Origin of the sequence: Dactylosporangium sp. NPDC000555 (assembly GCF_040300025.1) — a bacterium.
Lineage (GTDB): Bacteria > Actinomycetota > Actinomycetes > Mycobacteriales > Micromonosporaceae > Dactylosporangium.
Genome location: NZ_JBEPDB010000046.1, coordinates 1 through 56,294, shown reverse-complemented (window position 1 = coordinate 56,294; position 56,294 = coordinate 1). Strand labels below are relative to the sequence as shown.

Annotated in this window: 56 protein-coding genes; 45 read left to right on the top strand and 11 right to left on the bottom strand. The window is 71.7% G+C overall.

Features of this window, described 5'->3' with window-relative positions:
- Positions 1 to 122 precede the first annotated feature (122 nt).
- Together smc and ABT297_RS25425 are read left to right on the top strand one after the other, a co-directional pair.
- A complete protein-coding gene (smc, locus tag ABT297_RS25430; RefSeq protein ID WP_350553933.1) occupies positions 123 to 3,695 on the top strand; it encodes a chromosome segregation protein SMC in 3,573 nt (1,190 codons plus the stop codon).
- Positions 3,692 to 4,309 (top strand): HAD family hydrolase, encoded by a 618-nt coding sequence (locus ABT297_RS25425; protein ID WP_350553931.1) that lies wholly within the window; start codon positions 3,692 to 3,694, stop codon positions 4,307 to 4,309. The genes smc and ABT297_RS25425 overlap by 4 nt, the downstream gene beginning before the upstream one ends.
- Positions 4,310 to 4,544: 235 nt before the next feature.
- Here the strand turns inward: ABT297_RS25425 and ABT297_RS25420 are convergent, their stop codons facing one another.
- Positions 4,545 to 5,027 (bottom strand): glutathione peroxidase, encoded by a 483-nt coding sequence (locus ABT297_RS25420; protein ID WP_350553929.1) that lies wholly within the window; start codon positions 5,025 to 5,027, stop codon positions 4,545 to 4,547.
- 244 nt (positions 5,028 to 5,271) lie between these two features.
- Between ABT297_RS25420 and ABT297_RS25415 the strand changes: the two genes are divergently transcribed.
- On the top strand, positions 5,272 to 5,706 hold the full coding sequence (locus ABT297_RS25415) for an NUDIX hydrolase (protein WP_350553927.1): 435 nt from the start codon (positions 5,272 to 5,274) through the stop codon (positions 5,704 to 5,706).
- Positions 5,707 to 5,803: 97 nt separating this feature from the next.
- Here the strand turns inward: ABT297_RS25415 and ABT297_RS25410 are convergent, their stop codons facing one another.
- Positions 5,804 to 7,459: an alkaline phosphatase D family protein gene (locus ABT297_RS25410; RefSeq protein ID WP_350553925.1), complete on the bottom strand. Its 1,656-nt coding sequence runs from the start codon at positions 7,457 to 7,459 to the stop codon at positions 5,804 to 5,806.
- A gap of 120 nt (positions 7,460 to 7,579) precedes the next feature.
- Between ABT297_RS25410 and ftsY the strand changes: the two genes are divergently transcribed.
- The 19 genes from ftsY to ABT297_RS25315 all read left to right on the top strand — a co-directional run bounded on the left by ftsY (position 7,580) and on the right by ABT297_RS25315 (position 24,981).
- Positions 7,580 to 8,785 (top strand): signal recognition particle-docking protein FtsY, encoded by a 1,206-nt coding sequence (gene ftsY, locus ABT297_RS25405; RefSeq protein ID WP_350553923.1) that lies wholly within the window; start codon positions 7,580 to 7,582, stop codon positions 8,783 to 8,785.
- 103 nt (positions 8,786 to 8,888) lie between these two features.
- Positions 8,889 to 9,677, top strand: coding sequence for a phosphotransferase (locus tag ABT297_RS25400; RefSeq protein WP_350553921.1), 789 nt, complete (start codon positions 8,889 to 8,891; stop codon positions 9,675 to 9,677).
- 174 nt (positions 9,678 to 9,851) lie between these two features.
- The gene (locus tag ABT297_RS25395; protein WP_350553919.1) at positions 9,852 to 11,237 is read left to right on the top strand and encodes an ammonium transporter; all 1,386 of its coding nucleotides are present in this window, start codon (positions 9,852 to 9,854) and stop codon (positions 11,235 to 11,237) included.
- Between the two features lie 27 nt (positions 11,238 to 11,264).
- Positions 11,265 to 11,603, top strand: a complete 339-nt coding sequence (locus tag ABT297_RS25390) for a P-II family nitrogen regulator (RefSeq protein WP_190249674.1) — start codon at positions 11,265 to 11,267, stop codon at positions 11,601 to 11,603.
- A gap of 10 nt (positions 11,604 to 11,613) precedes the next feature.
- A complete protein-coding gene (locus ABT297_RS25385; protein ID WP_350553916.1) occupies positions 11,614 to 13,872 on the top strand; it encodes a [protein-PII] uridylyltransferase in 2,259 nt (752 codons plus the stop codon).
- A 414-nt stretch (positions 13,873 to 14,286) separates the two neighbouring features.
- The gene (gene ffh / locus ABT297_RS25380; RefSeq protein ID WP_350553914.1) at positions 14,287 to 15,825 is read left to right on the top strand and encodes a signal recognition particle protein; all 1,539 of its coding nucleotides are present in this window, start codon (positions 14,287 to 14,289) and stop codon (positions 15,823 to 15,825) included.
- Between the two features lie 124 nt (positions 15,826 to 15,949).
- A complete protein-coding gene (locus ABT297_RS25375) occupies positions 15,950 to 17,056 on the top strand; it encodes an amidohydrolase family protein (protein ID WP_350553969.1) in 1,107 nt (368 codons plus the stop codon).
- Positions 17,057 to 17,246: 190 nt separating this feature from the next.
- On the top strand, positions 17,247 to 17,846 hold the full coding sequence (locus tag ABT297_RS25370; RefSeq protein ID WP_502885644.1) for a ribonuclease FAU-1 family protein: 600 nt from the start codon (positions 17,247 to 17,249) through the stop codon (positions 17,844 to 17,846).
- 29 nt (positions 17,847 to 17,875) lie between these two features.
- Positions 17,876 to 18,499 carry a ribonuclease FAU-1 family protein gene (locus ABT297_RS25365; protein ID WP_350553967.1) on the top strand — a complete coding sequence of 208 codons (624 nt, stop codon included), beginning with the start codon at positions 17,876 to 17,878 and terminating at the stop codon, positions 18,497 to 18,499.
- 302 nt (positions 18,500 to 18,801) lie between these two features.
- Positions 18,802 to 19,263 carry a 30S ribosomal protein S16 gene (gene rpsP / locus ABT297_RS25360; RefSeq protein ID WP_350553910.1) on the top strand — a complete coding sequence of 154 codons (462 nt, stop codon included), beginning with the start codon at positions 18,802 to 18,804 and terminating at the stop codon, positions 19,261 to 19,263.
- Positions 19,238 to 19,495, top strand: coding sequence for an RNA-binding protein (locus tag ABT297_RS25355; protein ID WP_260727562.1), 258 nt, complete (start codon positions 19,238 to 19,240; stop codon positions 19,493 to 19,495). The genes rpsP and ABT297_RS25355 overlap by 26 nt, the downstream gene beginning before the upstream one ends.
- 7 nt (positions 19,496 to 19,502) lie before the next feature.
- Complete coding sequence (gene rimM, locus ABT297_RS25350; RefSeq protein WP_350553965.1) at positions 19,503 to 20,051, top strand: ribosome maturation factor RimM; 549 nt, start codon at positions 19,503 to 19,505, stop codon at positions 20,049 to 20,051.
- Positions 20,048 to 20,764, top strand: coding sequence for a tRNA (guanosine(37)-N1)-methyltransferase TrmD (gene trmD, locus ABT297_RS25345; RefSeq protein ID WP_350553908.1), 717 nt, complete (start codon positions 20,048 to 20,050; stop codon positions 20,762 to 20,764). Before rimM ends, trmD begins: the two co-directional genes overlap by 4 nt.
- 130 nt (positions 20,765 to 20,894) lie before the next feature.
- Entirely contained in the window at positions 20,895 to 21,254 is a 360-nt protein-coding gene (rplS, locus tag ABT297_RS25340; protein ID WP_350553906.1) for a 50S ribosomal protein L19, read from the top strand.
- Positions 21,255 to 21,957: 703 nt separating this feature from the next.
- Positions 21,958 to 22,770 carry a signal peptidase I gene (gene lepB, locus ABT297_RS25335; RefSeq protein ID WP_350553963.1) on the top strand — a complete coding sequence of 271 codons (813 nt, stop codon included), beginning with the start codon at positions 21,958 to 21,960 and terminating at the stop codon, positions 22,768 to 22,770.
- A gap of 23 nt (positions 22,771 to 22,793) precedes the next feature.
- Entirely contained in the window at positions 22,794 to 23,435 is a 642-nt protein-coding gene (lepB, locus tag ABT297_RS25330) for a signal peptidase I (RefSeq protein ID WP_350553904.1), read from the top strand.
- Between the two features lie 21 nt (positions 23,436 to 23,456).
- Positions 23,457 to 23,915, top strand: coding sequence for an NUDIX hydrolase (locus ABT297_RS25325; RefSeq protein WP_350553902.1), 459 nt, complete (start codon positions 23,457 to 23,459; stop codon positions 23,913 to 23,915).
- Between the two features lie 2 nt (positions 23,916 to 23,917).
- Positions 23,918 to 24,664: a ribonuclease HII gene (locus tag ABT297_RS25320; protein WP_350553900.1), complete on the top strand. Its 747-nt coding sequence runs from the start codon at positions 23,918 to 23,920 to the stop codon at positions 24,662 to 24,664.
- Positions 24,661 to 24,981, top strand: a complete 321-nt coding sequence (locus ABT297_RS25315; protein WP_033357832.1) for a DUF2469 domain-containing protein — start codon at positions 24,661 to 24,663, stop codon at positions 24,979 to 24,981. The genes ABT297_RS25320 and ABT297_RS25315 overlap by 4 nt, the downstream gene beginning before the upstream one ends.
- A 36-nt stretch (positions 24,982 to 25,017) precedes the next feature.
- Here ABT297_RS25315 and ABT297_RS25310 read toward each other — a convergent pair whose 3' ends face one another.
- The gene (locus tag ABT297_RS25310; protein ID WP_350553897.1) at positions 25,018 to 25,200 is read right to left on the bottom strand and encodes a hypothetical protein; all 183 of its coding nucleotides are present in this window, start codon (positions 25,198 to 25,200) and stop codon (positions 25,018 to 25,020) included.
- Between the two features lie 138 nt (positions 25,201 to 25,338).
- On the opposite strand from ABT297_RS25310, the gene ABT297_RS25305 reads away from it, so the two are divergent.
- Complete coding sequence (locus ABT297_RS25305) at positions 25,339 to 25,899, top strand: M23 family metallopeptidase (RefSeq protein ID WP_350553895.1); 561 nt, start codon at positions 25,339 to 25,341, stop codon at positions 25,897 to 25,899.
- Between the two features lie 103 nt (positions 25,900 to 26,002).
- On the opposite strand, the gene ABT297_RS25300 is transcribed toward ABT297_RS25305, so the two are convergent.
- The 4 genes from ABT297_RS25300 to ABT297_RS25285 form a co-directional block, all read right to left on the bottom strand.
- A complete protein-coding gene (locus tag ABT297_RS25300; protein WP_350553893.1) occupies positions 26,003 to 27,166 on the bottom strand; it encodes an aminotransferase class V-fold PLP-dependent enzyme in 1,164 nt (387 codons plus the stop codon).
- Between the two features lie 293 nt (positions 27,167 to 27,459).
- Complete coding sequence (locus tag ABT297_RS25295; protein ID WP_350553961.1) at positions 27,460 to 28,347, bottom strand: tyrosine recombinase XerC; 888 nt, start codon at positions 28,345 to 28,347, stop codon at positions 27,460 to 27,462.
- A 71-nt stretch (positions 28,348 to 28,418) separates the two neighbouring features.
- A complete protein-coding gene (locus tag ABT297_RS25290; protein WP_350553891.1) occupies positions 28,419 to 28,778 on the bottom strand; it encodes a hypothetical protein in 360 nt (119 codons plus the stop codon).
- Positions 28,775 to 29,038: an ACT domain-containing protein gene (locus tag ABT297_RS25285; RefSeq protein ID WP_350553889.1), complete on the bottom strand. Its 264-nt coding sequence runs from the start codon at positions 29,036 to 29,038 to the stop codon at positions 28,775 to 28,777. Before ABT297_RS25285 ends, ABT297_RS25290 begins: the two co-directional genes overlap by 4 nt.
- A 122-nt stretch (positions 29,039 to 29,160) precedes the next feature.
- Here ABT297_RS25285 and ABT297_RS25280 point away from each other — a divergent pair, with 122 nt between their 5' ends.
- The 4 genes from ABT297_RS25280 to dprA all read left to right on the top strand — a co-directional run bounded on the left by ABT297_RS25280 (position 29,161) and on the right by dprA (position 33,423).
- Positions 29,161 to 30,165, top strand: coding sequence for a bifunctional helix-turn-helix transcriptional regulator/GNAT family N-acetyltransferase (locus tag ABT297_RS25280; protein ID WP_350553887.1), 1,005 nt, complete (start codon positions 29,161 to 29,163; stop codon positions 30,163 to 30,165).
- A gap of 161 nt (positions 30,166 to 30,326) precedes the next feature.
- Positions 30,327 to 30,680: a YraN family protein gene (locus ABT297_RS25275; RefSeq protein ID WP_350553885.1), complete on the top strand. Its 354-nt coding sequence runs from the start codon at positions 30,327 to 30,329 to the stop codon at positions 30,678 to 30,680.
- Positions 30,680 to 32,194: a YifB family Mg chelatase-like AAA ATPase gene (locus tag ABT297_RS25270; protein ID WP_350553883.1), complete on the top strand. Its 1,515-nt coding sequence runs from the start codon at positions 30,680 to 30,682 to the stop codon at positions 32,192 to 32,194. The genes ABT297_RS25275 and ABT297_RS25270 overlap by 1 nt, the downstream gene beginning before the upstream one ends.
- Positions 32,191 to 33,423, top strand: a complete 1,233-nt coding sequence (gene dprA / locus ABT297_RS25265) for a DNA-processing protein DprA (protein WP_350553881.1) — start codon at positions 32,191 to 32,193, stop codon at positions 33,421 to 33,423. Before ABT297_RS25270 ends, dprA begins: the two co-directional genes overlap by 4 nt.
- Before the next feature lie 5 nt (positions 33,424 to 33,428).
- Here dprA and ABT297_RS25260 read toward each other — a convergent pair whose 3' ends face one another.
- Positions 33,429 to 34,607: a pyridoxal phosphate-dependent aminotransferase gene (locus tag ABT297_RS25260; protein ID WP_350553879.1), complete on the bottom strand. Its 1,179-nt coding sequence runs from the start codon at positions 34,605 to 34,607 to the stop codon at positions 33,429 to 33,431.
- Between the two features lie 351 nt (positions 34,608 to 34,958).
- Here ABT297_RS25260 and ABT297_RS25255 point away from each other — a divergent pair, with 351 nt between their 5' ends.
- From ABT297_RS25255 to ABT297_RS25220, 8 genes are all read left to right on the top strand, one after another.
- Entirely contained in the window at positions 34,959 to 36,161 is a 1,203-nt protein-coding gene (locus ABT297_RS25255) for a hypothetical protein (RefSeq protein ID WP_350553877.1), read from the top strand.
- 523 nt (positions 36,162 to 36,684) lie between these two features.
- Entirely contained in the window at positions 36,685 to 37,566 is an 882-nt protein-coding gene (rpsB, locus tag ABT297_RS25250) for a 30S ribosomal protein S2 (RefSeq protein WP_350553876.1), read from the top strand.
- A gap of 36 nt (positions 37,567 to 37,602) precedes the next feature.
- On the top strand, positions 37,603 to 38,430 hold the full coding sequence (tsf, locus tag ABT297_RS25245) for a translation elongation factor Ts (RefSeq protein ID WP_350553874.1): 828 nt from the start codon (positions 37,603 to 37,605) through the stop codon (positions 38,428 to 38,430).
- A gap of 93 nt (positions 38,431 to 38,523) precedes the next feature.
- On the top strand, positions 38,524 to 39,315 hold the full coding sequence (pyrH, locus tag ABT297_RS25240; protein WP_350553872.1) for a UMP kinase: 792 nt from the start codon (positions 38,524 to 38,526) through the stop codon (positions 39,313 to 39,315).
- On the top strand, positions 39,312 to 39,869 hold the full coding sequence (gene frr, locus ABT297_RS25235) for a ribosome recycling factor (RefSeq protein WP_350553870.1): 558 nt from the start codon (positions 39,312 to 39,314) through the stop codon (positions 39,867 to 39,869). Before pyrH ends, frr begins: the two co-directional genes overlap by 4 nt.
- A 101-nt stretch (positions 39,870 to 39,970) precedes the next feature.
- Entirely contained in the window at positions 39,971 to 40,843 is an 873-nt protein-coding gene (locus ABT297_RS25230) for a phosphatidate cytidylyltransferase (RefSeq protein ID WP_502885643.1), read from the top strand.
- 72 nt (positions 40,844 to 40,915) lie between these two features.
- Positions 40,916 to 42,100, top strand: coding sequence for a dual-specificity RNA methyltransferase RlmN (gene rlmN / locus ABT297_RS25225; protein WP_350553868.1), 1,185 nt, complete (start codon positions 40,916 to 40,918; stop codon positions 42,098 to 42,100).
- Complete coding sequence (locus ABT297_RS25220) at positions 42,097 to 43,248, top strand: DivIVA domain-containing protein (RefSeq protein ID WP_350553866.1); 1,152 nt, start codon at positions 42,097 to 42,099, stop codon at positions 43,246 to 43,248. The genes rlmN and ABT297_RS25220 overlap by 4 nt, the downstream gene beginning before the upstream one ends.
- Positions 43,249 to 43,378: 130 nt before the next feature.
- Here ABT297_RS25220 and ABT297_RS25215 read toward each other — a convergent pair whose 3' ends face one another.
- Entirely contained in the window at positions 43,379 to 43,600 is a 222-nt protein-coding gene (locus ABT297_RS25215; protein ID WP_350553864.1) for a DUF2631 domain-containing protein, read from the bottom strand.
- Positions 43,601 to 43,774: 174 nt separating this feature from the next.
- Here ABT297_RS25215 and ABT297_RS25210 point away from each other — a divergent pair, with 174 nt between their 5' ends.
- The 8 genes from ABT297_RS25210 to ABT297_RS25175 all read left to right on the top strand — a co-directional run bounded on the left by ABT297_RS25210 (position 43,775) and on the right by ABT297_RS25175 (position 53,233).
- Entirely contained in the window at positions 43,775 to 45,373 is a 1,599-nt protein-coding gene (locus ABT297_RS25210; RefSeq protein ID WP_350553862.1) for a Rieske 2Fe-2S domain-containing protein, read from the top strand.
- An 11-nt stretch (positions 45,374 to 45,384) separates the two neighbouring features.
- Entirely contained in the window at positions 45,385 to 46,083 is a 699-nt protein-coding gene (locus ABT297_RS25205; protein ID WP_350553860.1) for a DUF2786 domain-containing protein, read from the top strand.
- A 273-nt stretch (positions 46,084 to 46,356) separates the two neighbouring features.
- On the top strand, positions 46,357 to 47,598 hold the full coding sequence (aspS, locus tag ABT297_RS25200; RefSeq protein ID WP_350553858.1) for an aspartate--tRNA(Asn) ligase: 1,242 nt from the start codon (positions 46,357 to 46,359) through the stop codon (positions 47,596 to 47,598).
- 336 nt (positions 47,599 to 47,934) lie between these two features.
- Positions 47,935 to 49,128 (top strand): 1-deoxy-D-xylulose-5-phosphate reductoisomerase, encoded by a 1,194-nt coding sequence (gene dxr / locus ABT297_RS25195; RefSeq protein ID WP_350553959.1) that lies wholly within the window; start codon positions 47,935 to 47,937, stop codon positions 49,126 to 49,128.
- On the top strand, positions 49,128 to 50,429 hold the full coding sequence (locus ABT297_RS25190) for a M50 family metallopeptidase (RefSeq protein WP_350553856.1): 1,302 nt from the start codon (positions 49,128 to 49,130) through the stop codon (positions 50,427 to 50,429). Before dxr ends, ABT297_RS25190 begins: the two co-directional genes overlap by 1 nt.
- 29 nt (positions 50,430 to 50,458) lie before the next feature.
- Positions 50,459 to 51,625, top strand: a complete 1,167-nt coding sequence (gene ispG / locus ABT297_RS25185; RefSeq protein WP_350553854.1) for a flavodoxin-dependent (E)-4-hydroxy-3-methylbut-2-enyl-diphosphate synthase — start codon at positions 50,459 to 50,461, stop codon at positions 51,623 to 51,625.
- A 108-nt stretch (positions 51,626 to 51,733) separates the two neighbouring features.
- Positions 51,734 to 52,573, top strand: coding sequence for a GNAT family N-acetyltransferase (locus tag ABT297_RS25180; protein WP_350553852.1), 840 nt, complete (start codon positions 51,734 to 51,736; stop codon positions 52,571 to 52,573).
- Positions 52,574 to 52,663: 90 nt separating this feature from the next.
- Positions 52,664 to 53,233: a hypothetical protein gene (locus ABT297_RS25175; RefSeq protein WP_350553850.1), complete on the top strand. Its 570-nt coding sequence runs from the start codon at positions 52,664 to 52,666 to the stop codon at positions 53,231 to 53,233.
- A 2-nt stretch (positions 53,234 to 53,235) separates the two neighbouring features.
- Here ABT297_RS25175 and ABT297_RS25170 read toward each other — a convergent pair whose 3' ends face one another.
- On the bottom strand, positions 53,236 to 54,054 hold the full coding sequence (locus tag ABT297_RS25170) for a helix-turn-helix transcriptional regulator (protein ID WP_350553848.1): 819 nt from the start codon (positions 54,052 to 54,054) through the stop codon (positions 53,236 to 53,238).
- A 103-nt stretch (positions 54,055 to 54,157) separates the two neighbouring features.
- Here ABT297_RS25170 and ABT297_RS25165 point away from each other — a divergent pair, with 103 nt between their 5' ends.
- Entirely contained in the window at positions 54,158 to 54,856 is a 699-nt protein-coding gene (locus ABT297_RS25165; protein WP_350553846.1) for an SDR family oxidoreductase, read from the top strand.
- 70 nt (positions 54,857 to 54,926) lie between these two features.
- Here ABT297_RS25165 and ABT297_RS25160 read toward each other — a convergent pair whose 3' ends face one another.
- Complete coding sequence (locus ABT297_RS25160) at positions 54,927 to 55,796, bottom strand: LysR family transcriptional regulator (RefSeq protein ID WP_350553844.1); 870 nt, start codon at positions 55,794 to 55,796, stop codon at positions 54,927 to 54,929.
- 85 nt (positions 55,797 to 55,881) lie between these two features.
- On the opposite strand from ABT297_RS25160, the gene ABT297_RS25155 reads away from it, so the two are divergent.
- On the top strand, positions 55,882 to 56,217 hold the full coding sequence (locus tag ABT297_RS25155) for a YybH family protein (protein WP_350553957.1): 336 nt from the start codon (positions 55,882 to 55,884) through the stop codon (positions 56,215 to 56,217).
- Positions 56,218 to 56,294: the final 77 nt, after the last annotated feature.

The following is a 56,294-nucleotide window of genomic DNA, read 5'->3' as shown; positions in this document are numbered from 1 at the left end:
CGGTTGGTTGCGGGCGAGCGCTGTGTCCACGACACGCGCATTATGGTGTGCGGTGCTGCGGGTGCGGGTAGTGTCCCGGCGGTAGTCTGCCCGGTAAGACACCTCGACCACCGTGGAGATCCGTGCATCTCAAGAGCCTGACGGTCAAGGGCTTCAAGTCCTTCGCGTCCGCCACCACGCTGAAGCTCGAACCGGGCATCACCTGCGTCGTCGGGCCCAACGGCTCCGGCAAGTCCAACGTGGTCGACGCGATTGCCTGGGTGCTGGGTGAGCAGGGAGCCAAGGCCCTGCGCGGCGGCAAGATGGAGGACGTCATCTTCGCCGGCACCGCCAGCCGGGCCCCGCTGGGACGCGCCGAGGTGACCCTCACGATCGACAACGCCGACGGTGCGTTGCCGATCGACTACACCGAGGTGTCGATCACTCGCCGGATGTTCCGCTCGGGCGAGAGCGAGTACGAGATCAACAACAACCAGTGCCGCCTGCTCGACATCCAGGAACTGCTCTCCGACTCCGGCATCGGCCGCGAGATGCACGTGATCGTCGGCCAGAATCGCCTCGACGGCGTCCTGCACGCCCGGCCCGAGGACCGCCGCGCCTTCATCGAGGAGGCCGCCGGGGTGCTGAAGCACCGCAAGCGTAAAGAGAAGGCCGTCCGCAAGCTCGAGGCGATGCAGGCCAACCTCAACCGCCTCGGCGACCTCACCACCGAGCTGCGCCGCCAGCTCAAGCCGCTCGGGCGCCAGGCCGAGGTCGCCCGCCGCGCCGCCGGCATCCAGGCCGACCTGCGCGACGCCCGGCTGCGCCTGCTCGCCGACGACCTCGCCACGCTGCGCGAGACGCTCAACCGGGAGATCGCCGACGAGACCGCGCTGCGCGCCCGCCGCGAGGAGGTCGAGGCCGAGGTCGAAACGATCAACGAGCGGCTCGCCGCGCTCGAGGCCGAGCACGCCGCCGACGCGCCCGTCCTCGCCGAGGCGCAGGACACGTGGTACCAGCTGTCGACCCTGCAGGAGCGGTACCGCTCGCTGCACCAACTGGCCGCCGAGCGGCACCGCAACCTCTCCGCCGCACCCGTCGAGGAGCGGCCTGGCCGCGACCCCGACCAGCTCACCGCCGAGGCCGAGAGGGTCCGCGAGCAGGAGGAGGAGCTGCGGGCCGCGCTGGAGGCCAGCCAGGAGCGCCTCGCCGACGCCGTGGAGCGCCGCCAGGACATGGAGCGCCGCCTCGCCTTCGCCGAGAGGGCCATCGTCGCCGCGCACAAGGCCATCGCCGACCGCCGCGAGGGCCTCGCCAAGCTCGCCGGGCAGGTCGAGTCGGCACGCTCCCGCACGACCGCCGCCGCGGACGAGATCGAGCGTCTCGCGGTACAACTGGCTGAGGCCGAGGCACGCGCGGACGCCGCGCAGGGCCTCTATGACGAGGCGAGCGCCGGCGCGTCCGTCGCGGACAACGCCAACGCCGACCTCGAGATGCGCCACCAGGAGGCGACGCGCGAGCTCGACGCGATCAACAATGAGGTTCGGCAGCACAACGACGCCGAGCGCGCCGCCGAGAAGGACGCCGCGCAGTGGAAGGCCCGTGAGGAGGCGCTCGCGATGGGCCTGCGCCGCAAGGACGGCGCCGGGACCCTGCTGGCCCGCGCGGAGCGCATCCCCGGCCTGCTCGGCAGCGTCGCGGCCCTGCTGTCGGTCGAGGCCGGGCACGAGGCCGCCCTGGCCGCCGCGCTCGGCGCCCTCGCCGACGCCGTCGCGGTCGCCGGGGTGGACGGCGCGGTCGCCGCCGTCGAGATGCTCAAGCAGGACGACGCCGGCCGCGCCGCGCTGCTCATCGCGTCCGCGCCGATGCTCGACGCCGCGCCGGTCGAACGGGTGCCGCTGCCCCCGGGCGCCGCGTGGGCCATGGACCTCGTGCGCGCCCCCGAGGAACTGCGCCCGGCCCTGGAGCGCGCCCTCGGTGACGTCGTGTTCGCCCCCGACCTCGCCACCGCGCGGCGCATCGTCTCCTACGCGCCCGCGCTGCGTGCCGTCACGCCCGACGGCGACGTCATCGGCGCCTACGCGGCCGCCGGCGGCTCGGGCAAGCAGCACAGCTTCATCGAGGTCCAGGCCGCCGTCGAGGAGGCCCGCCAGCAGAAGGTCGACGCCGAGCGCCGCGTCGCCGAGGCCCGGGAGCTGCTGACCCTGGCCCGCAACGCGGCCGCCGGCGCCAAGCAGGTCGTCGCCGAGACCGCCGCGGCCAAGAAGGAGGCCGACAGCGCGCGCAACGCGGCCGCACGGCGCCTCGCAGAGCTCGGCGCCGCCGCCAAGTCCGCCCGTGCCGAGGTGGAGCGGCACGCCGCGGCGAAGGCCAAGGCCGAGACGGCCCGCGAGTCCGGCCTGGCCAGCCTCACCGAGCTGGAGGAGCGCCTCGCCCTCGCCGAGGAGACTCCGATCGACGAGGACCCCTCGACCCTGGAGCGCGACGACCTGGCCGGCGAGGTGCCGATCGCGCGGCAGCAGGAGATGGAGGTCCGGCTCGCGGTACGCACCGCTGAGGAGCGCGTCGGTGCGCTCGCCGGCCGCGCGGACGGGCTGCTGCGCCAGGCCGCGGCCGAGCGCGCCGCCCGGGAGCGGGCCGCCGCCCGCAAGGCCACCCGCGCCCGTGGCGCCCGCGTCGCGGAGACCGTCGCCAACGGCGCCGCGTTCGCCCTGGAGCGCCTGGGCGACTCCATCGCCGAGGCGCAGGAGACCCGCGACACCCTCGCCGCCACGCGCGCGGAGCGCGAGACCACCCTCACCGGCGTGCGCGGACGCGCCAAGCACCTCACCGCAGAGCTCGATCGGCTCACCAGCGCCGTGCACCGCGACGAGGTCGCCCGGGCCGAGCAGCGGATGCGCATCGAGCAGCTCGAGGCCCGCTCCGCCGAGGAGTTCGGCCTCGACGCCGACACGCTCGTCGCGGAGTACGGCCCCCACCTGCCTGTGCCACCGACCGCGCCGGAGATCGCCGCGGCGGAGGCAGACGGCCGCCCCGCGCCCGAGCCGGTGCCCTTCGACCGGGCCACCCAGGAGAAGCGCGCCGCCAAGGCCGAGCGTGAGCTCAACCTTCTCGGCAAGGTCAACCCCCTCGCCCTGGAGGAGTTCGCGGCGATGGAGGAGCGCTACAAGTTCCTCTCCGACCAGCTCGAGGACCTCAAGGCGACCCGGCGCGACCTGCTCACCGTCGTCAAGGACGTCGACGACCGCATCCTTGAGGTCTTCACCAGCGCGTACCACGACACCGCCCGCGAGTTCGAGCAGGTCTTCTCGGTGCTCTTCCCGGGCGGCGAGGGTCGCCTCGTGCTCACGGACCCCGAGGACATGCTCACCACCGGCATCGAGGTCGAGGCCCGCCCGCCGGGCAAGAAGATCAAGCGCCTCTCGCTGCTGTCCGGCGGTGAGCGCTCCCTCACCGCCGTCGCGCTGCTCTGCGCGATCTTCCGCGCCCGCCCCAGCCCCTTCTACATCATGGACGAGGTCGAGGCCGCCCTGGACGACGTCAACCTGGGCCGCCTCATCACGCTGTTCGAGCAGCTCCGCGAGCGCAGCCAGCTGATCATCATCACCCACCAGAAGCGCACGATGGAGGTCGCCGACGCACTTTACGGCGTCACCATGCGCTCCGGCGTCACGGAGGTCATCTCCCAGCGCCTACGAACGGAAGAGGCAGCGTGACTCAAGCGCCAACGGCCCTGCTCATCGATTTCGACGGGGTCCTGCGCACGTTCGACCCGTCGATCAACGCCAAGATCGAGCAGCGGTACGGCCTGGAGCCCGGCACGGTCCTCGACGTCGCCCTCGAGTGGGATCGCCTGCTGCCGGCCATCACGGGCCGCATCACGCGCTCCGAGTGGCTCGCCACGGTCGCGGCCGCCCTGGCCGAGCGGGTGGGCGGTCCGCAGCGCGCCGCCGAGCTGATGGAGGAGTGGGTCGTCTATCCGGGCGTCGTATCGCCGGAGGTACTGCAGTTCGTCCGCGACGTCCGCGCCGCTGGCCACCCCGTCTGCATCGCCACCAACTCCACCGTCGAGTTCCGCGACGTGCTCAAGTCCTTCGACCTGGTCGACGAGTTCGACGCGGTCGCCAACTCCGCCGAGATCGGCGTGCACAAGCCGGCCAAGGAGTACTTCCTCGCCGCGTGCACACTCGTCGACACCCCGCCCGCGCGCTGCATGCTCGTAGACGACACGGACCGCATGATCCGTGGCGCCCGCGCGGCCGGCCTTTCCGCGTACCGCTACACGCCCGGCGACGACCTTTCCTACCCGCGCCGGGCCTTCGGCCTGTGACCGGGCACCCTCTGCGCCCGGTCACCGCCGTTGTCCGATATCTACTGTGGCCGCGCCTCTGCCGCTTTGCTTCAGCCTCTGCCTGGGGCTGAGGCCTGTCCAGAGGCAGGCTCTACCCGGTCTGAGGTATGCCCGGAGGCTGGCTCTGCCTGCTCTGAGGTGTGTCTCCAGAGGTCGGCTCTGCCTGGTCTGAGGGGTGCCCAGAGGCCGGCTTTGCCGTGTGTTTGAGGTCGGTCTAGAGGCTGGCCTCGACCGCCTTGACCACCTCGTCCGACTTGGGCTCCGTCCGCGGACCGAACCGCGCCGCGACGGTCCCGTCGCCGGCCACGAGGAACTTCTCGAAGTTCCACCGGATGTCCCCGGTGTGCCCCTCGGCATCCGCGGCGGCCGTCAGCAAGTCGTACAGCGGGTGCCGCCCCTCCCCGTTGACCTCGACCTTCTCCGTCATCGGGAACGTCACACCATAGGTGGTGCTGCAGAACTCGGCGATCTCCTCAGAGGTGCCTGGCTCCTGCCCAGCGAACTGGTTGCACGGCACCCCGAGGACGGAGAAGCCTCGCCCCGAGTACTCCTTGTGCAGCGCCTCCAGGTCGGTGTACTGCGGCGTAAGCCCGCACCGCGAGGCCACGTTGACCACGAGGACGGGCCGCCCGCGGAACTGCCCGAGGTCGAGCGGCTTGCCCTGCAGGTCGGCGATCTCGATGTCATAAAAGCTCATGCCAGCGATCGTATGCCGGTGCCGCGCCCACCCACCGCGGCCCGGCGCCCCTGCCCGGCGCCTACCGCCCCGCTCCCTCGGCGCCCGCGCGTGCTCACGGCCGCGCGTTTGATGGTCCGCGCGCTCGCGTCCGCGTGCTTGAATCCGCGTTCGTCGTCCGTCGTTGCGCGCGCTCCGTGCATTTGGGTGGCGACGGCCGGGGTTGGTTCGAGGCTGCGAATGAGCGGGCGGCCTAAGGTGAGGCGTGACCGGTCACCAACTCGCGGTCGGCGCCGTACTGCGCCGCGGCAAGGACATTCTGCTGATCAGCGACCCGCCGGACTGGGCACTGCCCGGCGGGTCGGTGGAGCCGGGCGAGCCCCTCCTGATGAAGGTGGCCCGGGAGACAGGCTTCACATCGGTCCTTCCGGAGCGTCTCCTCTGGGTCGCCCGCTACCCGGCGGCCGGCGTCGAGTACGAAATGCTGGGCTTCGAGGTGACCGGCGTCGGTCAGCACGACGGCTCGGGAGCCTGGGTGCCGCTCCCGGAGGCGGTGGACCGGCTCGGTCGCATGTGGTTCGCCCCCATCAGGGACCCGGCGGTGGCATATCTCACCGGCCGCGCCCGGGTGGCGACCCTGTGGACCTGGACGGACCTCCACGAACCACCGGTGACCCACCCGCACGTCCCCCCGGCCTGAGCACCACGCGCCTGCGCTTCCGCGCCTGGGCTGGGCCCGCACGCTGCGGTCTGGCCCGAGCGCGTTCGTGGGTATGTCCAGCTATCGCGTCCGAGCGTCAGCTCAGCTTCAGCGCCGCCACCTCGCCCAGCGTCTTGTCCGGCCGGGTGCCCTCGATCGCCACGTGCGCGGTCCGGCCGTCCAGGAGCAGCAGGCCGACCGCGTTGCCGAAGTGGGGGCCTGCGGTCTTGCGCCACCGGACGACCGGCTTGCGCAGGCGCATCATCCGCGCCAGCGACCGCATCATCCGCGCCGCCGGCGGGTTCCAGCCGAGCTTCATCGCGGGGCGGAGGAGCTTCGGCACGTCGTTGTGGACCGGGGAGCAGGTCAGCTGGTGGATCGCGCTGACGACCTCGGGGCCGAGGTCGGCCCGGGCGGCGTACGAGTGGTGAACGTCGCCCGAGAGCACACTGATCGACGCGGGGGCGGGAGAGACGCCGCCGTGACCGGTGCCGACCTGGGCCAGCAGCGCGCTCAGCGCGTCGAACGAGCGGCCGAACGCGGCCCAGTGTTCCAGGTCGCCGGCCTGGCGCAGTTTCTCGCCGAAGCGGCTCACCCAGGCCCGCGGGGACTCCGCCAGGCGCTCGGTCGCGGCCTCGAGGTGGTGGATGGCCGGCGGCAGGAGCCACGGCAGCGACGACCCGATCAGCAGGTGGTCGTAGTCGCCCGCCAGCTGCTTGGCGAACCATGCCCACTCGCTGTCCGGCAGCATCGCCCGCTTGCCCTCCTCCAGCTCGCGGGCGGCGCGGTTGTCGAGCATCACGAGGCGGGTACGGTCGATGTCGACGGTGTAGCTCCATCGGTACGACACGCCGTCGCGATCGGCGCGGGAGCCGAACTCGTCGAGCACCTCGGTGGCGTCGCCGGCCGTGGCGACCGCGGCGTAGACCGGGCACTCCGCCAGCGCGCCCGGGGCCAGGTTGCCCAGGTGCTGGTACACCCAGTACGACGCCAGGCCGGCCTGGATGCGCTGGTCCCACCAGCTGAGCTGGGCCATCCGCTCGCGCCAACGCTGCGAGGTGTTCCAGTCGTCGATGATCTCGTGATCGTCGAAGATCATCACGCTGGGCACGGTGGAGAGCAGCCAGCGGATCTCCGGGTCGCTCCACGAGTCGAGGTACAGCTTCGTGTACTCGTGGAAGTCGACTACCTGCGTCATCGGCGCGTCCGCGCGGCGCCTGCGCTGGCGCCCGCGCAGCCAGCGCTGGATCTTCTCGGGCGTCTCGTCGGCGTATACCTGGTCGCCGAGCAGTATCAGGAGGTCCGGCCACTCCGTCGGCGCGTCCGAGCGGATGGAGGCGATCAGCCGCCCGGCGTATGCGTCCAGCGCGTCCGGAGGGTACCGGGTCACGCTCAGCGGGCTCGCCTCGCGGCAGGAGCCGAACACGAGCCGCACCGGCGCCCCCGCGCGGCGGGTACGGATGACGGGAGGCGGGCACGGATCGTCCGGCCGCGGCCAGACCTCGACGCCGTCGATCTTGACGCGGTACGGCGTGACCGCGCCCCCGGGCAGCCCGGAGACCACGACGAGCGCGTAGTGGTGGCCGTGCGCGGCGAACGTCCGGGCCGTCCCGCCCGCGGGCGCGGCGTCGACCTCGACCGTCGCCGGCCCGGCGGTCTCCACCCACACGGTCGCCCGGTCGCCCTCCACCCGCCGCAGGATCGGGCCGAGGACGAGCGGGCCCCGGTCGGCGTCGAGTTCGGTGTCGGACATGGTGACGCGACCTCCCACGGTGCGGCGGCGGGTGTGACGCGGTGCATCCCGATGATGCTGTCTGGCTCGTCTGGGCGCCACCGCAGGCCACTCGGCGCAGCATCTGGGAGGATTCCAGTCATGGAGTCGTACATCGTCTTCGGCCTGGTGCTGCTCGTCGTGGTGATCGGGGCCACCCTGGCGCTCGTCGCGCCGCGTTTCCGTAAGCCCCCGACACTGCCGCCGGCTCCCCCGGAGCGGGCGCCCACGAAGCAGGTCCCGACCAAGCAGGCGCCCCCGCCGGTCGTCGAGAAGCCCGCCAAGGCCCCCGCACCGGTCGAGGAGAAACCGGTCGCGCAGGCCCCGGCGCCGCCCGTGGTCGAGGCGCCTGCCCCGGCGCCGGCGATCGAGATCCCATTGCCGACCGCCGGTCGGCTCGTGCGCCTCCGCGCGCGCCTGTCGCGCTCGCAGAACATGTTCGGGAAGGGCCTGCTCGCCCTGCTGTCGAGCGACAAGCTCGACGACGACACCTGGGACGAGATCGAGGCGACGCTGATCGGCGCCGACGTCGGCGTGCAGGCGACCACCGAGCTCGTCGCCAAGCTGCGCGAGCGGGCCCGGGTCCACGGCACCGCCTCCGCGGCCGAGCTGCGCGCCATGCTCGCCGCCGAGCTCGTTGCCGCGCTCGAGCCGGACCTGGACCGCTCCCTCGCCGCCACGCCACGCGACGGTCGCCCGGCGGTGCTGCTCGTCGTCGGGGTCAACGGCGCGGGCAAGACCACCACCTGCGGCAAGATCGCCCGCGTGCTGGTCGCCGACGGGCACAGCGTCGTGCTTGGCGCCGCAGACACCTTCCGGGCGGCCGCGGCCGAGCAGCTGACCACGTGGGGCGGGCGGGTCGGCGCCGACGTCGTGCGCGGCCCGGAGGGGGCCGATCCGGCGTCGGTGGCGTTCGACGCGGTGAAACGGGGTATTGACGCTGGTGTGGACACGGTGGTGATCGACACGGCCGGCCGGCTGCAGAACAAGGTCGGCCTGATGGACGAGCTGGGCAAGGTCAAGCGGGTCGTCGAGAAGCACGGGCCGGTCGACGAGACGCTGCTCATCCTGGACGCCACGACCGGCCAGAACGGGCTGGAGCAGGCGCGCGTGTTCACCGAGGTCGTCGACGTCACCGGCGTGGTGCTGACCAAGCTCGACGGAACCGCCAAGGGCGGGATCGTCATCGCGGTTCAGCGCAAACTCGGTATTCCGGTCAAGCTCGTCGGCCTCGGCGAGGGCCCCGATGATCTCGCTCCGTTCGATGCCCGACAGTTCGTCGACGCTCTGGTTGGCGCGGACGCGTAACCTCGGACGGTACTTTGGGATGGTAATGCTCGGCCGTGCTCACTAGCGGCCGGGAAGCAGTAGCACAGCCAGGTTCCCCGGTCAGTCAACGAAGGACGATCACGTGACGCAGCAGGAGATCCCGCTTCACGGCGGGAACACCTCCGTCGTGGTGCGCTCGGGCGACACGGTGCGCCGCAATGCCGGCCCATGGACGCCCGCGGTGCATGCGCTGCTGCGCCACCTCGAGTACGTCGGGTTCACCGGCGCGCCGCGCGCGTTCGGCATCGACGAGCGCGGCCGCGAGGTACTGCAATATCTCGAAGGTGAGTGCGGAGAGTATCCGCTGGCTCCGCACTGGGTGACGGACGAGGCGATGGTCACCGTCGCGACGATGCTGCGGATGTTCCACGACGCCCAGGCGGGCTTCCGGCCGCAGTCCAACGCGGTGTGGCGCTCGTTCGGCCCGCCGCCGCCGGACACCGAGGTCATCTGCCATCACGACGCCGCGCCGCACAACGTCATCTGGCGCCCCGACGGCACCCTGTCGCTGATCGACTTCGACCTCGCCTCGCCCGGCGCGCGGATCTACGACGTGGCGTATGCGGCGTGGACGTGGGTCCCGCTGTTCTCCGACCGCGACTCGTACACGCTGGGCTGGAAGCGCCCGAATCGGCCCCGCCGGCTGCGCATGTTCGCCGACGCCTATGGCCTGACCCCGCGCGACCGGCATCGCCTGGTGCGGGTGATTCGTAAGCGCATCGTCGATCACATCGAGGGTATTCGGCGGATGGCTGCCGCTGGAGACCCCGCCTTCGTGCGTATCGTGCACAAGGGACATCTCCGTCGTCCGGTACGTGACCTGCGGCTGATCGACTACGAATGGCATACGCTCGAGTACGCGCTACGATAGGCGTTCCTCAGTGTGTGAGCGTTTCTTCACACGCTGGAAACATGACGTGACGCGGTAGAAACCGCGCAGCGCCGGTGCGTGAAACGTGAGCCCTGAAAGCTCTCGCGCAACCGGCTGAAGGGCAACGCTGCCTCGACGGTCGGGAGGGAGGATCTCGACTACTAGGAGGCCCGCGTGCCTGAAGCGACCATCGATACCGGCCACACCGCGTGGCTACTCGTATCGACCGCTCTCGTGCTGCTCATGACGCCGGCTTTGGCACTGTTCTACGGTGGCCTGAACCGCTCCAAAGGCGTCCTCAACATGATGATGATGAGCTTCTCGACGATCGGGCTCGTCAGCGTCCTGTGGTTGTTCTACGGCTTCAGCGCGGCGTTCGGCACCGACACCGCCGGCGGCCTGTTCGGTGACCTCGGCCAGTACTTCGGCAGCAAGACGTACATCGACCAGTTTTGGCTCGCGACCAGCGAAAAGCCCAGCGGCATCGGCATCCCGACGTACGTCTTCATGGTCTTCCAGATGACGTTCGCCGTGATCACCGTCGCGCTGATCAGCGGCGCGCTCTCCGACCGGACGAAGTTCGGCGGCTGGCTGGTGTTCGCGTTCGGCTGGGCCACCGTCGTCTACTTCCCGGTCGCCCACAACGTGTGGGGCGGCGGCTGGATCGCTCAGCACCTGCACCCGCTCGACTTCGCCGGTGGCACCGCGGTCCACATCAACGCCGGCGCCGCCGCACTCGGCGTCGTGCTGGTCCTCGGCAAGCGCATCGGCTGGCCACGGGAGAGCATGAAGCCGCACAACGTGCCGTTCGTCGCCCTCGGCGCCGGCCTGCTGTGGTTCGGCTGGTTCGGTTTCAACGCCGGCTCGGAGCTCACCGTCGACGGCGTCACCGGCCTGGCCTTCGTCAACACCCAGGTCGCCACGGCCGCCGCGGTCCTCGGCTGGGTTATCGTCGAGTGGATCCGTGACCGCAAGCCGACCCTCGTCGGCGCGTCCTCCGGCGCGGTCGCCGGCCTGGTCGCGATCACCCCTGCCTGTGGCTTCATCGACTCGTGGGCGGCCGTGCTGCTCGGCCTCGTCGCCGGCATCGTCTGCGCCCTGGCGGTCAGCCTGAAGTACCGCTTCGGCTTCGACGACTCGCTCGACGTGGTCGGCGTCCACTTCGTCGGCGGGTGGATCGGCTCCCTGTGGCTGGGCTTCTTCGCCAACGACAAGCTCAACTCGGCCATCAGCGACGGCCTGGGCGCCAAGAACGGCCTGTTCTTCGGCGGTGGCGCGGGCCAGCTCGGCGCACAGGCCGGCGCGAGCGCTATCGTCACGGTCTACTCGTTCGTGATCGCGTTCGCTCTAGCCTTCATCATCGAGAAGACGATCGGCTTCCGAGTCAGCAGCGAGGCCGAGGTCGAGGGTATCGACATCGCGGAGCACGCGGAGAGCGCCTACGACATCACGCCGGGCACGGGTAGCGCCAGCGGCGCGTTCGCTCTGGCAGGCGTCGGAACGAGCAAGACCCCCGCGCCGGTGGCGGAAGCCCCGGCGTCGGAAACGGTAGCCGGATAGCGTCGAGGAATGTCGGAGGGAATGGGCATGAAGCTGGTGACCGCGGTCATCAAGCCGTATCAGCTCGACGCGGTGAAGGAGGCGCTCCACGCGCTGGGCGTGGCCGGCCTCACCGTGAGCGAGGTTCAGGGGTACGGCCGTCAGAAGGGTCACACCGAGGTCTACCGCGGTGCGGAGTACACGGTGGAGTTCGTCCCCAAGATCCGGGTCGAGATCGTCACCGACGAGCTCGACTTCGAGAAGGTCGTGGACGCCATCGTCACCGCCGCCCGCACCGGGAAGATCGGTGACGGCAAGGTCTGGGTCACGTCGGTCGACGAGGTCGTCCGGGTCCGCACCGGCGAGCGCGGGCTCGACGCCCTCTAAGCCGCTGAACATGACACAACCGTCGACGCCCGCTCCGGTCCTGTCCACCGGGGCGGGCGCCGGCGCACGCACCGAGCGCTCGGACGCGATCGACGAGTGGCTCTCGAAGGTTTTTTCAGAAGCCGGCGGCGGTACCTCGGGTGCCGCGCTCATCGCCGTGGGCGGGCTCGGGCGCCGTGAATGCGCCCCCCGCAGCGACCTCGACCTGGTTCTGCTGCACGACGACGGCGGCACGGGCGCGGAGGCGGCCGCGGACCGGCTCGGCAGCCGCATCTGGTACCAGATCTGGGACGCGAAGTTCGCCCTCGACCACGCCACCCGCAGCCCCCAGCAGGCGCTCGAACTGGCCCGCCAGGACCTCAAGGTGGCCCTCGGCCTGCTCGACGCCCGCCTGGTCGCCGGTGACGCCGAGCTCCTGGCGTGCCTGCACGCCGACGCCGTCGCACAGTGGCGGCGCGAGGCCCGCCACCTGCTGCCCGCGCTGCGCACCCTCACCCAGGAGCGCTGGAAGGCACACGGCGAGCTGGCGTTCCTCCTCGAGGGCGACGTCAAGGAGTCCCGCGGCGGCCTGCGCGACTTCGGCGTCCTGCGGGGCATTGGCTTCGCCGGCGTCGCCGACGGCCCCCGCCCCGCCGTCCGTGGCGCCCACCGCACCCTGCTCGACGTCCGCGACGCCCTGCACGCCGTGCGCGGCCGCCGCGTCGACCGCCTCCTCGCCCAGGACCGCGACGAGGTCGCCGAGCTGCTCGACCTCGGCGACCGGGACGAGGTGCTGCGCCGCATCGCCGAGGCCGCCCGCACCATCGCCTACGCCAGCGACGACGCCTGGCGCGCCGTGGAGCGCTGGTCGGCCCGCAGCGGCCGCGGCCACGAGGAGCGTCGCCCCCTCGCCCGCGACGTCGTCGAGCAGCACGGCGAGGTCGTGCTCGCCCGCGCCGCCGTCACGCCGCGCCCCGACCCGGCCCTGCCCTTGCGCGTGGCCGCGGCCGCCGCCCGCGCCGACCTGCCGATCGCGCACGCCACCCTCGAGTGGCTCGGCAGCTTCGCCGGCCCGATGCCGCGACCCTGGCCCGCCCCCGCGCGCGACGCCCTGCTCACCCTGCTCGGCAGCGGCCCGTCCATGATCTCCGTCTGGGAGGCCTGCGACCGGTACGGCCTGGTCGTCAACTGGCTCCCCGAGTGGGCGCGGGTGCGCAGCCTGCCGCAGCACAACCCGGTGCACCTGTTCACCGTCGACCGGCACCTGGTCGAGACCGCCCGCCAGGCCGCCCGCCTCACCCGCGACGTCGACCGCCCCGACCTGCTCGTGCTCTGCGGCCTGCTGCACGACATCGGCAAGGGCCTCCCCGGCGACCACAGCGTGGTCGGCGCCCCGATCGCTGCCGCCGCGGCGTCCCGCCTGGGCCTCAGCGGGGCCGACGTGGCGCAGGTCGAGAAGGTCGTGCGCCTGCACCTCCTCCTGCCCGACACGGCCACCCGCCGCGACCTGTCCGACCCCCAGACCATCGCCACCGTCGCCGCGGCTGTCGGCGACGCCTCCACCCTCGCCCTGCTGCACGCCCTGACCCGCGCGGACGCGGCCGCCACCGGCCCCGCCGCCTGGTCGGACTGGAAGGGCAGGCTCATCGCCGAGCTCGTCCGCCATGTCGAACGCGCCCTGGACACCGGCGTGGTCGCCGCGCCCCCGTCACCCGCCGCCGCGCTCGCCGCTCCCGAGACCCTCCCATCGGTACTGCTGGACACCGACTCGGTCTCCGTCATCGCCCCCGACCGCCGCGGCCTGCTCGCCGCCGTGGCCGGTTGCCTGTCGTTGCACCGTCTGGACGTGGTCACGGCCGACACGGTCACCGTGGACGGCCTGGCGAGGATGGTCTGCGCCGTCCAGCCCCGCTACGGCGGCGACCTCGACCGCGAGGCGGTGGTCTCCGATCTGCGCCGCGCCGTTACCGGCGCCCTCCCGGTGGCCGAACGCCTCGCCGCTCGCGAACGCTCCACCCGCCGCGGCACCACCGCGCCCCCGCGCGTCGTGTGGCAGCCCCCGTCGGCCGCCACCGACGCCACGGTCCTGGAACTGCGCGCCACGGACACCCCGGGCCTGCTCTTCCGGGTGGCGAGCGCACTGGAGGACATCGGCGCCGACGTACGCTCCGCCCGCATCTCCACCCTGGGCGGCGAGGTCGTCGACGCGTTCTACCTGGCCGGCACCTGGGACGCGGACGCCCGCGCCCGCGTCGAGGCCGCAGTCCTGCAGGCCGCGACTTCATCCTGACGGCAACACCCCTCGCGTCCGCGCCCTCGCGTCCTCGCGCCCGCGTCCTCGCGCCCGCGCCTACGCGGCGCTTCCGGGCGTCCGCGCCCGCGCCTACGCGGCGTTCCCGCGACCACGGGCGTCCGTCTTCACCTCCGAGTCCGCGCCTCCGCACGTGCGTCACGGGCTGCGCCGGTGTGGCGTCTCGAGGCTCGCCGGCGGGGTGAAAGCCTCTTTGCCGTATTCGCGCAATTTCATCGCACGATGGCGGGGCGTCGCCTCGCCGGGCCAGGCGGTGGCGCGGGCGCGGAGAACGTACAGGTCGCGGGCGCCGCGCCGGCGTCCACGCGCGGGCGCGCGGAACTGCGGGCCGCGACGCGCTGTCCGCGGTCGCGTACCCTTCAAGGGACTCCTACACCCGAGGACGGATGCGTCGTGTTTGACACCCTGAGTGACCGGCTTTCCGGCATCTTCTCGAAGCTGCGAAGCAAGGGGCGGCTCACAGACGCCGACGTCGACGCCACCGCACGGGAGATCCGGCTCGCGTTGCTCGAGGCCGACGTCGCGCTGCCCGTGGTCAAGGCGTTCATCGCCCGGCTCAAGGAGCGGGCGCGGGGCGCGGAGGTGTCACAGGCGCTCAACCCGGCCCAGCAGGTCATCAAGATCGTCCATGAAGAGCTCGTGGCGACGCTCGGTGGCGAGGCGCGCCGGCTGCAGTTCGCCAAGAACCCGCCGACCGTGATCATGCTTGCCGGTCTGCAGGGTTCCGGCAAGACCACGCTCGCCGGCAAGCTCGCCCGGTGGCTCAAGGGACAGGGCCACCAGCCGCTGCTCGTCGCCGCCGACCTTCAGCGGCCCAACGCCGTCAACCAGCTGCAGGTCCTCGGTGGCCGCGCGGGCGTTGAGGTGTACGCACCCGAGCCCGGCAACGGTGTCGGCAACCCTGTCCAGGTCGCCCGCGACTCGATCGAACACGCGAAGCGCCAGATGCGCGACATCGTCATCGTCGACACGGCCGGCCGCCTCGGTATCGACGCCGAGATGATGAAGCAGGCCGCCGACATCCGTGACGCCGTCGACCCGGACGAGGTCCTGTTCGTCATCGACGCCATGGTGGGTCAGGACGCGGTCAGCACCGCCGAGGCCTTCCGTGACGGCGTGGGCATCTCCGGCGTCGTGCTGTCCAAGCTCGACGGCGACGCGCGCGGTGGCGCCGCGCTGTCCGTGCGCCACGTCACCGGTCAGCCGATCATGTTCGCCTCCACGGGCGAGAAGCTCGAGGACTTCGACGTCTTCCACCCCGACCGGATGGCCTCGCGCATCCTCGGCATGGGCGACGTGCTCACACTTATCGAGCATGCCGAGCAAGCGTTCGCCGACGACGAGAAGGAGCGGATGGCCGCCAAGCTCATGGGCGGCCAGGAGTTCACCCTCGAGGACTTCCTCGAGCAGTTGCAGGCCGTGCGCCGCATGGGCCCGATCGCCAACGTGCTGGCCATGATGCCGGGCATGAACCAGATGAAGGACCAGCTGGCCGAGATCGACGACAAGCACTTCGACCGGGTCACCGCGATCATCCGCTCAATGACCCCGAAGGAGCGCGCCAACCCGAAGATCCTCAACGCCTCCCGCCGGGTACGCATCGCCAACGGCTCCGGCGTCTCGGTCACCGACGTCAACCAGCTGCTGACCCGCTTCGCCGACGCGCAGAAGATGATGAAGCAGATGGGCGGCATGATGGGCCTGCCCGGTGGCCGCCGCAAGGCCACCAAGTCGCCGAAGAACAAGCGCAAGGGCACGAAGGGCGGCAACAGCGGCGGCATGCGTCAGCCCCGGTTCGGAGGCGGCCTGCCCCAGCTCCCGCCCGGCCTCGACCCGGCCGCGATGGACCCGAACGCGGCGGGCATGCCGCCCGGCTTCCGCCTGCCGAAGCTCGACTTCTCGAAGCTGCAGAAGCGTGACAAGGACGCCTGAACCGCCGGCCGTGACCGTGAACCCCGAGGCGCCCCCGGGCGCGTTCACGGTCGCGATCGAGGGCTCAGGCGGATCCGGCGGCTCGGCCTCGTCCGCCGGCCGGGACGCGCCGGCCGGGTCGGCCGTGGCCACCAGGTCAGCGGCGTACGGACCGGCGCTGCACGTACGAGGGACGCTGCTGCCCTCCGGCGAGCGACGCGACCTCTGGCTGGTGGGTGACCGGGTGACGTTCGAGCCGGTCGCCGGGGCCCTCACCATCGCCGACGAGGGGTTCGTCCTGCCCGGTCTCGTCGATGCCCACTGCCACATCGGTATCCAGTCCGGCGGCAGGCCCTCCGACGACCTCGACGCCGCTCGGTCGCTCGCCGTCGTGGACCGCGACGCGGGCGTGCTGGCGATCCGAGACGCGGGGTCCCCGATCCCGTACCCGTCGCTGGACGACGACCCCGATGTGCCGAGGCTGGCACGGGCGGGGCGGCACGTGGCGCCGCCGAAGCGGTACCTGCGCGACATCGGGGTCGAGGTCGGCGAGGCCGGCCTGACCGGCGAGATCACCCGCCAGGCCGCCCTCGGCAACGGCTGGGTCAAGCTCGTCGGTGACTGGATCGACCGCGACAGCGGCGACCTCGCGCCGGCCTGGGACGTCGCCGCGATGGCCGGCGCGGTCGCGGCCGCGCACGACGCCGGTGCCCGGGTCGCGGTCCACGTGTTCGCCGAGGATTCGGTGTCCGCCCTGGTCCGCGCCGGCGTGGACTCCGTCGAGCACGGCACCGGCCTCGCGGAGGCCGACATCGACGAGATGGCCCGCCGCGGCACCGCCCTCGTCCCGACGATGATCAACATTGCGACGTTCGGCAGTATCGCGGCGCAGGCGCGGGACAAGTTCCCGGCGTACGCCGGCCACATGCTCGCCCTGCGCGACCGCTTTCCGTCCGTGGTCCGCGCCGCGCACGAGGCGGGCGTACCCATCTACGTCGGCAGCGACGCCGGGGGCGGCATCAACCACGGCCTGGCCGCCGAGGAGATGCTCCTGCTGCACCGCGAGGCCGGCCTGTCCGCCGAGGCTGTGCTGCGCTCCGGGTCCTGGGGCGCCCGGGAGTGGCTCGGCTTCCCCGGCCTGGTCGAGGGCGGCCTGGCGGACCTGGTCGTGTACGCCGAGGACCCCCGCCACGACCTCACCACCCTCCTCCGCCCGCGCCGCATCGTCCTGCGCGGCCGCGTGATCCGCTGATCTCCGCCCGCGTCCGCGGCGGCGTTGCCGGAGGCCCGGAAGCGCCGGAGGTGATGTCCGCGTCGGTGCGGCGCCCGCGCGGCGATTGGGGGCGCGCGGCGGGCACCGGGCGCGGGCGCGGAGCCGTACAATCTCCGGTGTGCCGCTGCGTCCCGGAAGACCGGTCCTGCACCGGCACTTCACCCATGACATGCTGGTCTGGGCTCCGCTGACCCGGGTGGTCTCCGACGACGAGCGGGGCACGCGGCTGTGGCTCGCGACCGGCAGCCCGCTCATCCGTCAGGTGAGCGAGGACGGCCTCGGGCCGCGTGACATGCCCTTCGGCGAGTGGATCGAGGCGCCGAAGAAGATCATCCAGGATGTGTACCGCGGGCCGAGCACGCTGAAGTTTCATCCGCTCGGGGCCGCGTTCTCCGTGTGGTGGCTCTTCGACCCGCAGGGCGGCTTCCGCGCGTGGTACGTGAATCTCGAGGAGCCGGGTGTCACCTGGGACGACGGCGCGGTCGCCGGCATCGACCTGACGGACCAGGACCTCGACATCTGGGTCTGGCCCGACCGCCGCTGGGACTGGAAGGACGCGGACGAGCTCGAGGAGCGCCTCGCGTACCCGGGCGCGTACTGGGTCGATGACCCCGAGGCCGTGTGGGCGCAGGGCCGCGAGGTCGTGCCCGCTATCGAGGCCGGGGCGTGGCCGTTCGACGGCACGTGGACCGACTTCCGGCCGCCGGCCGGGTGGACCGTCCCGGAGCCTGTGACCGAGGGCTGGGACCGGCCGAGGGAGCGCGGTTGAGCGTCGTCTTCACGCCCGGCCAGGTGATCATGCATCGCAACGTGCGGCGGGGGCGGATCGGCTGGGTGCGCCCCGCCCGCGTGGTGTCCGACGACGAGCGCGGACTGCTGATCTGGATCACCCGGCACACGCCGGTGGTGAACGAGGTCTCCGGCGACGGGCGAGGGATGCGCACGATGCCGTTCGCCGAGTACGTCACGCTCGGCACCGGGCTCAAGCACGGCACCTGGAACGGGCCCGGGGTGCTGAAGCTGCACCGGCCCGGTGACCCCGCGCACTCAGTGTGGTGGTTCCGCGACGACGCCGACGTCTTCACGGGGTGGTACGTCAACCTCGAACGCCCGGCGATCCGCTGGAGCGACCCGGGCGGCGCGTCCGGGGTCGACGTGACCGACGAGGACCTCGACGTCCTCGTCGCGCCCGACCGCAGCTGGCAGTGGAAGGACGAGGAGGAGTTCCTCGAGCGCCTCGCGATTCCGGAGCACTACTGGGTCGCGGACGAGGCGGCGGTACGCGAGGAGGGCCTCCGCGTCATCAAGGAGATCGAGGCCGGCGGGTTCCCGTTCGACGGCACGTGGACGGACTTCATGCCGCCGCCGGAGTGGAAGATCCCAGGCCTCGAGCCGGGCTGGGACCGCCCGCCGCTGCGCTGAGTGGCGCGCCTGGCGCGGGCGCGGAGGCAGCGCGGCCGCGACATGGAGGCGAGCGCGGCGCAGGAGCCCAGAGAACGGCGCGGAGCCAACTCGCTGATCGGGAACGAGGCGGACGGCCGCCAGGACCGGGGCCCGTTTTTGCCCGCGATAGCGGGTCTGGCAGAATGGTCTGCTGGTATCCGGTGTGCGTCCGAGCCCTCTAACCCGGCGTTACGCCAGTCCAACAGAGCAGCCGACGGCACCATCCCCACGGTGTCCGGGCGGTCGCTCGGCTTCCAACAGATCCAGGAGCGAGCAACCAAGTGGCCGTCAAGATCCGGCTCCTGCGGATGGGCAAGATCCGCAACCCGCAGTACCGCATCGTCGTCGCCGACTCGCGCACCAAGCGCGACGGCCGGGCGATCGAATTCGTCGGGCTGTACCACCCGAAGGAGGAGCCCTCGCGCATCGAGGTCAACTCCGACCGCGTCCAGCACTGGCTCTCCGTCGGCGCGCAGCCGAGCGAGGCCGTGCGGGCAATCCTGTCGAAGACCGGCGACTGGCAGAAGTTCAAGGGTCTGCCCGCGCCGGCCGAGCCGCTGAAGGTGGCCGCTGCGGCCCCCGACCGCCGCGCGACGTACGAGGCCGAGGCCCAGGCCGCCGCCGGCCTGGCCGCCGCACCGAAGGCGAAGAAGACCGCCGAACCGAAGAAGAAGGCCGAGGCCGAGGCTCCGGCCGCACAGGCGGAGGAGCAGTCCGGTGCCGGCGCCGGCGCGGAGGCCTGACGTGTTGCGCCCAGCGCTCGAGCACCTGGTCAAGGGCATCGTCGACAACCCCGACGACGTCCGCGTCCGCATGGTCGACTCACGTCGCGGTCAGCGGCTGGAGATCCGGGTCAACCCGGAGGATCTCGGCACGGTGATCGGGCGCGGTGGCCGCACGGCCAAGGCGCTGCGGCAGGTCATCACGTCGATCGGCGGGCGCGGAGTGCGCGTCGAGATCGTCGACGCGTACTGAACGCATGCTGCTCGTCGTCGGCCAGGTGATCCGCGCGCACGGCGTCCGGGGCGAAGTCCTCGTGGACGTGCGCACGGATGCGCCGGCAGAGCGTTTCGCCGTCGGGTCGGTCCTCCAGACCGACTCGACGGCGGTGCGGCGTCCGCAGATCGTCCCTCCCGGCGCCTGGCAGCCTCCGCCGGTGCTCACCATCGAGTCGGTACGCCCGCATCAGGGCCGCCTCCTGGTGGTCTTCGAGGGTATTTACGATCGGAACCTCGCCGAGGACCTGCGCGGCGTCCTGTTGTGCGTGGACAGCGCCACGATCCCGGCCAGCGAGGACCCCGACGAGTTCAACGACTACGAGCTCATCGGCCTCGACGTCGTCGATGCCGCGGGGGAGCGGGTCGGCGAGCTGCTGCGCATCGACCACGTGCCCGCGCACGACCTGCTGGTAGTGCGGCTCGAGGACGGGCGCACCGGCCTGGTGCCGTTCGTGCGCGAGATCGTGCCCGAGGTCGACGTGCCCGGGCGCCGCATCGTGATCACCCCGCCGGAAGGCCTGTTCGACCTATGAGGGTCGACGTCGTCACGATCTTCCCCGAGTACCTCGCGCCGCTGGACCTGTCGCTCATCGGCAAGGCCCGCGCGAACGGAACCCTGCGGCTGGCCGTCCACGACCTGCGCCGGTGGACCCACGACGTGCACCGCACCGTCGACGACACCCCCTATGGCGGCGGCCCCGGCATGGTCATGCGCCCCGAGCCGTGGGGCCAGGCTCTCGACGAGCTGGCCGGCCCGGACACGCACCTGATCGTCCCCAGCCCGGCCGGAGCGCCGTTCACCCAGGCGACCGCGCGCGCCCTGGCCGCGGAGGAGCACCTGCTGTTCGCCTGCGGCCGCTATGAGGGCATCGACCAGCGGGTCTTCGATCACGCCGCGACCCGGATGCGGGTGAGCGAGATCTCCCTGGGTGACTACGTGCTCTTCGGCGGCGAGGTCGCGGTCCTCGTGGTGCTGGAGGCGATCACCCGGTTGCTGCCCGGTGTGCTGGGCAACGCCGACTCGCTCGTGGACGAGTCACACGCCGACGGCGTTCTCGAGGCCCCGATGTACACGAAGCCGCCCAGCTGGCGCGGCCTGGACGTACCGGAGATCCTGCGCTCCGGTGACCACGGACGTATCGCCCGGTGGCGGCGCGAGCGGGCGCTGCAGCGCACCGCGGAGCGGCGTCCAGACCTCATCGAGGCACTGGAGCGGCGGGCCCGCGGTACCGATCAAGGGGCCTGATTTCAGGTTCGGCGCGTCGATGTGGCAAAGTGGTGAGGTTGCTGCGGGCTGATGCGCCCGCACCAATGATCATCTAACCCTCGCGCGCCGCGGAAATCGGGCGTGCCTTGAGTGACGAGGAACAGCCGCGATGAACACGCTGGACGCGCTGGACGCACAGTCGCAGCGGACCGATATCCCGAGCTTCCGCGCTGGCGACACCATCAAGGTGCACGCCCGGGTCGTCGAGGGCAACCGGTCCCGGGTCCAGGTCTTCCAGGGCGTCGTGATCCGTCGCCAGGGCGCCGGCCTGCGGGAGACCTTCTCGGTTCGCAAGGTGAGCTTCGGCGTCGGCGTCGAGCGCACCTACCCGGTCAACAGCCCGGCCGTCGACAAGATCGAGGTCGTGACGCGCGGCGACGTGCGCCGCGCCAAGCTGTACTACCTGCGCGATCTCCGGGGCAAGAAGGCCAAGATCAAGGAGAAGCGCGAGACTCGGGTCAGCAGCTGACCGCGCGTTTCGCTGGATCGTCGTCAGGGAGGGGCGCCGCGCGTTCCCTCCCTGATACGCGTTCGGGATCGGGTCTTTCGGTCAAGAGGAGCAGGGCTCCCCAAAGTGGTCTTGTGCCTTTAGGCTGACGCCGATGGCAAGCGACCCCTACGGACGCGATGGTCACGACGATCGCGCCGATGACCCACACCCACGTAACCGCCATCCGGACCGGGCGGGCGAGGAGCATGGGCAGCAGCAGCAACACCCCTTCGGCAACGTCAGCTACCCGGGCCACGACTATTGGACCACCACGGGTCGCCCGGACGCCTCGGAGGAGCAACGCGCCTACGACGGTGGCTGGACGCACGGCGACGCCCATGGGCGCCGCGACGTCACGCCCCGCCGGGGTGAGCACCAGCGCGACGACCACGACCGCGGCGACTGGAACCGTGGCAGCCGGGCCTGGGACGACCCGTACGGTTCGCGCCGCGGCCGCTGGGACGACGAGCCGCCGATCGTGCGCGACCGCGCGTTCGAGGACGCCAACGGCTATGGCGAGCCCGGGCGCGGCGACCGCCGGGATCGTGGCGAGCGGGACGACCGAAGCCATGACCGCGGCGAGCGCTCCACGGGGTCGGGGTCGCGCTCCCGGGCACGCGGCGGCCACGACGACGACTCGGCGACCTCGTGGCGCAGCAAGGCCCGCCGCAAGCGCAAGAACATGCCGCTGTGGCAGGAGCTGCCGCTGCTGTTGATCGTCGCGTTCTGCCTCGCCGTGCTCATTCGCACCTTCCTGGTGCAGGCGTTCTACATCCCGTCGGGCTCGATGGAGGAGACCCTCCTCGTCGGCGACCGGGTGCTGGTCAACAAGGTCCTCTACGACGTGCGCGAGCCCGAGCGGGGCGAGGTCGTCGTCTTCACCGGCCCCGACACATGGGCGCCGGAGAACCAGGTCGCCAAGGGCGCCGGCTTCTTCGCGGAGCTCGGCCGTACCGTCGGCGACCTTGTGGGTGTTTCCCAACCCAATGAGAAGGACTTCATCAAACGGGTGATCGGCCTGCCCGGAGACACCGTGGCGTGCTGCGACGCGGACGGCAGGGTGACGGTCAACGGTTATCCGCTCGATGAGTCGGCGTACCTGTACGAGGACTCGCCGCTGGACGCCCCGCCCAACCCGAAGCAGTGCACGTCGCGCCGGTTCGGACCCGTGAAGGTGCAGGCCGGCCAGATGTTCGTGATGGGCGACCATCGCGGCGTGTCGCAGGACTCGCGCTGCCAGGGCCAGGTCCCGATCGCCAACGTGATCGGCCGTGCGTTCGTCGTCCTGTGGCCCAGCAGCCGGTGGAGCTGGATAACGATGCCCGACACGTTCAAGAACGTGCCGAAACCTACGGCCATGGGGCCTCCGAGCCCGCGAATCACGCCTGCGCCCGCCATCCCGCCCGTCCCGGACATGGTGATTGCCCCGATTGCGGTGTCCTTGGCGCTTTCGACCCGTTCGGCGCGTCAGGAGCGGTTGAGGCGCCACCGATAATGACGAGCACGTACCCTTCAGGCGTGATTGACGAGCAGACCAAGAAGCCCAGTACGTTCTGGCGCGAACTGCCGGTGTTGCTGGGCGTGGCGATCATCGTCGCCGTGGTGGTGCGGGCCTTCGTCCTGCAGACGTTCTACATCCCGTCCGAATCGATGGAGAACACGCTGCTGATCAAGGACCGCGTGCTCGTCAACAAGCTCGTGTACGACTTCCGGTCTCCCCACCGTGGCGAGGTCATCGTGTTCCAGGCGCCCGACTCGTGGCGCAACGACCCGTCCGAAGAGGACTTCATCAAGCGGGTCATCGCCGTCGGTGGCGATCACATCGTGTGCTGCGACGACAAGCAGCGGATCACGATCAACGGCACGGCGCTGACCGAGCCGTACATCTACGCCAACGAGGACGGGCTGCAGGACCTGCCCAGCGAGGAGCAGTTCGACGTCACCGTCCCCAAGGGCCGCCTCTGGGTGATGGGAGACCACCGGTCGCGGTCGGGCGACTCGCGGTACAACTTCATCCGCACGAAGGACCCGAACCAGGCGACGATCGCCGAGGGTGACGTCATCGGACGCGCCTTCGTGGTCTTCTGGCCCTTCTCGCGAGCGAAATGGCTCAGCGTCCCGGACAGCTTCGACAAGGTGCCGGATCCGGCTACCAGGTGACAACGCCGTAGTCTCGTCGGTATGACGGAGGCTGCGGCAGACATCGACCGCCGGGCGGCCCGAGTGCTGCTGCTGGACCCGTCCGGACGCGTGCTGCTGCTGCGCGGATGCGATCCGGCGCGACCCGAGCACCGCTACTGGTTCACCGTCGGCGGCGGCGTGGAGGCGGACGAGTCGCTCATCGAGACGGCCGTGCGCGAGGTCTACGAGGAGACCGGGCTGCGCATCACCCCCGCCGACCTCGTCGGCCCCGTCCGCACCGACCAGGTCGAGTTCCCGTTCGACGGCCGCTGGTACTCGCAGCAGCAGTCGTTCTTCGTCGTGCGCGCGGACGCGTTCACCGTCGACCTGACCAACCTCGCCGATTACGAGGTCGACAGCGTCGACGCCACCCGCTGGTGGGCCGCCGGCGAGCTTGACGCGACGTCGGAGCGCTTCTACCCGTCGGACCTCGCCGATCTGCTGCGGGAGGTGGGCTGAGCATGCTCGCGCCCCCGCGCACCGTCGTGCACCGCGCAGCGGGCCTGTGGGCCCTCGAACGGGCCCTGCAGCGGCGTGGATTCACCCGGGTGGCCGGCGCCGACGAGGCGGGCCGTGGGGCCTGCGCGGGGCCGCTCGTGGTCGCCGCCGTCATCCTGCCGCCGGGCCGTCGCGGCGAGATCGAGGAGCTCAACGACTCCAAACTGCTCACCGCGACCGCGCGGGAGCGCATCTACGAGCAGGTGGTCAGGCGCGCGGAGGCGTGGAACGCCGTGGTCATCCCGCCCGGCGACATCGACCGCCGCGGCCTGCACGTATGCAACCTCGCAGGCATGCGCCGCGCCCTCGCGGGCCTGCCCGTGCGGCCCGACTACGCGCTCACCGACGGGTTCAAGGTCGACGGCATCGGCATTCCCGGCCTCGCCGTGTGGAAGGGCGACCAGGTCGCCGCGTGCGTCGCGGCGGCGAGTGTCGTGGCAAAGGTCACGCGAGATCGGATCATGCGAAAACTGCACGTGTCGTACCCCGAATATGGCTTCGACGAGCACAAAGGCTATTCGACGCCGGACCACGGCGCCGCGCTCGCCGCACACGGGCCGTGCCCCGAGCACCGTTTCTCCTACGCGAACGTGGCGGCGGTGGGGCGGCCGGGGCAAAGGCGCGGTAACGTCGGCGTGGCGCCCGGCGAGGCCGTACGGGTTCCGGCGCAAGTGGGCGACAATGTGGCTATGGAAGGCGGACCGCGATGAGCGCCGAAGATCTCGAGAAGTACGAAACCGAGATGGAGCTCCAGCTCTACCGGGAGTACCGCGACATCGTCCGTCAGTTCTCCTACGTGGTGGAGACCGAGCGCCGGTTCTACCTGGCCAACCAGGTCGACCTGCACGTGCGCAACTCCGACGGCGAGGTCTACTTCGAGGTCGAGATGCACGACGCATGGGTCTGGGACATGTACCGTCCTGCCCGGTTCGTGAAGAATGTCCGGGTGATGACGTTCAAGGACGTCAACGTCGAGGAGCTCGAGAAGCCCGACATCTCGCTGCCGGACAACGGCTTCGGCGGCTGACGCCCCGCCGCCGCGGGGACCCGGGGGAGAAATTTTCTACCAGCGCCGGGTCCGTGTCGGCCTGCCATAGCGGTTGTACGCGTACCAGCACGCGCCCACGACGAGCGCGCCGACGATCAGGTACAGCACCAGGCTGACCACCAGCTTGAGCAGCCACCACGCGAGCATGCCGACCACGATCAGCCCCACGACGACGAGCACTGCCTTCAATGCGTTCATGCCCGTTTCCTCCGGATCTGTCTGGCGCCTCTAGCACACTTCGCTGGCTCGCGCGGGTTATCCACAAGCGGTGCTTTGTCCACAGGATAGCCATGATCGCGTTTGCCGCGAACGCCCGTTTCCGCAACGCTGCCCGCCATGTTGAAGACTCTCGTTCGTCTCGGGATCCTGGCCACCGCCGCTACCGTCATCGCAGCCGCCGGCGCCGTCGTGGCGGCCGTAGGCTCCGCGCTCGCCTCACCGCCGGCCTCTCGCGAGACGCCGGTTGTCCACGAGCCACCGGCCGAGGGGTACCAGGCGCCGCTGGACGGCCCCGTGACGGTCACCAGGGGCTTCGAGCCGCCCTCGGACCGGTACGCCGCCGGTCACCGTGGTGTGGACCTGGCCGGCGCCCCGGGGCAGATCGTGCGCAGCGCCGGCCCCGGCACGGTGATCTTCGCCGGGACCGTCGGCGGGCGGCCGGTGGTGAGTGTCAGACACCCGGGCGGGTTCCGCACCACGTATGAACCGGTCGTCCCCACCGTGGTGGAGGGCCAGGCCGTGTCCCCGGGGACGCAACTGGGCACGCTGAGACCGGGCCATCCGGGCTGCCCGGTCGCGGCCTGCCTGCACTGGGGGGTGCGTTCGGATGAGGGGGTGTACTCCGATCCGCTCACCCTGTTGCACCGCGCCCGCGTCCGTCTGCTTCCCCTGACGTAGCTCGCCGGCCCGGCGCGTTGTTCCTGGTGCCGCGGGCGGCACGGTTCCACTTCAGCGCGTCCGCGTACTGCTCGTCCTGGCGCGCGCCGCGTCCGCGCGTGGGCTACCGGCGGTCCAGCAGCTTCGGAAGGCCCTCGGCGAGCCGCTGGTAGTCCTCGGGCCGGTTGTACACCTGGCCCGACAACCGCAGGTATGCGCGCCCGCGCCAGGCGGCGAGCCCGACCTCGGCCGCGAGCTCGTCCGAGATCCGCCGGCGCAGCGCGGTCGCGCCCGCCTGGTCGACCGCCACGCCCGCAGGCAGCGGGATCAGCGTCATCGGCAGCCCGGTAGCGGCCGGCACCTCGGCATCGAGCGCCTCCGCGATCACGCGCTGCCCGTACTCGGCAAGCGCCGAGTTGTGCCGCCGCACCGCCTCGATGCCGAGCGAGCGCAACACGAACAGCCCCGTCGGCGCCGCGAGCCACGACGTGTAGTCGTACGAGCCGAGCCACTCCAGACTCTCCGGGAAGCCCGCCTCGGCCGACCACGACAGCACCAGCGGCCGGATCCGGTCCCGCCACGCGGGCGCGACGGTCAGCAGCGCGGTACCCCGTGGCGTGTACGCCCACTTGTGCAGGTTCCCGACCCAGAAATCCGCGCCGAGCTCGCCCACCGCCGGATCGAGCATGCCCGGCACGTGCGCGGCGTCGACGTGGACCGCCACCCGGTCGCCCCAGCGCGCCCGCACCGCCTCGACGATGCCCCGCACCGGGAACACCCGCGCGGTCGTGGCGGTGACGTGGTCGACGATCACCAGGCGCGTCCGCGCGGTGGTCGCGTCGAGCACGGCCGCGGTCACCGTCGCGTCGTCCGCTGCGAGCGGCACCCGCGCGACCCGATGGACCGCCCCGGTCCGCCGGCAGGTCGCCGCCACGGCGAGATCCACCGCGCCATAGCCGTGATCGGTCGTCACGATCTCGTCCTCGGTGCCGAGGCAGAGGCTTCCGAGCGCGATCGACGTGCCCGTGCTGGCGTTGCTGACCAGCGCCGTCCCCTCCGGATCGGCCCCCACGAACGCGGCCAGGTGCCGCCGTACGTGCGCGATACGCTCCTCGAGCCCGACGGCGAAGAACCGGTGCGGGTTGGCGTCCATCTCCTCGCGGAGCCGCTGCTGCGCGCGCTGGACGGTGATCGGCACCATGCCGAACGCCCCGTGGTTCAGATGCGCGACGGCTGCATCGTGCGAGAAGAGCAGCCGCGCGCCCGGAAGCGGCTCGGGTGCGGACACATCCACGATCTTAGGGCTCCAACCGGCGCGACCGCGCCCGCTTGGCCCCGCACGACCCGCGGCGCGCGGCCACACCCGCGCTACCGCGCTCGCCCCGGACCGTGTAGCTGATGTTCAGGTAGCTGATGTCCAGGCCGAGACCGGTGCCCTCGCCGACGGGCTTGTCCCGCTCGACGAGGAAGGCACGCTCCGGGACCGCATCGCCCGGACCGCACCGTCGGGGCCTTGGCACGCCGGCGCGGACGCGGGCCGGGTCTGGCCGCCGCCGCGTGCGGACGCGCCGGCTTGGGTGTCTACGCACGGGGATGCGCCTGCTCGTACGCGCTCCGCAGCCGCTCGATCGACACGTGGGTGTAGATCTGCGTGCTCGACAGCGACGCGTGGCCGAGCATCTCCTGCACCGAGCGCAGGTCGGCGCCGCCCTCCAGCAGGTGCGTGGCGGCGGAATGACGCAGGTCGTGCGGCGAGGTGGGCGGCAGGCCGGAGGCCCGGGCATGCCCGTCGACGATCCGCCGCGCCGCCCCGGCCTGCAACCGTCCGCCGCGGGCGCCCAGCAGCAGCGCCTGGCCGCTCCGCGCCGCCTCCAGTGCCGGCCGGCCGTGCCGCAGCCATTCGGTCAGGGCCTGGTCGGCCGGCAGCCCGTAGGGCACCGAGCGCTCCTTGTCGCCCTTGCCGACGACCCGCACGACGCGGCGCATCCGGTCCACGTCGCCGAGGTCGAGGCCGCACAGCTCGCTGACCCGGATCCCGGTGCCGTACAGCAGCTCCAACACCGCCCGGTCGCGCAGCCCCAGCGCGTCCGCGCGCCCGGAAGGGGACGTCACCAGTGTCTCGGCCTGATCCGCACGGAGCACGGTCGGCAGGTCACGGTGGGCCTTCGGGCTGGCCAGCCGCTGCCCGGGGTCCCCGTCGGCGAGACCCTCCCGCTTCGCCCATTCGGTGAACGTCCGCGCGGCCGCCGCATGCCTGGCCAGGCTCGTGCGGGCATCCCCGGCCGAGCGCCTGCGCGCGAGCCATCCGCGCAGCACCGAGAGCGTCAGCGCGGCGGGGGCCTCCGCGCCCGCGGCCGCGGCATGGTCCAGCAGCGAAACGACGTCGCCGACGTATGCCCGCACCGTGTGCACCGACCGGTTCCGCTCGGCCGCGAGGTGCCGCGCGAAGTCGTCGACGGCCTCCCGCATCGCCAGGGGGAGCCGCTCGTGCAGCTCGGCGGTTCCGGCCACGGGTCCTGTCGTGGCTGCCTTGCGCGGTTTCACCTGCGCTGCTGCTCTTCGAGGAACCGTTCGATCAGCCCGCGCACCACGGCGGCCATCGTGAAGCCGTGTTCGGCGCACCAGGCGCGCAGCTCGGCGTGCCGCTCGGCCGGCAGGCGGAACGTCACCAGCTGGCTCTCCTCGCCCACCGGTAGCGAGCCGCCGAGCGCGCCGTGGCTGCTCTCGGGGCGCAGGTCGGGTGCGCCGATCAGGTTGCGGTCGCGCAGCGCGGCGCCGGCGAGAAGCGCCCCCGGTCCGGCGGGGACGGTGCGGTTGAGCAACCAGACGGTGATCTCTTGACGGTCGGCGGGAGGGAGGGACTCGAGCAGCTCCACGAGCTTGTCGGCAGGAGCGGTCATAGCGCCACGATAGCGTCCGCTATCCCGCTATCGGTACCAGTCAGCACGCTCGCGAGTACACGAACTCCTTGAATTTCTTCGAGAAGCTCCGGCAGCGTCCGGTCGATCACCGAGCCCGGCACGCTGATCAGGAATTCGTCCGTCGCCACCGCGCCGTCGCGGCTCAGCACCCGCATCTGCCGGATGTCGACGCCGAGGCGCCCGAGGAGCGTTGTCACCTGGCCGAGGGAGCCGGGCCGATCGGGAAGTTCGACGATCACGTGACGTAGCGACATGGGGGCAAGCCTGACGATGCCGCGTTTCCCGGTAGTTACGACGCCACGTCGCCCGGCTTTCCGGGAGATCGTTGACAGAGTCAATAGATCTAATGACGATGTCAACTATGACTATCCAGACGGTGGCGGCGGTGAGGCGGTTCAACCGCTTCTACACGAACCTGATCGGCGTTCTGCGGGCCGGGCTGCTCGACTCGCCGTACTCCCTCGCCGAGGCCCGCGTCCTGTACGAGCTGGCCGCCGCGCCCGCGCCCGCGCTGGAGGTCGCCGACCTGCGGCAGGGGCTGGATATGGACGCGGGTTATCTGAGCCGCATCCTCGGCCGTTTCGAGAACGACGGCCTGGTAGTGCGCGAGCGCTCGGACGCGGACGCGCGCAAGCAGCGCATCAGGCTCACCGACGCCGGCCGGGCCGCGCAGGGCGAGCTCGACGAGCGCTCGGACGCGCAGGCGGCCGCGCTGTTGGCGACCGCGACGGAGGCGGACCGGCGACGGCTGGTGGGTGCCATGGATGCCATCGAGTCGATCCTCGGTGGCGGCTCCGCGTCCGCGCGGACGGTCGTGCTGCGCCCGCCCGGCCCGGGTGACCTCGGCTGGGTCGTGCAGCGTCACGGCGCGCTCTACGCCGCGGAATACGGCTGGAACGAGCGGTTCGAGGCGATGGTCGCGCGCATCGTCGCCGACTATGCCGAGTCGCACGACCCCCGCTGGGACCGCGGCTGGATCGCCGAGATCGACGGCGGGCCTGTCGGATCGATCTTCTGCGTCCGAGACGGCCGAGAGGTCCGAGACGGTCGGGAAGTCCGAGACGGCCGAGAGGTCCGAGACGGTCGGGAAGTCCGAGACGGCCGCGCTGCCGAGGCGACGGCGAAGCTCCGGCTGCTGCTCGTCGAGCCGAAGGCACGCGGCCTGGGCGTCGGCGGTCGGCTGGTCGACGAGTGCCTCCGGTTCGCCCGGCGCGCCGGCTACCGCGAGATGGTCCTGTTCACGCACGACGTCCTCGCCGACGCGCGACGGCTGTACCAGCGCGCCGGGTTCGTCCTCGACAGCGAGGAACGCAAACCGGCGTACGGCCAGGACCTCGTCCACCAGCACTGGCGCAAAATTTTTTGAATCCGGCCCGGTAGTGGCCCCACCCAGCCCGACCTGCGTCGCGATCCGGCCACATACCAAAATCAAATAACCTGTCCGAATTTATTCACAAGCACCTCGTTGTCCACATGTTGATCTTCAACGCGCCGCATTGATCGCCCCGATCCGCCACAGTCGCCCGCATGACGAACCACAACCAGCTCCTCGGCGGCTTCGGCGAACGCGTCGCCTGCCGATACCTCGTGTCACAGGGGCTCGTGCTGCTCGATCGCAACTGGCGCAGCCGGTCGGGTGAGCTCGACGTGGTCGCCCGGGACGGTGCCGACCTGGTGTTCGTGGAGGTCAAGACCCGCCGCGGCACCCGCTACGGCCGGCCCGCCGAGGCGATCGTGCCGGCCAAGGTGCGCCGCCTGCGCGCACTCGCCCTGATGTGGCTGGCGGCCAACCACGCGCGGGGCGAACGGCTCCGCTTCGACGTGGTCAGCGTGCTCGTGGGCCGGTCCGTGGCGGTCCAGCACCTGCGCGGGGCGTTCTGATGGGATACGCCATGGTCCGCTCCGTCGCGCTGCACGGCGTCGTCGGCGAGGTGATCGTCGTCGAGGCTGACGTCGCACCGGGCCTGCCGAGCCTCGTCGTGTCCGGCCTGCCGGACGCCGCGCTCAGCGAGGCCCGCGACCGCGTCCGGGCTGCCGTGCACAACTCCGGTGCGTACTGGCCGCAGCAGCGCATCACCGTCAACCTTCTGCCCGCGCACGTGCGCAAACACGGCTCCGGCTTCGACGCCGCGGTCGCCATCGCCGTCCTCGCCGCCGGGTCTGACCTGCCGATCGGCCGCCTCGCCGACGCGGTCGTCCTCGGCGAGCTCGGCCTGGACGGCACCGTGCGCCCGGTCCGCGGCATCCTCCCGGCGGTCCTGGCCGCCAGCCGTGCCGGCGTCGGCTTCGCGGTCGTACCGCTGGCGAACGTCACCGAGGCGCGCCTGGTGCCCGACATCGAGGTCCGCGCCGCCGACTGCCTCGGCAGGATCATCGGGTACCTGTACGGATCGGAGCACCTGCTCGACCCGGCCGTGAAGCCACCGTCGCCCGAGGCCGCACCCCTGGACCTCGCCGACGTTCTCGGCCAGGAGCGCGGCCGGCGCGTCATCGAGCTCGCCGCCGCCGGCCGCCACCACGTCGCGATGTTCGGTCCCCCGGGCGCCGGCAAAACCATGCTCGCCGAGCGGTTGCCCGGCGTGCTGCCGCCGCTGAACGACCACGAGGCGATCGAGGCGACGGCGCTGCACTCGGTCGCGGGCACCCTCTCGCCCGGCAGCACGCTCATCCGCCGGGCGCCACTGCAGGCGCCGCACCATACGGCCTCGGTCGCCGCCCTCGTCGGCGGTGGCAGCGGGCTGGCCAAGCCCGGCGCGATCAGCCTGGCCCACAACGGTGTGCTCTTCTTGGACGAATGTGCCGAGTTCGCCAACGGCGCGCTCGAGGCACTGCGACAGCCGCTCGAAGAAGGCGAGGTGAGGCTCCGGCGCGCCTATGGCGAGACCGTGTATCCGGCCCGCGCCCAGCTCGTGCTCGCCGCCAACCCGTGCCCGTGCGCGAAACCGGGAGGGCAACAGACGTGCGAATGCCCGTCGATGGTGCGCCGGCGCTATCAGGCGCGGCTGTCCGGCCCGCTGATGGATCGGGTCGACCTGCAGGTGGACCTGGACCCCGTGCGCTCGGCCGCACTGATCAACGCCGAGGCCGTCGAGCCCACGGCGGTCGTCGCCGGCCGGGTGCGGGCGGCCCGCGACGCGGCGATCGCGCGCTGGGCACCGCATGTCGGCTCCAACGGCGAGGTGCCCGGATCGATGCTGCGGCATCACCGCTTCCGCCTGCCGAAACCCGTGGTGAGGCCGCTCACGGAGGCCATGGATCGCGGCCGCCTGTCCGCTCGCGGATTCGACCGGGCCGTACGGGTCGCCTGGACGATCGCGGATCTCGACGGGCGGGAGCGGCCCGAGGCCGGCGACGTCCGTGAGGCCCTCGAGCTGCGATCGAGGACCGTCCGGTGAGCCGCGAGCCTTGGATGAGCGACGAGATGAGCGACGAACGGACCGCGAGAATGGCGCTCGGCATGCTGGTCGAGCCCGGCAGCCGTGAGCTCGGCCTGCTGGTCCGCTCCGTCGGCGCGCAGGAGGCGCTGGCCAGGGTGGTCGGTGGGTACAACATCACGGCCGGGCTCGCCGGGGCCGTGCAGGCCCGGTTGCGCGCGTTGGGTATCGACGGCTCGGCGAACCCGGGGGAGCGGCTCGCCGCACAGATGGGCGAGCTGGCCGAGCGGCTCGGCGCGCGGATCGTCACCGCCGCCGATGAGGAGTGGCCGGGTGCGCTCGACGAGCTGGTGCGGGCCAGCCGCGAGGGCAACATGCTGCGGCGGGACACGGACCCGCCGATGTGCGTCTGGCTGCGCGGGCCGCTTCGGCTGGCGGAGTCGCTCGAACGGTCCGTGGCGGTGGTCGGGGCGAGGGCGATCACGGGGTACGGCGGATACGTCGCCTCCGAGTTCGGCTTCGGGCTCGCGGAGCGCGGGTGGACGGTGGTGTCCGGAGGGGCGCTCGGCGTCGACGTGACCGCGCACCGCGGCGCGCTGGCCACCGGAGGGCAGACGGTGGCGGTGCTCGCGTGCGGCATCGACCGTGCGTACCCGGCGGCCAACGCAGCGGTGCTCGAACAGATCGGCGCCGAGGGGCTGCTGCTCACCGAGTGGCCGCCCGGCACTCAGCCGCACAAGACCCGGTTCCTGACCCGCAACCGGGTGATCGCGGCCGCGACCAAGGGAACCGTGGTGGTCGAGGCCGCATCGCGCAGCGGGGCGCGTAGCACGCTCGGGTACGCACGGCTGCTGCACCGCTCCGCGATGGTGGTGCCCGGACCGATCAACTCGGCGATGTCGGTCGGCTGCCACATCGAGCTGCGGCAGCCGGGCACGGTCCTGGTCACCCGGGTCGAGGAGATCATCGAGGAGGTCGGCAGCGTCGGCGAGCTCGCGGAGCCGATCCAGGGCGCGGGGCGGCCCGAGGACGTCCTGGAACCGCTGCAGGCGCGCATCCTCGACGCGGTGCGGCCGCGACGGGCCACGTCGGCGGAGCGGATCGCCGCCGTGGCCGGGGTCAGCGGGCGCGACGCCCGGCGCAACCTGCCGCTGCTGGAGGAGCTCGGCTTCGTGGTGTCCAGCCCGGAGGGGTACCGGCTGAGCAGCCAGCCGCGGGCCGCGATCGGCGAGGAGAAAGAGGACTGGTGAGACCGTCAGAGCCGCTGCAGCCGGGCGACCGCCTCGTCGAGGATCTCGTCGCGCTTGCAGAACGCGAACCGCACGAGCCGCCGGCCCGCCGCCGCGTCGTCGTAGAAGACCTGTGTCGGTACCGCGACGACACCGCAGCGCTCCGGCAGCGACAGGCAGAACTCGATGCCGTCGGTGCCGCCCAGCGGGGTGATGTCGGCGGTCACGAAGTACGTGCCCTCCGGCCGCAGTACCGCGAACCCGGCCTCCGCCAGGCCCTTGCACAGGCGGTCACGCTTGCGCTGCAGGTCGTCGCGGAACTCCTGGTAGTACGACGGCGGCGAGTCCAGCGCCACAGCGACGGCGGGCTGCAACGGCCCGGCGTTGACGTACGTGAGGAACTGCTTGACCCGCGTCACGGCGGACACCAGCGGCCGGGGACCGCACACCCAGCCGATCTTCCAGCCGGTGCACGAGAACGTCTTGCCGGCAGAGGAGATCTGCAGCGTGCGCTCCCGCATGTCCGGCAGCCCGGCGAGCGGCAGGTGCGGGGCGGCCGCGTCGCTGAACACCAGATGCTCGTACACCTCGTCGGTGACGGCGATCACGTCGTACTCCGCGCAGAGCGTGGCGATCTGGGCGAGCTCGGCGGCGGTGAAGACCTTGCCGGTCGGGTTGTGCGGGGAGTTGAGCAGAACCAGCCTGGTCCGGGGGCCGAACGCGGCGCGCAGCTCGGCCGGGTCGAAGGTGTAGTGGCCGTCGTCGACCCGCAGCGTCACCGGGCGGCGGACCGCTCCGGCGAGCGCGATCGACGCGGCGTAGGAGTCGTAGTAGGGCTCGAAGCAGACGACCTCGTCGCCCGGCTCGCACAGCGCGAGGATGCTCGCGGCGATCGCCTCGGTCGCGCCGGCGGTCACCAGGATCTCGCCGTCGGGGTCGTAGTCCAGGCCCCAGAACGCCTTCTGATGAGCGGAGATCGCGGCACGCAGCTTGGGGATGCCGGGGCCCGGCGGGTACTGGTTGAGCCCGCCGTGGATCGCCGCGGCGGCCGCTTCGAGCATGGCGGCGGGACCGTCGGTGTCCGGGAAGCCCTGCCCGAGGTTGACGGAGCCGGTGCGCACGGCCAACGCCGACATCTCCGCGAAGATGGTGGTGCCGAACGGGCGCATGCGGGCGACGAGCGGATCACGAGGGGCGTCAGTCACCTCCTGAGTATGCGGCCCGCCCGCGCCGGGGCTCGCGACGCGCCGCCCGCCCGCGCGAACTGGGCGGATGGGAGCCGCCGACGACCACGTGTGCCGCGTCACCTGTGGCGGGCGCTGCATCGACAGGTCCCCGAGCCCTGGTACGGGCGGGCGGTGGAGCTTTCCCGCGGCCTGACCGCCGGGACGTATCGGCCGCACACGGCGCAGGTCGAGGTTGGCCGGCAAGCAGGGAAATCCGAGGCGAACCGGCCGGTGACACAGGCCAGGGGGACCGTTGCCGGGCAGCGACGCGGATTACAGGCGCCTTCGCCGGGTGGCGAGGATCAACCCGAGGGCTTACCGTGACGGACCGTGGATGGACGCCGGAACTTCCCGGAGCCGGATGCGGATTCGCGCTGGTACCCGGACGACCGTGGATACGACGACCGCGGCTACGACGACCGCCGTGACGACCGGATGCGCGACGACCGGGGCCGCGACGACCGGGGCCGCGATGACAGGGACTGGGACGACCGCCCTCGCGACCCGCGTGGACGCGAGGACGCCGATCGCGGGTACGGCGACGAGCGTGAGGGCCGCGGGTACACGCCGACGCGGTACGCGGAGGAGCGGGAGTACGACGACGGGTATCGGGTTCCCGACCCCCGGGGCGGTGGTCGCGGGTACGGCGCCGACCCGCTGAGCTACGGCGACAGCCCGAGCGGGCAGTTCAGCGCACCGGCGCCGGCCGGTAGGTCCGTCGACACGGGTGATCTGTCCGGTGAGTTCGGCGGTCGCTCGCGGCGGTCGGAGGCGATCGATCGCAGCGCGCTGCAGCGGCCGGTGTCCGGCGGCGGTCCGTCCGGCGCGGGATCGCCGGCCCTGGGATCGCCGGCCCTGGGATCGCCGGCCCTGGGATCGCCAGGCCTGGGGTCGTCCGGCCTGGGACCGTCCGACGCCGGATCGTCCGGCGCAGGATTGTCCGGGCTGTCGAGCTCGGGCGCGCCGATCCCGGGCCTGCCGTCGCAGGGAATCCCGGGCGGCATTGCGGGTCAGGGCATCCCGGGTCAGGGGATGACGTCGCAGCAGGCCGGGGGGCCGGGGGCGCTGGGCCCGGGCGCGACCGGGCCGGTGTCTGGCGGGCCGGTGTCGGGCGCACCCGTCTCCAGCGGGCCGACCGGGGCGCCACCGAGCGCGTTCGTCGCGCCCACGACGCTGACCGCGGCCATTCCGGCGCCGCAACAGTACGGTCAGGGGGCGGAGCCGGCCGGCGCGGTGTACCGGAGCAAGCGGCCGGGGCTGGCGGTCGTGCTGGTCGTGCTCACGATCCTGTTCGAGGTGCCGATCCTGCGGCTGTTCATCAGCGCGATGACGGCCAAGGAGATCCTGGCGGGGGCGACCCTTTCCGGCATCTTCATGATTCCCGCGCTGCCGATGTTCGCGCTCGGGCTGTACGGGCTGATCGGCGGGGCGGCCGCGGCGGCGCCGGGGGCGCGGGCGTGGCTACGGACGCCGCTGGTGTACCTGCCGGTCGCGCTCCTGCTCTTCGTCGCCGCCGGCCTGGCCGCCTCCTAGCTGAGCCGAAACAGCGAGACCGAACCGCCGGGAATGCCGAAGACGGACACCGGGCTGGGCCTCCGCCCGGCCCGGTCCGGGGCGGCGACCGGGTTGTCGAAACAGCCGGGCGCCGGGTGGGTCGCCGAATCACCCGGTTGCGCGACGAGGCCATAGGGTCGGAACGAACCCCGAGAAGCCGGACAAAGACGAATACATCCCCGGCGCGAGACAACGGGGAAGTCCGGACAGATCGGCACAAACAACCCGACACCGGGGGCATTCGATGTCGCCCGGGCCCGGCGCGTACACTTTCCCCTGGCGACCGCACAGCGTGCGGTCGACCTCGCGCGCCCTCCCTTAGCCCGCCGCATTTCTTCCCGCGCCGGGCGAGCGTTCAAGGGCGGCGGCCGCCCTGGTCCCGATCAGACACGCCGGCTGGTAACGGCGGCGTGTGCGGAGGGTGAGACGGCCGACGACTGGGCGCCAGGACGGCGGTCCGACCGGTCCGCCGTGACAACCAGGATCGAAGGGATCCCGTCACATGACCGTGACCATGCGTCAGCTGCTCGAGAGTGGTGTGCACTTCGGGCATCAGACCCGCCGGTGGAACCCGAAGATGAAGCGCTTCATCTTCACCGAGCGCAACGGTATCTACATCATCGACCTGCGCCAGACGCTCGACTACATCGAGAAGGCGTACGACTACATCCGCAACACCGTGGCCGAGGGCGGCTCCGTGCTGTTCGTCGGCACGAAGAAGCAGGCCCAGGAGGCGATCGCCGAGCAGGCGACGCGCGTGGGCCAGCCGTATGTGAACCACCGCTGGCTGGGCGGCATGCTGACGAACTTCCAGACGGTGTACAAGCGGCTGCAGCGGATGAAGGAGCTCGAGAGCCTCGACCTGACGGGCACCGCGCAGGGGTACACCAAGAAGGAGACCCTGCAGCTGTCGCGCGAGCAGACCAAGCTGAGCCGCACGCTGGGCGGCCTGCGGGACATGCAGAAGCTGCCGTCGGCGATCTGGGTGATCGACACCAAGAAGGAGCACATCGCGGTCGACGAGGCGCGGAAGCTGGGCATCCCGGTCATCGCCGTGCTCGACACGAACTGCGACCCGGACGAGGTCGACTTCCCGATCCCGGGCAACGACGACGCGATCCGCTCCGCGGCACTGCTGACCCGCGTGGTCGCCGACGCCGTCGCCGACGGGCTGATCGCTCGGTCCGGGCGTGCCACCCGGGCGGACCAGAAGCCCGAGCCGGGCGTCGTGGCCGGTGACGAGCCGCTCGCCGAGTGGGAGCGCGAGCTGCTCGAGGGCGCCAAGTCCGCCGAGCCCGCTCCTGCCGCCGAGGCCGCTCCGGCCGCCGAAGCCGCTCCTGCTGCCGAAGCCGCTCCGGCCGTCGAAGACAACCCCCAGGCATAACAGCCCAGGCGTTCACCACCAGAGCGAGAGAGACTCATGTCCAACTTCACCGCCGCTGACGTCAAGCGGCTCCGCGAACTGACCGGCTCCGGCATGATGGACTGTAAGAAGGCGCTCGACGAGGCCGAGGGCGACTTCGACAAGGCAGTCGAGCTGCTGCGTATCAAGGGTGCCAAGGACGTCGGCAAGCGCGCCGGTCGTACCACCGCCAACGGCCTCGTCGCGCACTACGGCTCGGGTCTGGTCGAGATCAACTGCGAGACCGACTTCGTGGCCAAGAACGAGGCGTTCGTCGAGCTGGGCCAGAAGCTGGCGCAGCAGGTGGACGCGACCAAGGCGGCCGACGTCGACGCGCTGCTGGCCTCGAAGATCGGCGACATCACGGTCGCCGACCTGGTCCAGGCCGAGTCGGCGCGCATCGGCGAGAAGCTCGTCATCAACCGCATCGCGGTGCTGGGCGAGCAGGTCGCGATCTACATGCACCGCAAGAGCCCCGACCTGCCGCCGCAGGTCGGCGTCGCGGTCGAGTTCACCGGCAAGACCGACGAGGCGGCCCTCGCCGACGCCCGCGGCGTGGCGATGCAGATCGCCGCGATGCGGCCGAAGTACCTCACTCGCGAGGAGGTGCCCGCGGACGTCGTCGAGTCGGAGCGGCGCATCGCCGAGGAGACCGCCCGCGAGGAGGGCAAGCCGGAAGCGGCCCTGCCGAAGATCGTCGAGGGCCGGGTCAACGGCTTCTTCAAGGACTTCGTCCTCGTCGAGCAGCCGTCGGTGGGCGACAACAAGAAGACTGTCAAGCAGGTGCTGGCCGAGGCCGGTATCGAAGTGACGCGGTTCGTGCGCTTCGAGGTCGGCCAGGCCTGATCGGCCGTACAACGGAAGTTGGGGGGTCACGGTCCATCGGATGGAGACCGTGACCCCCTTTCCACAGAACCGGACAGACAGAAGGGTGCCCACATGACGAACACCGCCGTCGAAGCGGCAAGGCAGTCCCTGACCCCGGCCCCGATCGGGGCGCGGCGCGTCGTGCTGAAGCTCTCCGGTGAGGTGTTCGGAGGCGGCGCCGTCGGCGTCGACCCCACCGTCGTGCGCGCCATGGCCGGCCAGATCGCCGCGGTCGTGCGGCGCGGCGTGCAGGTCGCAGTTGTGGTCGGCGGCGGCAACTTCTTCCGCGGCGCCGAGCTCTCCCGGGCCGGCATGGACCGCTCCCGCGCCGACTACATGGGCATGCTCGGCACGGTGATGAACTGTCTGGCCCTGCAGGACTTCCTGGAGAAGGAGAGCCTCGACACGCGCGTGCAGAGCGCGATCAGCATGGCGCAGGTCGCCGAGCCCTACATCCCTCGCCGGGCGATCCGCCACCTGGAGAAGGGCCGTGTGGTCATCTTCGGGGCCGGCGCCGGCATGCCGTACTTCTCCACCGACACGGTCGCCGTCCAGCGTGCCCTGGAGATCCACGCGCACACCGTGCTCATGAGCAAGAACGGGGTAGATGGCGTATACACCGCCGACCCGCGCACCGATCCGACCGCCCGCAAGATCGACCACATCACGTTCGCCGAGGCGTTGGTGCAGGGCCTGCGGGTGGTCGACCAGACGGCGTTCAGCCTCTGCCAGGAGAATGCGCTGCCGATGCTGGTCTTCGGCGCGGAGGGGGAGGACAACGTCGCTCGCGCGTTGAGTGGTGAGAGGATCGGCACACTCATCACCGCCGAGCCCGTTCCGGATCGAGGAGGACAGACCACGTGATCGAAGAGACGCTCTTCGAGGCCGAAGAGAAGATGGAGCGCGCGATCGAGCATGGCAAGGAGGAGTTCGCGGTCATTCGTACCGGCCGCGCTACCCCGGCGATGTTCGGCAAGGTGATGGTCGACTACTACGGCACCCCGACCCCGCTGCCGCAGATGTCCTCGATCGCGATCCCCGAGCCGCGCATGGCGCTCATCAAGCCCTACGACGCGTCGCAGATCGGCGCGATGGAGAAGGCCATCCGCGACTCCGACCTCGGTGTGAACCCGAACAACGAGGGCACCCAGATCCGCATCCTGCTGCCCCAGATGACCGAGGAGCGGCGCCGCGACATGATCAAGGTGGCCAGGAACAAGGCGGAGGACTCCCGCGTCGCGATCCGCAACGTGCGCCGCAAGGCCAAGGAGGAGCTCGACCGCATCGTCAAGGATGGCGAGGCCGGCGAGGACGAGGTCCGGCGCGCCGAGAAGGAGCTCGAAGACCTGACGCACAAGTACGTGTCGCAGGTCGACGAACTGCTCAAGCACAAGGAAGCCGAGCTACTCGAGGTCTGATGGCCCATCTCGACCGGGCTCATCGGGCCCCCGACCCGTCACCGGCTCGGGCGCGGCAGGACGATGCCGCGCCCGAGCCGTCTGTTGGAAAGGCGCCGTCGGTGGGAAAGACGCTGTCCGTGGACGACACCTCCGCGCCGCCGCCGCAGCAGCGCAAGAGCCGGGCCGGGCGCAACCTGCCGGCGGCGATCGGGGTGGGCGTCGGGCTGGGCGGGCTGGTCGTGCTCTCCCTGTTCGTCTGGGACAAATGGCTCTTCCTCGGCCTGGTCATCGTCGCGGTGATGGTCGGCGTGTGGGAGATGGTCCGCGCGGTCGGCGTCCGCAAGGCGCATCCGCCGCTGGTGCCGCTGCTGCTCGGCGCCCCGCTCATGGTCTGCCTGGCCTGGTTCGGCGGCGCGGAGCGGCTCCCGCTGGGCCTGCTCGCCACCCTGCTGCTGGTCTTGGTGTGGCGCTTCGCCGACGGCGTCGCGCATTACCAGCGCGACGTCACTGCGGGCGCGCTCATCGCCGTGTACGTGCCGTTCCTCGGCTCCTTCGCGGCGCTGCTGGCCAACACGCCCGACGGCAGCGTCCGGGTCCTGGTGACCATCCTCGCCGTCGTGCTCTCCGACACCGGCGGCTACGCCACCGGCGTCTTCCTCGGCCGGCACCCAATGGCCCCGTCGGTCAGCCCGGCCAAGTCCTGGGAGGGCTTCGCCGGCTCGATCGTGTGGACCGGCGCCGGCAGCGCGATCGCCCTGCCGCTGCTGCTCGACGACGCGCTCTGGTGGCACGGCGCGATCTTCGGCGTGGCGGTGTCGATCGCCTCGGTCCTCGGCGACCTCGGCGAGTCGCTGATCAAGCGGGACCTCGGTGTCAAGGACATGAGCAACCTGCTGCCCGGGCACGGCGGCCTCATGGACCGCCTCGACTCGATACTGCTGGCCCTGCCCACGGCCTATGCGGTCCTCGCCTTCCTGGTGCCGCACGGGTAGCGTTCGTCGTCCTGCCGTGCCGTCCGGCGGTCTTGGAGACCATGCGGCGCGGCATGGGACACTGGAACCCTCATGACGCAGCTTCCCGTATTGAACCTTTCCTCCAGCGCGACCGGCACCACGAGCGACGGCCGCCGGGCCGCCCTGCCTCCGCGCCACCTCGCTGACCTCGACCTTGCCGCACGGCGTGACGTCGTCGCCGAGCTGGGCGAGCCGGCATTCCGCGCCGTGCAGGTCTCCGCCCACTACTTCGGCCGCCTTGTGCGTGACCCCGAGGCGATGACCGACCTGCCGGCCCGCGCCCGCGCCGCGATCACCGAGGCGCTGATGCCGCGGCTGCTGGAGCCCGTGCGGGAGCTCGCCACGGACAACGGCGCCACCCGCAAGACGCTGTGGCGCCTGCACGACGGCTCGCTCGTGGAGAGCGTGCTCATGGGATACCCGGACAGGGTCACGGTCTGTGTGTCCAGCCAGGCCGGCTGCGGCATGGCGTGCCCGTTCTGCGCGACCGGGCAGGCCGGGCTGACCCGCAACCTGTCCACCGCGGAGATCGTCGACCAGGTCGTGTGGTTCGCCGGCCTCGCCGCCCGCGGCGCGCTGCCCGGCTGCCCCGACCGGCTCTCCCGCGTGGTGTTCATGGGCATGGGCGAGCCGCTGGCGAACTACAACCGGGTCATCGCGGCCGTGCGGCGGCTCACCGAGCCGGCGCCGGAGGGTCTCGGGCTGTCGCAGCGGCACATCACGGTGTCGACCGTCGGGCTGGTCCCCGCCATGCGGCGGTTGACGCAGGAGGGGCTGTCGGTGACGCTTGCGCTGTCGCTGCACGCGCCTGATGATGATCTGCGCGACACGCTTGTACCGGTCAACCAACGCTGGAAGGTCGCCGAAGTGCTTGATGCCGCGTTTGAGTATGCGGCTCGCACGGGGCGTCGCGTGTCCATTGAATACGCAATGATCCGGGATGTGAACGACCATCCGTGGCGGGCGGATCTGCTCGGTCGGCTCTTGTCCGGCCGTCTCGCACATGTCAATCTCATCCCGCTCAATCCGACCCCGGGCAGCAAGTGGGACGCTAGCCCCAAGCCGGTTGAGCGGGAGTTCGTCCGGCGGCTCCGCGCCGCCGGTGTTCCCACTACAGTGCGTGACACCCGGGGTCGGGAGATTGACGGAGCCTGCGGGCAGCTTGCGGCCTCCGGAGGTGGCAAGGTGGGAGAAGACAGCTTGCTAGCACGGCGAGCGAACAAGGAGACACAGTGAGTCAGGGTCAGCGGTTCCGGCGCCGTGCGATGCGTCGGGGATACAAGGTCGACGAGGTCGACTCGTTCCTCGACCGGGTGGAGGCCACCCTTTCCGGAGACCCGATGGGTGCGCCGGTGAGCGCGCAGGAGGTCCACGACGTGGTCTTCCGGGTGCGCTTCGGCGGATATGACGAGTGGCAGGTCGACCTGCACCTGGACCGCGTCGAGCGCCAGCTGGCCGAGCTGGAGGAGCGCGGTGGCGGCGGGTTCGGCCGGTCCCCCGAGCCGCGCAGCGGCGAACTGCGCATGGCGCCCGAGCGGATGCCGGAGCGCATGGAGCCGCCGCGCATGCCCGAGCGGATGCCCGACCGAGCCGGCATGGCGCCCCCGCCGCCCGACCGCATGGGCCCGCCCCCGATGGACCGGATGGGCCCTCCGCCGATGGACCGCATGGGCCCTCCGCCCATGGAGCGCATGGGGCCCCCACCGCCCGGCGCGCCCCTGCCGACCCGGCCCACCCCGCCGCCTGGGCCGCCGCCCGGCCCGCCGCAGCGCGACCCGAGCTACGGCCGCTACGACGAGCCCACCTATGGCGGAGCCTTCGATGAGGACCGTGGCCCCTATGAGCAGGCCCCCCGCGGACCGCGGGTGGACATGACCGCCGAGATCCGCATGGAGCGGCCCGACCGTGATCCGTATGCCGGCGGCCCCGACCGCGATCCGTACGGCGGCCCGCCCGACCGCGACCCCTACGGCCCGCCGGCCGACCGTGACCCCTATGGCGGCGCTCCAGGCGGTCCGCCGGCCGACCGCGATCCGTACGGCGGCGCTCCAAGCGGTCCGCCGGTCGACCGTGACCCGTACGGTGGCGACCCCTACGGCGGCCCTCCGGGCGGTCCGCCCGTCCAGCACCAGTCGGCCGAGGTGGCCCGCATCGACCAGCTGCGCCGCACGTTCCAGCTGCGCCGTTTCGGCAGCGGCTACGACCGGGCGCAGGTCGACCGGCTGTTCGAGGGCGTCATGGCGTCACTGACCGGCCGCGGCGGACCGCTGACCGACGGCGACCTCGACCCGACGCACTTCAACCTGGTGCCGGGCGGCTACTTCGAGGCCGAGGTCGACGCGGCGCTGAAGGAGGTCCGTGACATCGTCACGCGGCGTCGCTGATCGAGAACGAAACGTCGAAGAGGGCGCGCCCGGCGAAATGTCGGACGCGCCCTCTTCGCGTGTGCGGTTCAAAACACGACAGTCGCTCGTCATCACCCAGCGTCACCGCGGGTGATGCGGCGGAAGCCGCTCAGCGCAGGCCGTTGCGGCGCAGCACCCAGTCGCCGACCAGGGCAAGCACGAGCAGCCCGGCGCACACGATCAAGAAGATGTCCTCGACGCGGCCGTGGTGGTTGCCGATGAGCATGCTCAGCAGGATCAGCGCCGAGACGACGGCACCGATGCGGGCCGCGCGCGGGTGACCCGGCTTGAGCTGGTCGGGGGAGGTCACAGGCTCGTGCTGCTCGGACACGGCTCGTCCTTTCGGCGCTCGACGGGGCCGCCGCGGAGGTCCAGGCGGCCAGGTGGTTCTGCACAAAGTCTGGCATGCGGCACCGGCAGGTACGGCTGCGGGTCGGTCGGGTAGCGTCGGTGCGGGCACTATGCGGTACCAATTCGGGCGGTACCAACATAAGGAGGAAGCGCGGTGCGCATCACCGGGACCGGCCATGCCAGCCTTCGCATCGACACGCCGGCCGGGAGCATCCTGTGCGATCCGTGGGTCAACCCCGCCTACTTCGCCTCGTGGTTTCCGTTCCCGGACAACTCGCTGCTGGACTGGGAGACGCTCGGGGACTGCGACTACCTGTACGTGTCGCATCTGCACCGCGACCACTTCGACGCCGAGCACCTGAAGCGGTTCGTGTCGAAGAAGGCGACCGTCCTGCTGCCCGAGTTCCCGACCAGTGAGATGCGCGACGAGCTGGAGGCGCTGGGGTTCACCCGGTTCCTGGAGACGAAGTCGAACGAGGTGCACGAGCTCGATGGTGGCCTGAAGATCATGATCCAGGCGCTGACGTCGCCGACGGACGGTCCGATCGGTGACTCGTCGCTGTGGGTCGAGCACGACGGGGTCCGGCTGCTCAACCAGAACGACGCCCGCCCGACCGACCTGACCACGTTCCACGCGCTGGGTCACGTGCACGCGCACCTGCTGCAGTTCTCCGGCGCGATCTGGTATCCGATGGTCTACGAGCTGCCCGAGGCCGCCAAGCGCGCGTTCGGCAAGCAGAAGCGGGACCGGCAGTTCGACCGGACCTTCCGCTACATCGCCGACCTCGAGGCGTCCAACGTCATCCCGATCGCCGGCCCGCCGTGCTTCCTCGACGACGAGCTGTGGCAGTTCAACGACATCTTCGGCGACGAGGGCAACATCTTCCCCGACCAGTGGGTGTTCCAGCAGGAGTACGCCAAGGTCGGCGGCACGAACTCGACGATCCTGCTGCCGGGCTCGGTGATGACGCTGACCGCCGACTCGGCCGAGACGACGCACCCGACCGACGTCGCGGAGTTCTTCGCGCACAAGCGCGAGCACCTGGAGGAGATGCGGCAGCGCAAGCGGCCCGTCATCGAGGCGGCGAAGGCGAGCTGGCGGCACCCCGAGGTCGACGTGCTCAAGGAGATGCAACGGCGCATCGAGCCGCTGCTGGACGAGTCTGTGTACCTGGCCAAGGGCGTCGGCGGTCCGGTCCGCTTCGACCTGGTCGGTTACGACGGCGAGTCCGTCGAGTCGATCGTGGTGGACTTCCCGGGCAAGCAGGTGCGCGCCTACGCCGACGAGAAGGTCCGCTACCGGTTCCGCACCGAGCGGGCCCTGATCGAGCACCTCCTGTTCATCGAGGAGGTCGACTGGGTCAACTCGCTGTTCCTGTCCTGCCGGTTCTCCGCCGCGCGCATCGGGCAGTACAACGAGTTCGTCTACTCGTTCTTCAAGTGCCTCTCCGAGGAGCGCCTGCAGTACGCCGAGGGCTGGTTCGCCGAGCAGAAGCCCGACGCCGAGGACATCAAGCTCGGCGACTGGGTCGTACAGCGGCGCTGCCCGCACCTGAAGGCGGACCTGACCCGGTTCGGCATCGTCGACGGCAACACCCTGACCTGCCAGCTGCACGGCTGGAAGTTCGACCTGCCCAGCGGGCGCTGCCTGACCAGCGTCGGGCACGAGCTGCGCTCCCGCCCGGCCGGCACCGCGGCCCCGATCGAGGCCGCGATCGCGGCTCCCGCCGGGATCGCGGCGGACGGCGACTAGGCGCGGCGCCGGTGCTCGACAAGGTCCGCAAGCTGCTGGCCAAGGCCGAGGACCCGGCGTGCACGCCGCAGGAGGCGGAGGCGCTGACGGCGAAGGCGGCCGCGCTCATCGCCAAGTACGGCATCGACCAGGCGCTGCTGGACGCCCGCCAGGAGCGGCCGCACGTGGTCGGCAACCGGCTCGTCGAGCTGGCCGCGCCGTACCTGCGCGAGAAGGCGTATCTGCTGCACGTCGTGGCGGCGGCGCTGCGCTGCCGCTCGATCCGCCTGGAGCGGTGCACCGCCGAGGGGCTGCGGGCGTCGGTGCACCTGTTCGGCTTCGAGTCCGACGTCGCCGGCGTCGAGCTGCTCTACGCCTCGTTGCTGGTCCAGGCGGCGCGCGGGATGCTGCGCGAGCCGGTGCCGCCGGGCCAGCAGGCCGCGGCGTGGCGGCGCTCCTGGCTGGTCGGGTTCGGATCGGCGGTCGCGCAGCGCTTCGCCGCCGCCTCCCGCGTGGACGAGCCGGCCGGGCCGGGCACCGCGCTGGTCCTCGCCGACCGGGAGCGCGCGGTCGACGTCGCGGTGTCCGCGGCGTATCCGAACGTGCGCGCCGGGCGCCGGCGGCGGCTCAGCGGCGGCGGCTTCGGGGCCGGCAGCGCAGCCGGGCAGCGAGCCGACCTCGGCGGGGCCCGGGTGGACGCGGCCGGGCGGGCCGGGGTCACCGCGCGCTGAGGACCTCGCCGTCGGCTGTCCGGGCGGCACCTACCGCTCCCGGCACCACCGGGCCGCTCACCCGTGCGGGAATTCCGTAGCGCCGGATCGGTGAACCCGGCATCCTCGATGGTGCGGGGCGGCGGGTGACGACCGCCGTGAATGCCCCGCCGGCTGGCCCCCGTCACCGTGGCCGAGAGGCCGCGGCGGTCCGCCGCGGCGAAGGTGTGGTGGCACCGCGACCGGCCCCATCGCCCACACCTCCGGGGAGCGTCCCTTCCGAGGAGGTGTTTCATGTCGTACCGCGTGTTGTCCGGCGAGCTCGCCCGGCACACGGGAGCCACGATCCGGCTGTGTGGCTGGGTCCATCGCCGCCGGGTGCTGGCGAAGGTCACGTTCCTGATCGTGCGCGACCGCGCCGGGCTGGCTCAGGTGGTGGTGCCGCCGGGCGTGCCGGTGCCGGGGGAGGAGTCCGTGGTCGAGGTCACCGGCCGGGTGGTGGCCAACGACGTCGCGCCGGGCGGGTTCGAGGTGGCGTACGAGTCGATCGAGGTGCGCTCGGAGGCCGAGCCGCCGCCGGTCGAGCTGTTCCGCCCGGCGGTCGAGGCGGGCCTGCCGGCGCTGCTGGACCACGCCGCGGTGACGCTGCGTCACCCGGCACGCCGGGCCGTGTTCGCCGCGGCCGCGGCCGCCGTCGGGGCGTTCCGCGCCACGCTGGACGGCCTCGGCTTCACCGAGGTTTTCACCCCCAAGATCGTCGGTACCGCGACCGAGAGCGGCGCCAACGTCTTCGCGCTCGACTACTTCGGCAGTCCCGCGTACCTCGCCCAGTCCCCGCAGCTCTACAAGCAGACGATGGTCGGCGTGTTCGAACGGGTCTACGAGGTCGGGCCGGTGTTCCGGGCCGAGCCGCACGACACGTCGCGGCACCTGGCCACGTACACCTCGCTGGACGCCGAGCTCGGCTTCGTGCGCGACCACCGTGACGTGATGGCCGTGCTGACCCGGGTCGTGCGGGCGATGACGGCGGCCGCGGGGGCCATCGCGGGCCTCGACGCCGTGCGCATCCCGGACGAGGTGCCGGTGGTGCACTTCAGCGAGGCGCTGCGGCTGGCCGGCGCGGCCGAGGACGAGCCCGACCTGGCGCCCGAGCACGAGCGGGCGCTCGGCGCGTGGGCGCTGCGGGAGCACGGTTCGGACCTCGTGTACGTCGAGGGGTACCCGATGGCCAAACGTCCGTTCTACACGCACCCGCAGCCGTCGGACCCGCGCTGGTCGAACTCGTTCGACCTGCTGTTCCGGGGCGTGGAGCTGGTGACCGGAGGGCAGCGGCTGCACCGCCTCGCCGACTACCTCGCCGCGCTCGGCCCGCAGGCGGAACACCTCGAGGGGTACCTGGCCGCCTTCCGCCACGGGATGCCGCCGCACGGCGGCTTCGCGATCGGCCTGGAGCGGTTCCTGGCCCGGCTCACGGGGGCCGCGAACGTGCGCGAGACGACGCTGTTCCCGCGGGACCTGCACCGCCTGGCGCCGTAGTAATTCGATTGCCGGTCGGTTAGTGATGATCTATAATTAATACATGCGTACGAGCGGGGACGGCATCTGGGATTCACCGCGCGGATAGGTGGAGGCACGCGCCGCGCGCATCATATCGGCCCAGCTCATGCCACTGTTGATCGCATCAGTCGGTAGCGGGCGGAGCCATGCCGGGGCATGGCCGGCGGAGGACTCGTCGGCCGTGCCCCGGCTTCATTCCACATAGGACATAGGGCCCGGCGAAGGGTTTGTGAAGGTTTGCGGCGGGCCGGGCATATGGCCGGGGTTGCCCGGGCCGGCGCCTGACACAATGAGGGTGTGACACCCCGAGAGATCGTGCTCCTCGGCTCCACCGGGTCGATCGGCACACAGGCGATCGACATCGTGCGACGCAACCCGGACCGGTTCCGGGTCGTCGCGATCGGTGCCGGCGGCGGCAACGTCGGCCTCCTCGCCCAGCAGGCGCTCGAGCTCGGCGTCGAGGCCGTCGCGGTGGCCCGGGCCAGCGTCGCCCAGGACCTGCAGCTCGCCTTCTATGCCGAGGCGCAGCGTCGCGGCTGGGCGACCGGCGGCTTCCGGCTGCCGAAGATCCTCGCCGGTCCCGACGCGATGACCGAGCTCGCGCGCTGGCCCTGCGACACGGTCCTCAACGGCGTCGTCGGCTCGCTCGGGCTCGCCCCGACGCTGGCCGCCCTGGGCGCCGGGCGCACCCTCGCCCTGGCCAACAAGGAGTCCCTGGTCGCCGGCGGCCCTCTGGTCCGCGCCGCGGCGCGGCCGGGCCAGATCGTTCCCGTCGACTCCGAGCACTCCGCGCTGGCCCAGGGGCTGCGCGGCGGGAGCCGCGGCGAGGTGCGCCGGCTCGTGCTGACCGCCTCCGGCGGCGCGTTCCGCGACCGCACCCGTGACCAGCTCGTCGGCGTCACCCCGCGGGAGGCCCTCGCCCACCCGACGTGGGACATGGGGCCCGTCGTCACGATCAACAGCGCCACCCTGGTGAACAAGGGGCTGGAGGTGATCGAGACGCATGAGCTGTTCGGGGTGGAGTACTTCGCCATCCAGGTCATGGTCCACCCGCAGTCCGTGATCCACTCGCTGGTCGAGTTCACCGACGGTTCCACCCTCGCCCAGTGCAGCCCGCCCGACATGCGCCTGCCGATCGCCCTCGCGCTGGGCTGGCCCGACCGGGTCCCCGACGCCGCCCCCGCCGTCGACTGGACCCGGGCGCACACCTGGGAGCTGCGGCCCCTGGACGAGGAGGCGTTCCCCGCCGTGGCGCTGGCCAAGGCCGCGGGGGAGGCGGGTCGCTGCCGGCCGGCGATCTACAACGCCGCCAACGAGGAGTGTGTGGCCGCGTTCACGGCGGGTGATCTGCCGTTCCTGGGCATCGTCGAGACGCTGGAGCGGACCCTCGCCGAGGCCCCGGATTTCGCCGAACCAGGTACCGTCGATGACGTGCTCGCCGCCGAATCCTGGGCGCGGGCCCACGCCCGTGCGCTCATCGCCGCGGGCGCCGACCGGAGAGGGGTCTGATGACCTTCGCGCTGGGCATCGTCGTGTTCGCCCTGGGCATCCTGATCGCCGTCGCCCTGCACGAGGCCGGGCACTTCTGGTCGGCCCGCTGGTTCGGGATGAAGGCGACCCGCTACTTCATCGGGTTCGGCCCGACGATCTTCGCCTTCAAGCGCAAAGGCGTCGAATACGGTCTGAAGGCCCTGCCCTTCGGCGCGTTCGTCAAGATCGTCGGGATGACTCCGAACGAGGAGGACATCGACCCCGAGACCGGCAAACCGGGCTCCGAGGACCCGAAGGCCATGTGGCGATACCCGGTGTGGAAACGCACCGTCGTCATGGCCGCGGGCTCCGTCACCCACTTCGCGCTGGCCCTGGCGACGCTGTGGGTGCTCTTCTCGTTCGTCGGGGTCCCCGACGCGAGCAAGGCCAACCAGGTGCCGGTTCGCGTGGGCGCGATCTCAAAGTGCGTGAGCCCGACGTTCCAGGTCGACCCGCAGACGAAGACCCAGAAGGCATGTGACCCGGCGACGGATCCGCAGAGCCCGGCCGCCCAGCTCGCCCTGCAGCCCGGGGACATCATCCTCAGCATCGACGGGCACGCGATCAGCGGCAACCAGGCGCTGCGCGACGAGCTCAAGAACGACGTCGGCAAGACCGTGAGGGTCGAGTACAAGCGCGGCGAACAGACGCTGTCTGGCGAGGCGTTGATCCCGGAGGCACAGCGGCTCAAGATCGGCATCGATCCGACCAAGACCGCCGAGCAGATCACCCCCGACGACCTGGAGCGCGGCGGGATGCTGGGCATCAACGTCGACATCCGCTACAGCGACCTGCCGGTCCTGCGCTACGGCCCGCTCGACGGCGCCGGCCAGACCACCTCGTTCACCGCTACCCTCGTCGAGCGCACGTTCGAGTCGTTCAAGGCCATCCCCGGCCGCATCCCGAACCTGTTCAAGGCGATCCTCGGCGAGCCGCGCGACCCGAACACGCCGGTCAGCGTCGTGGGCGCCAGCCGCATCGGCGGCGAGTTGTTCGAGCTCGGCGACTGGGCGTCGCTGCTGTCGCTGTTCGCGACCCTCAACCTGTTCTTCGGCATCTTCAACCTGTTCCCGCTGCTGCCCATGGACGGCGGGCACATCGCCATCGCCTGGTTCGAGCGGGTCCGGTCGTTCATCGCGGCCCGGATGGGCCGGCCCGACCCGGGTCGCGTCGACTACTACAAGCTGGCGCCGATCACGCTGGCCGTGATCGGTGTCCTCGGCGTCTTCGTCCTGCTGACGGTGACCGCCGACTTCGTCAACCCGATCACGCTGAAATAACACCTCTCTGTGAAGGTAAGGGCGCATTCATGACCGCAGTCAGCCTTGGCCTGCCCACCGCGCCGCCGCCACCGCTGGCGCCCCGGCGCGAGTCCCGTCGGATCATGGTCGGCCCGGTGCCCGTCGGCGGCGGCGCGCCGGTCTCGGTACAGTCGATGACCACGACGCTCACCGCTGACGTCAACGCCACGCTGCAGCAGATCGCCGAGCTCACCGCCTCGGGTTGCCAGATCGTGCGGGTCGCGGTGCCGAGCCAGGACGACGTCGAGGCGCTGCCGGCGATCGCGAAGAAGTCGCAGATCCCGGTGATCGCCGACATCCACTTCCAGCCGAAGTACGTCTTCGCCGCGATCGACGCCGGCTGCGCCGCGGTGCGCGTCAATCCCGGCAACATCCGGCAGTTCGACGACAAGGTCAAGGAGATCGCGAAGGCGGCCTCCGCCGCCGGCGTGCCGATCCGCATCGGGGTCAATGCCGGCTCCCTCGACAAGCGGCTGCTGGAGAAGCACGGCAAGGCCACCGCCGAGGCGTTGGTCGAGTCGGCGCTGTGGGAGTGCTCACTGTTCGAGGAGCACGGCTTCCGCGACATCAAGATCTCGGTCAAGCACAACGACCCGGTCGTCATGGTCCGTGCGTACCGGCAACTCGCCGAGCGGTGCGACTACGCGCTGCACCTCGGCGTCACCGAGGCCGGCCCCGCCTTCCAGGGCACGATCAAGTCGTCGGTCGCGTTCGGCGCCCTGCTCGCCGAGGGCATCGGCGACACCATCCGGGTCTCGCTGTCCGCGCCGCCGGTCGAGGAGGTCAAGGTCGGCATCGCGATCCTCGAGTCCCTCGGCCTGCGCGAGCGCGGCCTGGAGATCGTCTCCTGCCCGTCGTGCGGCCGCGCCCAGGTCGACGTCTACTCGCTCGCCGAGCAGGTCACCGCCGCCCTCGACGGGTTCCCGGCGCCGCTGCGGGTGGCGGTCATGGGCTGCGTCGTCAACGGCCCCGGCGAGGCCCGCGAGGCCGACCTCGGCGTCGCCTCCGGCAACGGCAAGGGCCAGATCTTCGTCAAGGGCCAGGTCATCAAGACCGTGCCCGAGTCGCAGATCGTCGAGACCCTGGTCGAGGAGGCCCTGCGGCTGGCCGAGGAGCAGGGCGTGGACCTCCCGGAGGAGCTGCGCGGCCTCGGCCCGTCCGTGACCGTGCACTGAGCGGGTTGTCTTCCGGGTGATTCCCCGCCGATCCCCGGCGGGGGGCGCCTTCACTGGCCCGAGGGGTATGTGCAGCCATACCCCGGCGAATCTGGCAGGCTGGTACGCATGCTGACGGTGGCAGCGCGCCTCCTCGGTGACGCCGAGCGCGGTTCGGTCGAGCGGCTGCTCGACCGCGACCCGTTCGGCGGCGCCCAGGTCGCCGAGCGCGTCTCGATGGCCGGGCTCGCCTGGTGGCGGCAGGACGCGCGGATCTTCGGCTACGGCTCGCGCCGCAACCTCGAGTCGCTGTGCTGGATCGGCGCCAACCTCATCCCCGTGCATGCCTCGGCCGCCGCCGTCGCCGCATTCGCCGAGATGGTCGCCAATGAGCCGCGCGGATGCTCCTCGATCGTCGGCTCGGCCGACGCAGTCCTCGGCTTGTGGTCGCACCTCACGCCGACCTGGGGCCCGTCCCGTGATGTGCGCCCCAACCAGCCGCTCATGGCCGTCAGCGCACCGTCGCCGGTCTCTGCCGACCCGAACGTCCGGCTGGTCCGCCCCGACGAGATCGACCTGCTTTTCCCCGCCGCCGTCGCCATGTACACGGAGGTGGTCGGCGTCTCGCCGACCGCCGACGGCGGCGAGCGCTCCTACCGCGAGCGCATCGGCGAGCTGGTCCGGGCGCGCCGGGCGTACGCCCGCTTCCACAACGGCCGGGTCGTGTTCAAGGCCGAGCTGGCCGTCGTCACCCGCCACACCGCCCAGATCCAGGGCGTCTGGACCGACCCCGAGCTGCGCGGGCGCGGCCTCGCCACGGCCGGCATCGCCGCGATCGTCCGAGATGCGTTGCGCCGCGTCGCGCCATCGGTCAGCCTGTATGTCAACGACTACAACACGCCAGCCCGCCGTGTGTACGAGCGATGCGGATTCCAACAGGTCGGCACGTTCGCGACGGTTCTGTTCTAACTTCGGATTTGCGCTAACTTCGGACAAATCGCCCCGGCGAGGCGCATGATCACGAGAGACCCCGCAGCGGCCGAACGAGGGGATGCTCGCATGGGCCAGATGATCCGGCAGATCGGGCCGAACACCACCCGCTACTACTGGTATCCGGGCGACAAGAAGGAGTGGCTGCGCGCCCTCACCGCGCTCGCCGCCGGCGGCGCCGCGCTCGGGCTCTCCTACTGGGTCACCCACAGCTGGCTCATCGCGACCGTCCTGGGCCTGTCGACCGCCTGCGGCATCGCCGGGTTCAACCTGGGCCGCCGCGACCTCAACGCCGCCGACACGCTCAACGCTCGCACGCCGCGCCGCGAGGCCGCCTCCGCCGCGGGCCGGGCCGCGTGGCGCGGCATCGTCGAGGGCGCCGCCGCCGCGTTCGCCGCCCTGGTCATCGTCCAGCTGCCCGCCACCGGCCTGGTCGCGGACTGGCTGCTGCCCCTGGTACCTGCGGTCGTCGGCGGGCTGGCGCGGCAGGCCGCGCTGCTGACGGTCCGGCTGAGCCACGCGTCCGAGCGCGCCTCGGAGTTCGCCGGCCCGGACGCCACCCGCCGCATGCCCGGCGCCGACCCCGACGAGACCCGCGTCGTCCCCGCCGACCCCGATGCCACGCAGCTGGCATCCTAGAATCAGCGGGCGCGGGCCGGCTCGCGCAGGTCGCAGAGGATTTGCGCGGTGCGGGAGCCCGGCGCGGCGGTGTAGAAGACGACGCGCTGCCCCTGTTCATCGACGTGGAGCAGCTGGCACTCCAGGACCAGTTCGCCGTACTCGGGATGGGGCAGCGTCTTCGTCGTGGTCCGCCGCACGCACACGTGGTGCTCCTTCCACCGGCGCGTGAACTCGGGGCTGGCCGCGTGCAGCCGGGCGATCAGCGCGCGGATGCCCTCGTCGTGCGGGTACCGCACGGAGGCGGCGCGCAGATCGGCCACCGACTCCTCGGCGAACGCGTGGACCTCGGCCGGCGAGTCGGGCGTGATCGGCGAAGGCCCGCAGAACGCGTTCCAGATCATGTTCCGCTCCGGTGGCGGAGCCCCCATCAGCTTCACCGCCATGCGGTTCCAGGCCAGCAGGTCGTACTTCGCGTCGATGACGAAGGCCGGCGTGTCGTCCAGGCGCTCCAGGAGGTGCCGGATGCCGGTCGACACGACCTGGCTCGGCCCCGCGGGCGGACCCGGCTGCTCGCCGGCCAGCCGGAACAGGTATGCGCGCTCGTCCTCGAACAGCCGCAGCGCCCGGCCCAGCGCGGCCAGGACCTGCCGCGACGGGTGCGGCCCGCGCGCCTGCTCCAGCCGGGCGTAGTAGTCCACCGAGATCCCGGCGAGCCTGGCGACCTCCTCGCGCCGCAGCCCCGGTGTGCGCCGCCGCGCCCCCGCCGGCAGCCCCACGTCGGACGGGCTCACGCGCGCCCGGCGGTCCTTGAGGAACTCGGCCAGCTGTACCCGGTTCATGCCTCCATGCTGCTGGATGGCGAAACGTCGTAACCAGGGACCGGTGATCCGATGTTCCACGCGTCTCTCCCGCCCGGGCGCCGCCGGCCCGATCGTATTGGGCATGACGACCAAGACCGCCCTCGTCACGGGGGCCAACAAGGGCATCGGCCTGGAGATCGCGCGCGGGCTGCGGGCGCTGGGTATGACCGTGCTGCTCGGCGCGCGCGACCCGATCCGCGGCAAGGAGGCGGCGGAAGCGATCGGCGCGACGGCCGTGCGGCTCGACGTGACCGACGAGGAGTCCATCGCCCGTGTGGCCGAGCGCGTCGAGGTCCTCGACGTGCTCGTCAACAACGCCGGCATCCTGCTCGACCGCGGCGCCCCGCCCAGCGCGACCCCGGTCCAGCTGCTGCGCGACACGTTCGCGGTGAACGTCTTCGGCGTGGTGGCGGTCACCAACGCGCTCCTTCCGGCCCTGCGCCGCGCGCCGGCCGCCCGGATCGTGAACCTGGGCAGCGGCCTGGGCTCTCTCACCTACGCCGCCGACCCGTCGCACATCTACGCCCGCGCAACGCTGCTGTCGTACAACTCCTCGAAGTCGGCCCTCAGTGCGGTGACCCTTTCGTATGCGAACGAGTTGCGCGACACCCCGATCAAGGTGAACGTCGCGGACCCCGGCTACTGCGCGACCGACCTCAACGGCCACGCCGGCCCCCGCACCCCGGCCCAGGGCGCGGTGGCGGCGATCCGCCTGGCCACGCTGCCGGAGGACGGCCCGACCGGCGGCGCCTTCGACGACGAGGGGCCGGTGCCGTGGTGAGCCACGGCCGTCATCGACCGCCCGGGCGCTGCGGTGAACGGCCGGCGTCGCGGACGCGCCGTGGTGGGCGTCAGAGGTAGCGGCGGGCGTGGGTGAGCCACGCGGCCGCGGCCGGGCTGGTCGGGCCGGTCAGGCGCCAGACCAGCCCCAGACGGCCGCGCAGCGTTGGCCGGACGATACGCAGCGGGTGCAGGTGCTCGCGGTTGCGCGCGATCGAGGCGGGCAGGATCGCCACGCCCAGGCGGTGGGCGGCGAGCTGCTCCAGGACCGCGGGGGAACCGGCCTCGAACGCCACCCGTGGCGCGAAGCCCGCTGCCGTGCACGCGGCGTCGAGGACGGCCCGGATGCCGCCCCCGCGCGGCAGGCAGATCAGCGCGCGGTCGCGCAGGGCGGACAGCGGGATCGTGTCGCGGGTCGCGAGCTCGTGGCCTGGCCACACGGCGGCGTCGATCTCCTCGTCGTTGATCAGGTCCACGCCGAGCCCCTCGGGCGTCTCCCCGAACGCGACGATCGCCGCGTCCAGGCGCCCCTCGCGCACGGCGTCGGCGAGGCGCTCAGACGCGTCCTCGACGAGCGTGACCTCGACGGCGGGGTGCGCGGCGTTGAAGTCGGCGAGTACGGCCGCCAGGTCGACGGTGTGCGAGGTGACGCTACCGATCGCCACGCGCCCGCGCGTCAGGCCGGTCAGATCGTCCACGGCCTGCCGCGCCCCCTCCACGGCGCCGAGGGCCGCGCGGGCGAACGGCAGGACCGCGCGCCCGGCCGCGGTGAGCCGCACCGCGCGGCCGGAACGGTCCAGCAGCGGCTGACCGAGATCCCGCTCCAGCTTGCGCACCTGGGCGCTGACCCCCGGCTGGGCGACCCGCAGCCGCGCAGCCGCGCGGGTGAAGCCACCCTCCTCGGCAACCGCGACGAAGTACTCCAGCTGATGCAGCTCCATAACCATTGATTCTAGCTTTGAGCATGAACAACTCTTGGACTTATGGATCACGCCGAGGGACTGTTGAGCCATGACCACGAAGGCGATGACCCCGGAAGACATCTCCCGCCTGTTCGTAGAACGGGCCAACGCCGGTGACGCCGCGGGCCTGGCCGAGCTGTATGAGCCCGACGCCGTGCTCGCCTACCCGCCGGGCAGCTCCACGGTCGGCCGGGATGCGATCCGCGCCGTCTGCGAGGAGATGCTCAGGCGCCTACCGCGCTTCGAGGTGGAGGAGGCGTTGCCGACGATCTACCACGGCGACCTCGCGCTCACTTCGACAAAGGCGAAGGACGGCACCGGCGGCCGCGTGCAGGTGGTCCGCCGGCAGCCCGACGGCAGCTGGCTGCGCGTGATCGACCGCCCCGAACAGCGCTCCTGACCCACCGGGCGGGCCGCACACGGCGGCCCCCCCGCGGGAGATCGGAAAACCAACCCTAATAAAACCACACACACGGT

What these genes read in the sequence shown, in the direction of transcription:
- ABT297_RS25385 (WP_350553916.1), top strand. Translation starts at nt 11,614, where the DNA reads ATGACACAACCGTCGACGCCCGCTCCGGTCCTGTCCACCGGGGCGGGC.
- pyrH (WP_350553872.1), top strand. Translation starts at nt 38,524, where the DNA reads ATGACGAACACCGCCGTCGAAGCGGCAAGGCAGTCCCTGACCCCGGCC.
- ABT297_RS25275 (WP_350553885.1), top strand. Translation starts at nt 30,327, where the DNA reads ATGACGAACCACAACCAGCTCCTCGGCGGCTTCGGCGAACGCGTCGCC.
- ispG (WP_350553854.1), top strand. Translation starts at nt 50,459, where the DNA reads ATGACCGCAGTCAGCCTTGGCCTGCCCACCGCGCCGCCGCCACCGCTG.
- trmD (WP_350553908.1), top strand. Translation starts at nt 20,048, where the DNA reads ATGAGGGTCGACGTCGTCACGATCTTCCCCGAGTACCTCGCGCCGCTG.
- ABT297_RS25370 (WP_502885644.1), top strand. Translation starts at nt 17,247, where the DNA reads ATGCTGGTCTGGGCTCCGCTGACCCGGGTGGTCTCCGACGACGAGCGG.
- ABT297_RS25390 (WP_190249674.1), top strand. Translation starts at nt 11,265, where the DNA reads ATGAAGCTGGTGACCGCGGTCATCAAGCCGTATCAGCTCGACGCGGTG.
- ABT297_RS25305 (WP_350553895.1), top strand. Translation starts at nt 25,339, where the DNA reads ATGTTGAAGACTCTCGTTCGTCTCGGGATCCTGGCCACCGCCGCTACC.
- ABT297_RS25325 (WP_350553902.1), top strand. Translation starts at nt 23,457, where the DNA reads ATGACGGAGGCTGCGGCAGACATCGACCGCCGGGCGGCCCGAGTGCTG.
- ABT297_RS25165 (WP_350553846.1), top strand. Translation starts at nt 54,158, where the DNA reads ATGACGACCAAGACCGCCCTCGTCACGGGGGCCAACAAGGGCATCGGC.
- aspS (WP_350553858.1), top strand. Translation starts at nt 46,357, where the DNA reads ATGTCGTACCGCGTGTTGTCCGGCGAGCTCGCCCGGCACACGGGAGCC.
- lepB (WP_350553963.1), top strand. Translation starts at nt 21,958, where the DNA reads ATGCCGCTGTGGCAGGAGCTGCCGCTGCTGTTGATCGTCGCGTTCTGC.
- ABT297_RS25410 (WP_350553925.1), bottom strand. Translation starts at nt 7,459, where the DNA reads ATGTCCGACACCGAACTCGACGCCGACCGGGGCCCGCTCGTCCTCGGC.
- ABT297_RS25310 (WP_350553897.1), bottom strand. Translation starts at nt 25,200, where the DNA reads ATGAACGCATTGAAGGCAGTGCTCGTCGTCGTGGGGCTGATCGTGGTC.
- ABT297_RS25280 (WP_350553887.1), top strand. Translation starts at nt 29,161, where the DNA reads ATGACTATCCAGACGGTGGCGGCGGTGAGGCGGTTCAACCGCTTCTAC.
- rlmN (WP_350553868.1), top strand. Translation starts at nt 40,916, where the DNA reads ATGACGCAGCTTCCCGTATTGAACCTTTCCTCCAGCGCGACCGGCACC.
- ABT297_RS25175 (WP_350553850.1), top strand. Translation starts at nt 52,664, where the DNA reads ATGGGCCAGATGATCCGGCAGATCGGGCCGAACACCACCCGCTACTAC.
- ABT297_RS25190 (WP_350553856.1), top strand. Translation starts at nt 49,128, where the DNA reads ATGACCTTCGCGCTGGGCATCGTCGTGTTCGCCCTGGGCATCCTGATC.
- rpsB (WP_350553876.1), top strand. Translation starts at nt 36,685, where the DNA reads ATGACCGTGACCATGCGTCAGCTGCTCGAGAGTGGTGTGCACTTCGGG.
- ABT297_RS25320 (WP_350553900.1), top strand. Translation starts at nt 23,918, where the DNA reads ATGCTCGCGCCCCCGCGCACCGTCGTGCACCGCGCAGCGGGCCTGTGG.
- ABT297_RS25170 (WP_350553848.1), bottom strand. Translation starts at nt 54,054, where the DNA reads ATGAACCGGGTACAGCTGGCCGAGTTCCTCAAGGACCGCCGGGCGCGC.
- ABT297_RS25420 (WP_350553929.1), bottom strand. Translation starts at nt 5,027, where the DNA reads ATGAGCTTTTATGACATCGAGATCGCCGACCTGCAGGGCAAGCCGCTC.
- ABT297_RS25295 (WP_350553961.1), bottom strand. Translation starts at nt 28,347, where the DNA reads ATGCGGGAGGCCGTCGACGACTTCGCGCGGCACCTCGCGGCCGAGCGG.
- ABT297_RS25180 (WP_350553852.1), top strand. Translation starts at nt 51,734, where the DNA reads ATGCTGACGGTGGCAGCGCGCCTCCTCGGTGACGCCGAGCGCGGTTCG.
- tsf (WP_350553874.1), top strand. Translation starts at nt 37,603, where the DNA reads ATGTCCAACTTCACCGCCGCTGACGTCAAGCGGCTCCGCGAACTGACC.
- ABT297_RS25290 (WP_350553891.1), bottom strand. Translation starts at nt 28,778, where the DNA reads ATGACCGCTCCTGCCGACAAGCTCGTGGAGCTGCTCGAGTCCCTCCCT.
- ABT297_RS25160 (WP_350553844.1), bottom strand. Translation starts at nt 55,796, where the DNA reads ATGGAGCTGCATCAGCTGGAGTACTTCGTCGCGGTTGCCGAGGAGGGT.
- ABT297_RS25155 (WP_350553957.1), top strand. Translation starts at nt 55,882, where the DNA reads ATGACCCCGGAAGACATCTCCCGCCTGTTCGTAGAACGGGCCAACGCC.
- ABT297_RS25315 (WP_033357832.1), top strand. Translation starts at nt 24,661, where the DNA reads ATGAGCGCCGAAGATCTCGAGAAGTACGAAACCGAGATGGAGCTCCAG.
- ABT297_RS25365 (WP_350553967.1), top strand. Translation starts at nt 17,876, where the DNA reads ATGCATCGCAACGTGCGGCGGGGGCGGATCGGCTGGGTGCGCCCCGCC.
- ABT297_RS25270 (WP_350553883.1), top strand. Translation starts at nt 30,680, where the DNA reads ATGGGATACGCCATGGTCCGCTCCGTCGCGCTGCACGGCGTCGTCGGC.
- rplS (WP_350553906.1), top strand. Translation starts at nt 20,895, where the DNA reads ATGAACACGCTGGACGCGCTGGACGCACAGTCGCAGCGGACCGATATC.
- ftsY (WP_350553923.1), top strand. Translation starts at nt 7,580, where the DNA reads ATGGAGTCGTACATCGTCTTCGGCCTGGTGCTGCTCGTCGTGGTGATC.